The following is a 47,671-nucleotide window of genomic DNA, read 5'->3' on the forward strand; positions in this document are numbered from 1 at the left end:
GTCCGCCCCCGGTTTGTCGATGTCGAAATCATGATGGGCGTGTTTCACCGTCGAGACTTTCCAGCCACGCCGAACGAGTTCGGCGACCAGCTTTTCGGTCAGTGTCGTCTTGCCGGAATTCTTCCAGCCGGTGATACCGAAGACGCGTCTCATCATGGCTTCATGCTCTGCAACAGACGTTCGGCCCGGGCAAGGTCGTCTGACGTGTTGATGTTGAAGAAAGGGTCGTGCAGATGGCCTCCCGAGATCAGCATCGGGAATTCCACACCGACAAAGTCATGCCGGTCGATGAAAGCGGAAACCCGCCTGACATCTTCATCGACCAGAAAACGCCTCAAGGCGTCGTGGAGCCCCAGCGGCCAGAGCTCGAATGTCGGATGCCGTTTGCCGCCGGAACAGGCGACGGCGATCGCGCCGGGACGTTCGTCGACTGCCGCGGCCAGCCGCTCGACCAGATTTTCGGGCAGGAACGGTGTATCGCCCGCAGCCGTGACAACTGCCTCACAGGCCGTGTTCGCGGCAGCCCATTCGAGGCCGGTCAGGATCCCGGCGAGCGGTCCGGCGAACCCTTTCACCGTATCGGCAACCACCGGAAGCCCAACCCCGGCAAACCGTGCCGGGTCGCCATTGGCGCTGAGCACCAGCGGACCGACCTGCGCAGCAAAGCGCGCAACGACATGGTCCAGCAGGCTGCCGCCGCCGAGCGCAAGCAGGCCCTTGTCGCCGCCGCCCATCCGCCGCGACTGACCACCGGCCAGAATGACGCCGGCAATGTCTTTAGTCATCGTCTTTCGTCCATGCGGTCACTCGCCGCGATCGGCAAGCCTATATGCCGTCCGGCGCCATGTCCGGTCCAGCGCTTTCGGCGGCTGTCTTTTGCCGGCCGACGATCCGTTCGCGGTAGAGGGCGTAGAGGCCGGAACCGACAATGACGCCGGCACCGAGGATCATCGGCAGGTCGGGGACGTCGCCAAAGATGAACAGGCCAAGCAGGATCGACCAGAGCAGGGCTGTGTAGCGGAATGGCGCGATGAACGAGATGTCGCCCTCCCGCATCGCCATGATGATGAACTGGTAACCGATGACCACTAGCACTGCCGCCAATGCCAGCAACGCCGTGCTTTCTCCCGTCATTGGTGTCCACCCACCCATTGGCGAAAGCAGCGCCGCGCCGAGCACTGTCATGGCAAGTGCCGTGGCGGTCGACACCAGCAATGTCGGAATGGCTTGCGGTATCCGCTTGGTGGCGAGGTCACGCACCGCACAACAGGCGACACAGGCCAGCGCCAGCAGTGAATAGACACTGAATCCCTCGAAGCCGGGCCGCACGATAATCAGCACCCCGGCAAAGCCGATGGCGATGGCCAGCCAACGCCGCCAGCCGACGCCTTCGTTGAACACAAGTGCTGCGCCCATCGTCACCGCCAGCGGCAGCGCCTGCAGCACGGCCGAGACGTTGGCGATCGGCAGATGCGCCAAAGCAACGAGGAACGACACAGTAGCGCCGGCTTCGCCGGCGACGCGCACCGCAACCATCGGCTGCAGCATCGAGCCGGGCAGGGCAAGCGCACCGCGTTGCCAGGCAAGCAGGCCTACGAAAAGCGAAGCGAAGGCGCCGCGGATCAGCATGACCTGCGCCATGTTCATGGATTCCGACGAGACTTTGGTGATCGCGTCGTTGAGGGTGAAACCAATCATGGCCACCACCATGAACAGCGCGCCGCGAAGATTTGTGGAAAGAAGCAAAGGCGTTACCGGTTGCGCTTTTGCATCAAGCCTGTAGCAGCCGTTCATAAGACAGCAACGTCAAAAGGCTGGGCCACAGCCTTTCGCGTGGCCCAGCGATGTCTGATGTTCCAGGACAGCAGAACTTAGTTTGGCGTCAGCATCTCGGTGCCATTGCCTTCCTTGCCGGCAATCGTCCACAGGCCGTGCAGCGAGCCGTCCTCCTGTACCTTATAGACGACAAGGCCGACCGCCTTGCCCATGACATAGCCTGCCGAGAAGGCATCGTCGTTTCGCATGCAGATGCCGTCCGAGGACGAGCCGCCTGTCTCCCAGTGGATTGCGCAGGTCGTCTCGCTGGTCAGCGTGATGGTTGCCTCGCCGCCATAGGACGATCCGTCAAAATTGGTGCCGGCGACGGTATAGGTGCCGCCGATCGACTGGGCGGCCGCGGGCACGGCCGCGAGCCCAAGCAATGCAAGAGAAAGACTGAATTTGCGCATGTTGTACTCCCCCACCGAGCGAGGATCCGCTCCCGAGCAGGAGGCTAGGCTGGAACGTTTCGCCAGTAAATCGGCAACCGGTTGCGGACCAGACTTTTTCTGGGTGTGATCGAGAAGATCAGCCGCCGGTGACGCTCATGTGCCGCGACACCGACGGGCGGTTGGTCCGGCGGTCGATGATGAAATCATGGCCCTTCGGCTTGCGGCCAATGGCTTCATCGATGGCGTCGGCGACCAGTTCATTGCCTTCGGATGCACGCAACGGTGCACGCAGATCGGCGGCGTCCTCCTGGCCGAGGCACATATAGAGCGTGCCGGTGCAGGTCAGCCGGACGCGGTTGCAGCTTTCGCAGAAATTATGCGTCATCGGCGTGATGAAGCCGAGCCTGCCACCGGTCTCGGCGACATGGACGTAGCGGGCCGGACCACCGGTCTTGTAGGGGATGTCGGACAGCGTGAACTGCCGCTCCAGCGCTGCACGCAGCAGCGACAGCGGCAGATACTGGTCGGTACGGTCGGCGTCGATCTCGCCCATTGGCATGGTTTCGATGACCGTCAACTCCATGCCGCGGCCGTGCGCCCAGCGCAGCATCTCCGGCAGCTCGGCGTCGTTGAAATCCTTCAGCGCCACCGCATTGAGCTTTACCTTCAGCCCCGCTGCCTGCGCAGCGTCGATACCCTCCATGACCTTGTCGAGATTGCCCCAGCGGGTAATCTGGCTGAATTTTTCCGGGTCCAGGGTGTCCAGTGAGACGTTGATCCGCTTGACCCCGCAATCGGCGAGTTCAGCGGCAAAGCGCGAAAGCTGCGAGCCGTTGGTGGTCAGCGTCAGTTCTTCCAGGGCGCCGCTTTCGAGATGACGCGAAATCTGACGCACCAGATGCATGATGTTCTTGCGCACCAGCGGCTCGCCGCCGGTAAGACGCAGTTTCCTGACACCCTTTTCGATGAAAACCGTGCACAGCCGGTCGAGCTCTTCCAGCGACAGCAGATCCTTCTTTGGAAGGAACGCCATGTCCTCGGCCATGCAATAGGTGCAGCGGAAGTCGCAGCGGTCGGTGACCGACACCCTGAGATAGCTGATCGTGCGACCAAAAGGATCGATCATGTCCATGCTAGTGCGTTTCCCGTGGCTGCGAACGGCATCGTTATATATGGCTATGTGATACGATCCAACCTGCCATTCAAGATAAGAAGTTTCGATCCTAGGTCACATCGCGCCACCGACATATTGTGTCGGAAGTTTCGAAGCGGCCTTTTCCCGCCGCGCGAAGCGGCGTAGGGAAAGGACAGATGATGCGGGACCTATCACTATGACGGCGCCGAAAGAACTGAGGGTCTCGAAGGACCGCAGGCTGCTTACCGTGACGTTCCCTGACCATCAGCCGTTCGAGTTGCCGGCGGAGTTTCTGCGCGTTGCCTCGCCATCGGCCGAAGTGCAGGGCCATTCGCCCGAACAGCGCGTGACCGTTCCCGGCAAGCGCAACGTTGCGATCCTGAAGATCGAACCAGTCGGCAACTATGCCGTCCGCATCACCTTCGACGATTTCCACGATACCGGCATCTTCACCTGGAATTACCTGCATACGCTGGGTCATGAGCAGGCCGCACGCTGGGCCGCCTATCTCGCCGAGTTGGAAGACAAGGGGCTAAGCCGCGATCGTTGAATGGTTCCCGCGGGACGTTCCGGTCAACGCAAGATCGCCAGTATCTCGCCGGTGTCGTGATAAAACGGCGTGCCTTCAATCAGGCGACCCTCCTTAAAACGTGCCGATGTGGCTGGCCTGCCATGACGTTCACGGGGGACCGGAAGCAAACTGTGGCCATTATCTCCCAGAGATGACTCCTTCCATTGTATTTCCTGTGTTATGTTTTCGGCTTGTGCTTCCTCCCGAAGGGAAAGAAAAATGGAAGCTCTTACAGCCTTAGCGCGAACCTGCATTTTTGCTGTACTTTGCGGTTGCATGCTCCTCTTGTCTTCGCTGGCTGCTGAAGAGGCTGCTGATGTAGCGACCGGGACGCGGCTCGCCGAATTGCTCAGGTCCGCCCGAAGCGTCCTTTCGAATTATCAGCCGCTCATCAATGATCCGGCCGTTGCAGACAAGCATCTCGATGGCGAGCGTTTCACTGCGGAGGCGATTGCCCTCTATGCCAAGCGCACCGGTCGTGAATTGATCTCCGATGATCTGGCGGAGCGCGACCGCAAGCTGCTCCAGGCACAGGTCGAGGCGATGCGTGAGGTCGTCGACGAGCAGCAGGACGACATAAACCGCCCCGGCATCGGGTTTAAAGGTTTTGTCCCAGCCGTTTTCGCGCGCCTGATGAACGAAAAATTCGTCGCCAAAGTGGGAAACGAGTCGCTGGTCCGCGTGACTGCGCCCGAGGCCCTAGTGCGTAACCGCAAGTCGCTTCCCGATGTCTGGGAGGCACGGGTTATCGAGGAAGTCTTCTCGGATCCGAAGAGGCCGAAGGGGAATATCTATACGGAAGCGACAAAGGTGAACGGCCGCCCTGCTTTCCGGATGCTGCTGCCGGAATATTATACGGAGTCCTGTCTTTCCTGTCACGGCGCACCAAAGGGCGAAATCGACGTCACCGGCTATCCGAAAGAGGGGGGCAAAGCAGGCGATCTGGGCGGTGCGATCAGCATCGTCTTGTTCAAATGAGCGCGCTAGGGCAGCAGTTGCGGTCGATCGAGGCTGTCCCGGCGCCGGCCAAAAGGCTCGCCAGCCGGCTCGCCAATCTGCCGATCTCTGCTCGCGTGGCTGCGCTGACCGCGGCCGGCCTGATCAGCCTTGTCCTGTCATCCGTTTTTCTCACCCAGGCGCTCTATCGCAGCGCCGAACGCATGGCCGACACCAGGGAGCTGTTCGACCGCGCAGCATCAGCGGCCGCGGCGCATGTTGCGTTCGGAGATCTGCGATACTGGCTGACCGATCTCTCCGTCAGCCTGCTGATGAATTCACAGCGCAATGCCGAGCAGGCCCGCGAACGCCTGCAGATCCAGCTGGAGCGCCTTGGGAAGCACTCGCCCGACGCGGTCGAGGAGATCCGCACGGAAATCGACGCCTATGTCGAAACGGCGCTGCAGGCAACGGACAGCTATACCCAAGACAACCGCATCGTCGGCAACACGTTGCTGGCAAAGGCACGCATCCACAGCGGCAATGTCGATGCGGATCTCAACAAGCTCGTCGAGCAGGTAAAAGCCGATGCGGAGGCCGCCCGCAACGAGGTCGTCGCGCAAACGCAAAAGACGGCCACAGCCGCCGCCATCCTGGTGGGTATCGTGGTTCTAATCGGCTCGCTTCTCACGCTTCTCGTCTTGCGCTCGATCGTCGGTCCGCTCCGGCGTCTCAATCGCGTGATCGGAGATCTGACGGAAGGACGCTACGATGTCGAGATACCCCAGGAGGGCGGCGACGAATTCGGAGCAATGGCGAGGACGCTTTCGCTTTTCCGGCAAAGCGCAATCGAAAAGAAAAGTCTCGAAGACGAGGCAGAGCGGCAAAGGCGGACGATCGCCGCGGCCCTCGAAGCGATTTCCGATGGGTTCGTCCTCTATGATCCGGATGACAGAATCCTGATCGCCAACAGCAAATATTGCGAAATCTTTCCCATCCACAAGCCGAACGCGCTTCGCGGCAAGAGCTTCCGCGAAATCCTGGAGCAGGATCTGGCAAGAGGGCAGATAGACCTCGAAGGCAAGTCGCCGGAAGAGTGGATCGAGGACCGTATGCGCCTTCACAGGGATCCTGTGGGCCTCGTCGACGAGAAGCGGTTCGGTGACAAATGGGTCCGCATCAGCAAACGCAAGATCCCCGACGGCGGGACGGTCGCCGTATACACCGACATCACCGAACTCAAGCAAAGGCAAGTCGAGCTCGAGCGGGCCAAGAGCAATGCCGAATCGGCAAGCGAGGCCAAGAGTCGTTTCCTCGCCTCCATGAGTCACGAATTGCGCACGCCACTGAACGCGATCATCGGCTACAGCGAGATGCTGATAGAGGAGGCACGCGACCACAAAGACGACGAGCTCGTCCCGGATCTTGAAAAAATAGCGTCCGCCGGCCGGCATCTCCTGTCGCTCATCAACGACATCCTCGACCTGTCAAAGATCGAGGCGAACAAGATGGAGATATTCCCTGAAACTTTCGATGTCGTCGAATTGCTAAGCGACGTGAGGGCTACCGTCGCACCGCTTATGGCGAAAAACCGGAACGAGTTCATACAGGACATCCAGGGCGATCTTGGGGAAATGCACTCCGACCAGACGAAGCTGCGCCAGAATCTTTTTAACCTGCTCAGCAACGCGGCCAAGTTCACCAATGGCGGCCGGGTAACTCTTTCGGTTCGACGTGAAAGGCGAGCGGACTGCGACTGGCTTGTGTTCAACGTATCCGATACTGGGATCGGCATGACGGCGGAACAGCAGGAACGGCTTTTCAATGCCTTCACGCAGGCCGATGCTTCCACCACCCGGAACTACGGAGGTACGGGATTGGGCTTGAGCATCACCCGCAGCTTCAGCCGCATGATAGGCGGTGTTGTCACCGTCGAAAGCGAAGCCGGAAAGGGCTCGGTCTTCACCATGGAAGTGCCGGCGCGATGCAGGCGAGAGGCCGAAGAACCTCGGACAGCCGAGCCGTCGCCGATCGTTCAGCCGGGCCGCACCGTACTTATCATCGACGACGAACCGGCGGCCCGGAATCTGATCGCAAAAGCCCTCACGGAAGCGGGACTTGCCTCGATGGAGGCAGCAAGCGGAGCAGAAGGAATAGCTGCCGCTCGGGAGTATCGCCCCGCCGCAATCATTCTCGACATCATAATGCCGCATCAGGACGGCTGGTCGGTGCTGCGCACGTTGAAGAGCGATCCTGAACTGTGCACGATTCCTGTGATCCTGGCGACGATCCTGGCGGATCGCGAACTCGGCCTCTCGCTCGGCGCAGTCGAATATCTGACCAAGCCCATCGACGCCGACAAGCTGATCCGGACGATAGAGGCTTGCGGGGGCGGCAACCGCGACGTGCTGGTCATCGACGATGATCAGGCTTCCCGCGAGTTCCTCCGGCGCATTCTGGTGAAAAGGAATTGGACAGTCCATGAGGCAGGTGACGGCATCCGCGGTCTCGAACTGATGAAGCGGCTTCTGCCGCGCTTGGTCCTGCTCGATCTTCTAATGCCGGAAATGGACGGATTCCAAACGCTCAACGAGATGCAGAGGATTCCGGAGTTGCAGAACATTCCGGTCGTGGTGGTCACTTCGAAGGACCTCTCCGCAAACGAGTTGAAGTGGCTGCGCGACCGGGCGGTCGCTGTCGTAAACAAAGGCGCAAACAGCAGGTCCCAACTGGTCGAAGCCCTCGAGCGCCAGATTGCATCGCGTGAAACGGCCGGTGCGGCCCTAGCCGACGGCTGAAGCGCATAGCCGGAGGAAACCGGAAATGACGAGAATCCTTCTGGTGGAAGACAATGAAATGAACCGCGACATGCTTTTGCGGCGGTTGTCTCGTCGCGGCTTCGACGTGCTGATTGCGGAAAATGGAAAGGCTGGCGTCGAGCTTGCCGCTTCGGAAAAGCCGGATCTGATCCTTATGGATATGAGCCTGCCGGTGATGGACGGCTGGGAAGCGACCCGACGGATCAAGGCTGATCCGGCCACGTCCAGGATTCCCGTCATCGCCCTCACTGCGCACGCAATGGCGAGCGATCGGGACATGGCCCTCAAGGCCGGCTGCGACGACTATGACAGCAAGCCGGTCGACCTGTCGCAGCTTGTCCGGAAGATCGAGCAGCTGCTCACGATATCTCATTGAGCGGCGCTTGCGAAAATGAGCGTCCGCAACGAATTCCAGCGCCACGCAATCGCCGCCCACGTGGCGCAGCGGCTGGCCGGCCCGGCGCGGGCGATTTTGGGTTTTCAGGAACTGCTGCTCGAGCAGGCGCGGGATCTCCGTTTGACCCATATGCAGACCGACCTGGAGCGGATCGGCGCCGCCGCAAAACAACTGAACAGCCTCATTGATCGCCTCATCGACGTCAAGTCCGGCTTCCCGGAAGGAAGGGCAGCCGAAGCGGAGGCAAGGCTCCGCCACGATCTGCGCACACCGCTCAATGCCATCATTGGCTATTCGGAAATGATTCTCGAAGATGCCGGTGATTTGCACCAGCATACGCTGAAGGAGGATCTCGGTGTGATACTTGCGGCGGCGGCCGAGCTTTTGAAGCAGGTCGACGCCATCGCCGGTCTCTCGCGCGGGGAAGCCATCGAGACGCTTCAGCCAAGGGATCAAACCGAAATCGACGCGGCGGAGCTTGAACGGCTCCTGTTCAAGGCCGAGCGTGATGCATGGTCCGATCAGGGCGGCAGGATTCTCGTCGTCGACGACGTCGCCAGCAATCGTGATCTTCTCTCCCGCCGCCTGCGGCGTGACGGCCATCGCGTCGTCACCGCCGATTCCGGCCTGTCCGCGCTCGCGAGACTGACCGAAGACGAGTTCGATCTCATTCTGCTTGACATATTGATGCCGGACATGAACGGCATCGAGATTCTCTCGCGGCTGAAGGCGGAGAACCGATGGCGACACGTCCCGGTGATCATTATATCGGGGCTGAGCGAAGTCGCGGCGGTGGCCCGGTGCATCGAGGCTGGAGCCGATGACTATCTAACGAAGCCCTTCAATCCGATTCTGCTGCGCGCTCGCATCAACTCCACCCTCGAGAGGAAGCGCTGGCTTGATCGCGAGCACCGCTATCTGCAACAGATCGAAGCGGAGAAGCGGCGTGCCGATACGCTTATTCACGCGATCCTTCCCGACCAGATCGTTGCCCGATTGCAGGGCGGCGAGGAGATCATCGCCGACCGCTTCGAAGAGGTTTCCATTCTGTTTGCAGATATCGTCGGCTTCTCGCCCATTGCGGCGAGGCTGCCGCCGTCCGATCTGGTCAGGCGCCTGGACGGAATGTTCAGCAAGTTCGATCTTCTGACACAGGAGCATGGTGTGGAGAAGATCAAGACCATCGGAGATGCCTATATGGCCGCGTGCGGGATCCCGGAGCCTTCAGCGGATCACGCCGACAGGACCGTGGCTCTGGGGAAGTCCATGCTGGAATCTTTGCAGGATATCGCCCCCGTCAGCGACCGCTTTCGGGTCCGGATCGGGATTCATTCGGGGGCGGTCGTTGCCGGGCTGATCGGCCGGCATCGTTTTGTTTACGACGTGTGGGGAGAAACCGTGAATATTGCGAGCCGCCTCGAATCTCAGGGGGTGGCCGATCGCATCCGGATATCGGAGGCAACCAGGCGCGCTCTTCACGGTCATTGGACGCTTGAGCCGCGTAGCGCGCTGGATCTGCGGGGCATCGGCACGATCGAGACCTATCTTGTTCGATAGAGCAGGCGCGCAAGGAAGCACGCCTGTTAGCAGATGCTAGTGTTGCTCAGGCGATCTCTCGTGGTGTGCTGGAACACTCCCGCAAGGCTGAGATCACCATCCAGGATGTACGGCGCGGGCACGGTCCCCGACGGGCTGCGTGGGGGGCTTCTCCTCAAATACGCTGCCCTGAGTAAGAACGGTAAGACTTCTGCAAATGGCTGTACGACGACGGCACCGTTTGCACGGGCAGTCAGGCGGAGCGTACAGCTCATATACACCGTGTCATCGCTTTGGGCCGCCTGAAGGCTCTCCACCGCCACATCGCTCCAGATTTCCCGCATCTTGCGGAAAAGGGCGCCAACGCCGTCGAGGCCCTTCCAGCCACCGGCATAGGGCAGGGACTGCGGCTCATGCACGACGACTTCGGCGTGAAATGCGCTGGCAAGCATATCGAGGCTCTCCGACCCTGATTGCAGGAAGCGCATTTCAACCTCGAACATGTTTTCAAGAAGTTCCATGGCGGTGCGTCGCCGATCAAGCCGCTCATCCATTTCGGTTCTCCGTGTCAGTATCGTGCCGTCGATCCGGCTTGCCGTTAATATCGTTGGTTCGACACCCGTTTTCAGACGACCGAAGACGGGCGCCATTTGTCGTCAAAACGTCACCGATATGGAGTAGCGGCGGCAAAGGTCCGGAGAAGAAAATGTCCATCATCACCACGGTCGAACAGCTCGAAGCGCTCTATGGCCTGCCCGGCGAGACCTCGCTGGTCAAGGAACTCGACCATGTGATTCCCGAGTACGCCGCCTTCATCGAGGCCTCGCCTTTTGCCGCGCTCGCGACCAGCGGGCCGGAAGGGCTGGATTGCTCGCCGCGCGGCGATCTCGCCGGCTTCGTTCGCATCCATGATCCGAAAACCCTGATGATGCCGGACCGGCGCGGCAACAACCGTGCCGATTCGCTAAAAAACATCATTCGCGATCCGCGCGTCGGCCTGTTGTTCCTGGTCCCAGGCTCCGGCACGACGCTGCGCGTCAACGGCCGCGCCCACATCACCACGGATGCCGCGCTCTGTGCCTCGTTCAGCGTCGACGGCAAGCCGGCGCGCTCGGTCACGGTCATCAAGGTCGATTCGGTCTATTTCCAGTGCGCTCGCGCGATTGTCCGGTCGGAACTGTGGAACCCGGCGAGGCATGTCGACCCAAAATCACTGCCGACACCCGGAAAGATCCTGGAAATCACCAGCCGGAAAGGCATCGACGGCGAGGCTTACGACAAGGAATGGCCGGAGCGCGCGAAAAAGTCTATGTGGTGAGCGGATCGTTCCGCGAGCTCCATCCTTTTGTTTGAGCATCGGATTTTCCCAAAACCGGTTTCCACTTTTGGGCCCGATGCTCCAGTCACGCTTCCTTGAGGACGTCGGCAATCTTGCGCATCTGCTCGCCGATCATGTCGCATTGCTCCGGCGTCGACTGGCTCATCGCTTTCTCGATCAGCACCATATGGACCTTCAGCGCCTGCATCAGCAATTCCGTGCCGGCTTCGGTCAAGGTCAGCCGCAGCACCCGCTTGTCTTTCTGATCGCCTTCGCGGCGCAGCAGGCCGCGTGTCTCGAGTTGCGGCAGCAGCATGGTGATGTTGGAGCGGCCGACCAGCAGCCGGCGGGCGAGATCGTGCTGCGACATGCCGGGATGGCGGTAAAGGTTCATCAGCACGTCGAGCTGCGCCGGCTTCAGGTCCAGCGGCGCGAGCTTCGCCGCCAGCGTGCGCTCCAGCACATGGCAAGCGCGCGCCACCGCGACCCAGTTGCGAAAACGCGGGTTGTCCCAGGGCAGCTCTTGTTTAATGTTCATGTTTGAACTATTATGTTCATGCTTGAACGAATGGATGGATCACCACTATGGCATCATTTGGGTTGAAGGTCATCCGGGGCGTGTTTGCCGCTGCCGAACACGTGGCTCCCCGCCTCACCGGGCGCGCGGCATTCGAACTGTTCTGCCGCACGCCGAACGCCAAGGTTCTCAGCGACGGCGAGCGGCGCGCCGTCGACCGTGCCGCCGGCTTCATGGCCGAGGCGCGCCATCATCGGCTGAAGGCCAAAAACGGGTGCGTCATGGTGCATGAGTTTAGGCCCGAGCCGGGCAGGCGGGCCGCCGGCACGGTGCTCGTCATCCATGGCTGGCGTTCGCGCACCGAATATATGCGCACGCTGATCGAAGGGTATCGCGACGCCGGTTACAAGGTTGTCTCGCTCGACTTGCCGGGCCATGGCCAATCGCAGGGCCGCCGGCTCACATTGGTCAGCGCTGTCGAAGCTGCACGCCTCACCGGCGAATGGTTCGGCCCGTTCGTGGCGGTCGTCGGCCATTCCTTCGGCGGTGCCGTCGCCGCCAATGCCGTCGTCGGTTCGGTCAAGAACATTCCGCCGCTGGCGGCCGAGCGGCTGGTATTGATCGCGGCGCCGAGTTCCCTGCCGGCGATCTTCGATGATTTCAGCCGCATGCTCAGTGTCGGCCGACGCTCGCAGGCCGCCATGGCCGACCGGGTCGAACGTATCGCTGGCCGGCCGCTGCACGAATTCGTCGGCGACCGCCAGCTTGCCAGCACGCCGGTGCCAACGCTGGTCATCCATGCGCCGGACGACCGCGAAGTGTCCGCCGACCATGCAAGGCTCTATGCTGGCGCCGGCGACCATGTGCGGCTTTACTGGGCCGATGGGCTCGGCCATCGCCGCATTCTCGCCGATAGGGGCGTGGTCGAGCGTGCGATCGGTTTCGTTGCCGAACACCGGGAACCGTCGCTGCTGCATTGACCTGAATATCTTGTTTCTTCCTGTCCGAACACGAGTTCGGCCGCCATCGTTTTGTCACACCGTGTCGGTGCCAGCCAGGACCTTCCACGCCGCCATAGCCCCGGTCACCGTCGCAAGAAGGGCGGCGCGCGATGCGCCGTCGCGCGCCTGGATCGACATGCCGTGCTGCACCGTCGCATAGAAGGTCGCGGCAGTGCGGCAGTCGAAATTTTCCGGCAATTCGCCTTCCGCCACGCCACGTTCCAGCCGTCTCAGCAAAGCTGCGCGGCTTTCAGCGCGACGGCGGCGCAGGTCATCGCAAATGGCGCCGCGGCTTGAATCCTGGTGCAGCGCGCCGAGTGCGATCAGGCAGCCTTGCGGACGATCGGTCTGCGAATAGGCCTTGGCCGTCTGGCGCAGGAAGCGCTCGACCGCCTCGCGCGCTGTCGGCGCTTTTTCCAGTGCGGACCAGATATCGGTGCCTTCGACCTGCGTGTAGAGCTCGACCGCTTCGAGGAAGAGCGCTTCCTTGCTGCCGAAGGCGGCGTAGAGGCTGGGCGAGTTGATGCCCATCGCAGCGGTCAGCTCGCTCATCGATGCGCCCTCGTAACCCTTTGCCCAAAACACCTCCATTGCACGCCGCAAGGCAGCGGTTCGATCGAAGGTGCGGGGGCGGCCTCGTTCGGGCATGGCATCCTTTCTGTGTTGATTGATACATAAATTTGTTGACGCGCTCGGGCAAGGCTGGCAGACATTTATGTATCGATCATTACAAAAAGGAGAAACAAATGTCATCGCAACACTTGAACGGCAAGGTCGCGCTCGTCACCGGCGGCAGCCGCGGCATCGGCGCAGCGATTGCGCGAAGGCTCGCGGCCGACGGCGCCAGCGTCGCACTCACTTACGTGACCGGTCAGGAGCAGGCCCGTGCTGTCGTCGAGGATATTCAGGCAGCCGGCGGTCGCGCCATTGCCCTCAAGGCCGACAATCGCGACGCCGCCGCAATCCAAGAGGCGGTCAGCGAGGCAGTGAGAGTTTTCGGCTCGACATCCTCGTCAACAGCGCCGGTATCTGGCGCGTCGCGCCGATCGACACATTGGCGCTCGCCGACTTTGATGAAACTATGGAGGTCAATGTCAGAGCCCCGTTCGTGGCCTCGAAGGCGGCAGCCGTGCACATGGGCGACGGTGGCAGGATCATCTCGATCGGCAGCAATCTGGCGGAGCGTGTCACCGACACCAGCCTCAGCGCCTACTCGGCCAGCAAGGCGGCGTTGGTCGGCTTGACCAAGGCATTGGCGCGCGACCTCGGTTCGCGCGGCATCACCGCCAACGTCGTTCATCCTGGCTCGACCGATACCGATATGAACCCCGCCAGTGGCCCACACGCCGAGCACCAGCGACAGAAGATGGCGACGCTCCGCTTCGGCAAGGCTGAAGAAATCGCCGGCATGGTCGCCTGGCTGGCAGGTCCCGAAGGGCGCTTCGTGACAGGCGCCGCACTGATTATCGACGGCGGCGCCAACGCCTGACCCGTGCACTATTCCCTGGAACCGGAGCGGACCCAATTCGCTTTAGTTGTCACGGTTTGTGAAACTGTTCTGCAACAGGAGAGCCGAAATTTATGGAAGCTTAACGAAATCGGTATGAATCGATGTGGTCGCGTCTTACATCCCGCCGTGCGGTGGGCGAGACCGTCAAGCGATGCGGAACGGGAACCGGTTGCAGCCGGAGCGGGTGATCCATGAAATTCCTCGGAAACAAAGCAACCGTGATGCCGCTTGCGGTTGTAACGGTAATGCTGACCTTCGGCGTGCCTCAGGCGGACGCGCAAGGGCTTTTCGAGAGGCTTTTCGGCGGTGGTATCAGGCGCGCGCCCCAAGGTGATTTCCCTCCGCCGCCGAAGCACAGACCGAAGCCGAAAGAATTCGCTGGTGGTGGCACCAGGATCAACAGCCCGTCCTACTACACTTATAAGGCCGACCGGCTGGTGCGTGTCGATTTTGCGACACTGATGGCAGCACCACAGCCGGTGGCACCACAGGACGCTGCCTTTGTACCGTCGCTCACCAGCGACGCCTTCCGCGAAGCGATTGCCGGGCTCGGCGACTACGAGCTCTATGCCGAACCTGACATTGCCAAGGCGTTGATCGCTTATTACTCGGCCAATCCGGATTTCATCTGGGTGACCGGGACCGGCCCAAACGGTCGCGCGCAGGATGCGGTGCGGGTGCTTGGCGAGGCGACGAGCTATGGCCTCACGCCGGCCGACTATTCGGTCGAAGTGCCTGCCGCCGGCGCATCGACCGGCGGCGCCGATGCGCGGCTGAAGGGGTTCGTCCGCTTTGAGATGGCACTGTCGGCGCGCGTCTTGCGCTATGTCCACGACGCGCAAAGCGGCCGCGTCGATCCCAATCGCATCACCGGCTACTATGATTTCCCGGCCAAGCCGCTCGACATGGAAGGCGTCCTGAAAACGCTGGCGCGCACCCAGCAAGTGCGCACCTATCTCGAATCACGGCATCCGCAGAACGCCGAATATCAGGCGCTGCGCGTCGAACTGGAATCACTTCAGGCCAGCGCCGAAGACGAGATCGTCGTTGACCCCAAGCTGTTGCTGAGACCGGGGCAGACCAGCCCCGAACTGCCGAAGCTTCTGGCGAAGATCGCGCGCAATCTCGACGACGAGATGGGCGGCGCCTATGGCGAGATATTGGCCAGGCTCGCCACCAGCGAGGTCTACGATCCGGAACTGGTGCCGGTTATCAAGGCGGTGCAGAAAAAGGCTGGCATGAAGGGCGACGGCGTCATCGGTCTGCGCACCGTCGCAGCGCTGGTCGGGACGTCCAAGGCCGACAAGATTCAAAAGGTGCAGGTCGCGCTGGAAGAGTTGCGCTGGTTGCCATCCGATCTCGGCAGTCCGCGCGTCTTCATCAACCAGCCGGCCTTTACGGCGAGCTACATCGAAAATGGCGAGGAGAAGCTGAAGACCCGCGCCGTCATCGGCAAGACCACGAACCAGACTTCCTTCTTCTACGACCAGGTTGAGCAGGTCGACTTCCATCCCTATTGGGGTGTGCCGCAGTCGATCCTCGTCAACGAGATGCTGCCCCGGCTGCGCAGGGATCCCGGCTATCTCGACCGCGCCGGCTACGAAGTGGTCAACGCGCGCGGCAAACGCATTCCCTCCTCCTCGGTCAACTGGGGTGCCTATGGCGCGAAAATACCTTATGGCGTGCGCCAGCTGCCGAGCGAGGCCAATGCGCTGGGCGAACTGAAGATCCTGTTCCCCAACAAGCACGCAATCTACATGCACGATACGCCGCAAAAGTCGTTTTTCCAGCGTGACATGCGCGCGCTCAGCCATGGCTGCGTTCGTCTGCAGGATCCGCGCGGCATGGCGGCGGCCGTGCTCGGCACCTCGGTCGACTATATCGCGGAGAAGCTGAAGCACGGCCATTCGACCGAAAAGGTCACGCGCACGATCCAGGTCTATGTCGCCTATTTCACCGCCTGGCCGGACATGTCCGGCAAAGTCGAATATTTCAGCGACGTCTACGACCGCGACACGCGGCTGCAGCAGGCACTCGACAGCACGGAAGCGGTGCGCTCGCCGGCAAGCTGAGGATTCTAACGTAGGGAGAGCGGGCGCCGGAAGCCGGCCTCGCGCCCGGCAATCAGCCAGTAGACCAGTCCGGCGACCAGGCCGGCGGCGGCGATGATGCCGATATCGGCCCAGCGCTCGAGGCTCAAGTCTTCCGGCGCGCTCGGCCAGATCAGGACGAAGCCGGCAGCCGCTGCTGCGGCGCCGAAGGCCATATGCAGCCAAAAACTGCGCAGCGAAAACAATTCGGCGATCAGTGCGAAGATCAGCGTCTGCAGGCCGGTTAGTACGATCGTCAGGAAATAGATGAACATGCCGAGCGGTGGCACGACCAGCGCCGCGATGGGGGAGAGCCCCATGAAATCGAAATACGCCGGTGCATCAGGCAGCGAACTCAATGCACCATAGATCGTTACTACTGCAATCAGTCCAACCAGCACCGCAACGAAATAGCCGGCGAGCATCATCAGAACGCGTTTCGCCACATGCTTTGCCGTCGCCATGCCCACCCCCGTGCGGCTCAATGATCACGCCGCAGTCAGCCATCAAAGCCGCATCGGCGCAAGGGGATGCCGAAAAGGTGCAGGCCCCGCTTTTGGTGAAGCCACGCCGCCGCCCGCTTCCGAGGGGTCGTCGCCAGGCCGCGCTGTAACCTGGTTGCCGGAATTGTTCCGGCCGCACGTATCGCCTGGAGGAAGGGTGACCGCGATCTATTTCGGCTCGGCTGTCACCGGATCGTAGGTGATTTCGACCTTCGCCTTATCGGTCGTGTAATAGGTGACGGTGTAGGCGCCGCTGTCCCAGCCGACCTCGTCGACGTAGCGAAAGTCGTCGCGCTGCTCGACCTTGGCGATTATTTCCGACAGTTTCCTAGCATTCTGCGGCGGCAACGGGCTGCCGTCTGCGGCAAAGGCCGGTCCGCCGAGAAGGAGGACTGCGACACCTGTCGCCAAAACAAGTCTGGACATGGCTTTCCCTCACTCTTCGAGGAGTAGAAACTCGCGGCCATGCAGGTTTGTTCCGGATTGGGCAAGGGGCGTGACAATCTAGCGCCGTGCCGGCGCGCCGCATTGTTGTCCCCTGAACGGAATCGGATGCAGCCTCGAAAGCTGTGGGGTTGGTGGGCGATGCAGGGATTGAACCTGCGACCCCACCCGTGTGAAGGGTGTGCTCTCCCGCTGAGCTAATCGCCCGCTCTTGCCCGAAGGCCAAGCGCGCCGCGATATAAGGGAGGCCGGCCGGGGAAGTCAAGGCGATGCCCTGGCGTTCCGACGAAGACCGAATGCAATCCCGCCGGGAGCGACCCGGTCGCCTCGCTCAGCGCCCCGCAGCGGCGATCAGGCGTTCGGCCAGACCAAGCGTCAGTGCGTCGAAATGCGAGATCACCGCCGACGGTTCGAATTCGCGCACATGGCGGTCGGTGTAACCGAAATCGACCGCGACCACGGGAATGCCGGCGGCTTTCGCCGTATCGATGTCGGTCTGCGAATCACCGACCATCAGCGCGCGGTGCGGATCGCCGCCGGCCAGCACGATGGTTTGGGTCAGATGGCGCGGATCGGGCTTGCGGAACGCAAACGTGTCCTGGCCGCAAATCGCCGCGAAATGCTTCGCCAGGCCGAGCGCCTCGATCAGCGCCACCGAGTTGGCTGCGTATTTGTTCGTGCAGACGGCCAGGAGATAACCGGCTGCTTCGAATCGGGCGATCGTCTCGACGACGCCGGGGTAGGGGCGCGATTTACCCGGGATGTTGTCGGTGTAATGATCGAGAAACAGTTTCAGCAAGCGATCATGCTCCTGGCTTTCCAGCGATCTCTGCTGCGCGGTATGCGCGCGCTCGATCATCACCCGTCCACCATGGCCGACGAAGCGCTTGAAGCCGGCCTCATCGACGGCTGCGAGTTCGCTGGCGGCAAGGCTGTGGTTGAGGCTGTCGAGCAGGTCCGGCGCTGTATCGATCAGCGTCCCGTCGAGGTCGAACACGATGATCGGTCGGGTCATGGCCTGTCCTGTGACGATTACGCTGCCGGCAGGCGATAGCCGCTGCAGCCCATCCAGGCAAGCGGTGCTTGGTCAATCCACAGGGCAAAGCCTTTGACCGGACGGGCAAAGATGCTAGGAGCGCCGAAACAAGCGAAATCCGGGGCAGGCATGGATGCGAGGCAACTGAAGGTCGAAGCCGCACGGGCGGCACTTGCCCATGTGACTGATGGCATGCGGCTCGGCATCGGCACCGGCTCGACGGCCGAGGAGTTCGTTCGGCTGCTTGCCGAGAAGGTCGCCAACGGCCTTACCATTATCGGCGTGCCGACCTCGGAGCGCACCGCCATCCTTTGCGGCGAGCTTGGCGTGCCGCTGTCGACGCTGGAGGAAACGCCGGAACTCGACCTTACCGTCGACGGGGCCGACGAGATCGATCCGGCGCTGACATTGATCAAGGGCGGCGGCGGCGCGCTGCTGCGCGAAAAGATCGTGGCGGCGGCTTCCGCCCGCATGATCGTCATTGCCGACCGTTCGAAGATGGTCGAGACGCTCGGCCGTTTTCCACTGCCCATCGAGGTCAACCCGTTCGGCCTGCGTGCCACGGAAATCGCGGTCGCCGCGGCGGCCGGAAGGCTCGGTCTTTCCGGTCCCGTCACATTGAGGATGACGGGGGGCCAGCCTTTTGTTACAGACGGCGGCCATTTTATCCTCGATGCATCTTTTGGCCGCATTCCGGATACAAGAGCGCTTTCGAATGCCCTCCATGCCATTCCGGGCGTGGTCGAGCATGGTCTTTTCATCGGGCTGGCATCAGCGGCCATCATAGCCGGCGACGGCGTCCAAACCGTCCATGCCGCCCGAAAACCAGGGAGTTCTACCGATCATGATGTTGCATAACCGGGTTCGCCGTTTTTCTGCCGTTCTGGCAGCTTCAGCCGTCTTTGCGTTTTCATCGCCGGCGTTCTCGCAGGACGTCACCGACGGGCATCTGAAGGCGGCCCGCGCCGCGGTCGCGGCGATCCACGCAACGGACCCGTTCGACAACATCTTGCCGCAAGCCGCCGCCGCGCTTCAGCAGCAGCTTATCCAAAAGAACCCGGACATGCAGGAGCTGATCGGCAGAACGGTTAGCGAAAAGGCTCTGGCGCTGGCCTCGCGCCGCGCCGATCTCGAGAAGGAAGCGGCCTTAGCCTATGCCAAGGTATTTTCCGAAAAAGAGCTTACCGAAATCGCCGCTTTCTACAATTCCGATTCCGGCAAGAAGCTGCTCGACAGCGGCCCGGCCGTGACGCGTGACCTGCTCAAGGCCGCCGACATCTGGCAGAACGGCGTCGCTCGCGATCTCGCACAACAGGTCGGCGAAACGCTGGCCGCGGCAGCGAAAGCTACAGCGCCGGCGGCACCGGCGAATGCCGCGGCTCCTGCGGCTGGTACGGAACCGGAAGCACCGAAGAACTGAGAATATTGTCCGGCGGCGTTATCGCTGCGGACCGGAAAGCCCGGCCTCCATTGCGCGTCCGACAGCGTGCGCGGCGTGATGGTCCGGGCTTTTCTTTTGGCGGTTTGCAGCCTACCTGTCTCAGACATTTGAAGGGCAAGGAGCCGCACCATGGCCGTCTATGACTACGATCTTTTCGTCATCGGCGGCGGCTCCGGCGGGGTGAGGGCGGCGCGCGTGGCGGCGGCACTCGGCAAGCGCGTCGGCATTGCCGAGGAATACCGCTATGGCGGCACCTGCGTCATTCGCGGCTGCGTGCCGAAGAAGCTCTATGTCTATGCGTCGCAATTTCCCGAACATTTTGCCGACGCCGCAGGTTATGGCTGGACCGTGCCGCAGGCGAGCTTCGACTGGCAGACATTGGTTGCCAACAAGGATCGCGAGATCAGCCGGCTGGAAGCCATCTACAGGAAGAATGTCCAAGGCGCCGGCGGCGAGACGTTCCAGTCGCGCGCCATGCTGGTCGATCCGCATGTGGTGCATCTTCTCGGCAACGACCGCACCGTAACCGCCGACCAGATTCTCATCGCCACCGGCGGCCGCCCAGCGCCGCACCCGGCTCTGCCCGGCCACGAGCACTGCATCTTTTCCAACGAGGCCTTCGACCTCAAGGAATTACCGAAGGCGATCATGATCGAGGGCGGCGGCTATATTGCCGTCGAATTCGCCAACATCTTTCACGGCCTCGGCGTCGACACAACGCTGGTCTATCGCGGCAAGGAGATTCTCTCGCGCTTCGACATGGATCTCCGGAGTATGCTGCACGAAACGATGGAAAAGAAGGGGATAAAAATCCTCTGCCATGCCGTATCCGAATGGGTCAGGAAGCGCCCAGACGGGCGCCTCGACGCTGTCGTCACTGGCGGCAAGATACTGGCGGTCGATCAGGTCATGCTCGCCATCGGGCGTCTCCCCAACACCGAAAACATGGGTCTTGAGGGCGTCGGCATCGAGATGACCAAGACCGGCGCTATCAATGTCGACCAATATTCGCGCACCAACATCGACAACATCTGGGCGATCGGCGACGTGACCAACCGCGTGCAATTGACGCCGGTGGCGATCCACGAGGCGATGTGTTTCGTCGAGACCGCCTTCAAGGGCAACCCGACCGCGCCCGACCATGATACGATCGCCACCGCAGTGTTTTCGCAGCCCGAGATCGGCACAGTCGGCCTGTCGGAAGATGAGGCGATAAAGCGTTTTTCCGACGTTGAGATCTACCGCGCCACCTTCCGGCCGATGCGGCACACATTGTCCGGCCGCGACGAAAAGATGCTGATTAAGCTGGTGGTCGACGGCACCTCGAAAAAAGTGCTCGGTGTCCATATCCTCGGGCCGGATGCCGGCGAGATGGCGCAGCTTCTCGGCATTCCGCTGAAGGCGGGGCTGACCAAGGATGATTTCGATCGCACAATGGCCGTGCATCCGACCGCGGCGGAAGAACTCGTCACCATGTACAAGCCGACCTACCGGGTGAAGGACGGCGAGCGCGTCTGACGTTTGCTTTCGCCCGGACGGAACAGCCGCCGATGTCCTTAAGCTCCTCGAAACACTGCTAACCGGGGGCGAGCCGGTGATCGCCCCGACACTGCCGGCTTCAGCGGGCAGCCGCTATTTCTGCCTCATGCGGCGAGGGAAGCGCAGCCATCTTTCCTCGACCGGCCTTGGGTGCTCGAGGATGGTGGTGAGCTCGACCGGCAGGCTTGGCGCCAGCGGCTTTTTGGTCGCGACGCCATCGGCGATGGCAACGATGCTGTGGTAGAATTCTGCGCCTGAAAGCGACCTTGGCGGCACGGCCTCGTGCATGATCGAGATCACCGTGACGTCTGGACAATTGTCCTTGATCGCTTGATGGAAGGCGATCTTCCCTTCGGGGTCGAGCGCGCCGGTCGCTTCGTCGAGGAACAGCAGCCCCGGCTGCTGCAGCACGATGCGAGCGACAACCAGCTTCTGTTTCTGGCCGCCCGAAAGCACCTGGTCCCAGCTCATTCCCTCGCGGCTTTCATCGGCCATGTGTCCGATGAAATCGCCAAGGCCCGCTCTGTGCAGAGCCGATGCAACCTGCGCGTCGGTGTGGTCGTGCTCTGAGGCGGGCAGGCAGACCAGTTGCTTCAGCGAGACCTGCTGCAGCTTGACCTCCTGGGCGGCATAGAAACTTTCAACCCCTTCCGGGAAGACGATGGTACCGCGGCCATAGGGCCACAGACCGTTAATCGCCTTGATCAGGGAGGTCTTGCCGCAGCCCGATTCACCCTTCAGGAACGTCCACTCGCCACGCCGGAAGCGCAAATTCGCAGCACTCAGGAATGGCGTTGCGTCCTCGCCTCCATGCGCCAGTTCCAGCTTCTGGATCGTCAGGCCGAACACCGGGTTCTGGCGGTCGTAGCGGAACTCGGAGCGGCCGGTCAGGCTGTAGAATTCTTGCGGGTGCTGGACGTTTTCGATTGCCTGCGCCAGTTCGATGACGCGCTGGCTGTTGGCGCGCAAGGTGGCGATCTCCGGCATCACATGAATGAACCATGAACACTTGCTAATCAGCGCATTGACCTGTTCGGAAGCTGTTAAATAACCCTTGAGGTCGAGGCCGTTGTGAATGAAGGGCACTAGTCCAGGGCCGTAAGCGACAATCTTGGCGCCGATGAAATTGTAGATCAGCTCGAACGAAGCGTAGCCGGTGTTGACGACGTTCAATCTTGCCCAGGTACGGTCAATGTCGGCATAGCGCTGGCTGTGCACAGTCTTCTGTACATTCTCGCCTTGCGATGCGGCCACGTGAAAACTGCGGCGCAGGAACGTGATCAACTCGCCGCGGTAGTTGCCTTCAGCCTGCTGCATTCTGACGTTGAGCCACTCCAGCATTCGGCCGAGTTTCACCGCGATCCAGGTGTTGAACGGCACGTAGATAGCGATTGCCAAGAGAGCAAGGACGGCGCTGCCGTAGCTACCGAGAAACTCCAGCCCTTTCACCTCCACGGAGTTTCTCAGCAATTCTCCGCCGACAAAGTAGAGCGAAGTGAAGACGCCGAGCACACCCATAGCAAGCCCGATAGCTCCGCCGGTCATGGCCTTGATGGATTCCTGCACGCGCTGGTCAATGTTATCGGGAGCTGCGTTCCCGGAAGACCCATGCTGGGCATGGAAATGCGTATGATTGGTGTCGAGCAGAGACTCATTGAAGCGGCCGTCCAACCAGCCACGCCATTTGCGATGCAATGTTTTAGAAACAAGGTTGCGAACGCCGGCAATAACCAAGTCCTTGAGCACGACCAGCAACACGAGCAAACCGGCGTTGGTCAGCACTGTCTTGATTGGCGTGGTATTCGCGGCATTGTGGAAAAAGGCGATCGACGTCGCCAGCTCTGCTGCAGCCACTGTAAACCAGACGTCGGCTTTGCTGGACAGCGCGGTGACCAGGGCAATCACCAGGGTCAGCGTCCAGGCTTCCACCCAGCGTTCTGAAAACCAGTAGGCCCGCATCAGTCCCCAGAAGCTGCGCATCGAGGAAACCGGTGTCAGGAGCGGCGGCCTTGCGGCACCGCGGAGCCATTTTTCCGATATTGAATGTCGCTCTGGTCTACCGACCCGAATCACTATCCCGCCCAAACCTCTTTTAGTTTTGTTACAGAGAGTAACACCAATTGATCATTTTCCATTATCTTTTCTCTGCCTGCGGAGGATTGATCCGCTCGCCGTTGCCATCAAGCAACAGAATTCAGGACTGCAATGTCATGCCCTGTCGTTCCCAAAGGAATATTGTTTGCGTAAATTCAATGGGTTGCTGATCCACGCATGCGAAGGCTGGCATCTTCCCTTAGGGAAGCTCTTTCCACAGTTTTGTGAAGGCAAGAGCGTGGTCGATCAGCCGACTTTATGCTGCGGAAGACGGATGCGCGCAAGAACGTGCCGTCTTCGACACGACTTTGTTGGCCATGTCGGACCTGGTGGCGCCCGGAAAGTAACCGGAATCGCGTTGACTGCTGCGCAATGCATCGATGCCGCCAAGCTTGCCTATGGAACAGCTGCAGCAAGGGGTCGCTTTCTTGCAAGCCGCAAGCCGCCAAGCAAGGGGAAGTCGTCAACCAAGGGATTGACCCGCACCAGCAGGAACGGGCACTGATTTTTCGTCAGCCGCGCCAAGGTAACGGTGGAGTAGCGCCTATTCAGTTCGCCTTCTCCAACTCACCTTGCGCCTTGGCCGCCGCAACCTGGCGAATGGCGTCGGTCAACGTATCGGCGTCTTGCGCGCCCATCACCGCATACTTGCCCTCAAGCAGGAAGCACGGCACGCCCGTGATACCCATGCGCGAAGCGGTGGCGATTTCGGTGCGCACCGCCTCGACATCGGCGTCCGTCGGCAAAAGCGTCTCGACCACGGATGCATCCATGCCGGCCTCGCGGGCGGCGTTGATCAGCACGACATGATCGCCGAGATTGGCGCCTTCCTCGAAATTCAACTGGAACAGACGTCGCACCAGCCGGTTCTGCACGACCTCGCCGGCGGCACCAGCCCAGCGGATGACGCGGTGCGCGTCAAGCGTGTTGGGCGCGACCTTGATGGCGGCGAAGGCGAAGTTGATCCCTTCGGCCTCTCCCAGTGGCTCGATGCGGGCGTGGATCTCGCGGATGCGTTCGTCACTGCCGAATTTGGCCACCAGGTATTCGCGGCGATCTTTGCCTTCGGGCGGGATGGTCGGGTCGAGCTGGAACGGCCGCCAGCGAATGTGCACCTCGACATCGGTTGCCGCGGCGATCGCCTTGTCGAGCCGCTTCTGGCCGATGAAGCACCAGGGGCAGACGACGTCGGAGACCACATCGACGGTAATCGACTTCTCGTCGCTCATCTTGATCTCCTGTTCCGAAGAGGTCACTTCGGCTTGCGCCACCATGTCGGCAGCCGATAACCTGATATGGGCGTCTTTTGCGGATGTTCCAGATAGCTCCAGTAGGCGAGCCATTGCTGCGTGTTGTGCTGCATCGGAACCATGTAGTTGCCGGAGATCAACAACCTGTCGAGGACGCGGACGGCGGCAACATAATCTTCGCGGCTGCGGGCGTCGAGCATCGCCTCTAGTGCGGCATCTATCGCCGGATCGGCGACGCCGGCAAGGTTGAATGACCCTTCGGCATTGGCGGCAGCTGATCCCCAGCGCCCGAGCTGCTCGATGCCCGGCGACAGCGAGTTCTCGAAGCCGCTGGTGCCGATCAGCACATCGAAATCGAAACGTTGCTTGCGCGACTGGATCTGGTCGCCGTCAAGGCTGCGGATGGTGACAGCGATGCCGATCTTCGCCAGCGTGCGCTGGTAGATGGCGGCAAGGCGCTCCTCGTTCTGCGAGGCGGTCAGGATCTCGAAGCCGAAGGGTTTCCCCTCGGGATCGAGCATCACTCCATCCTGCAAGGCATAGCCCGCGCCCCTCAATATGTCGAAGGCAGCTTTCAGCACCTTGCGGTCCTGGCCCGAGCCGTCGGTGACGGGTGGCCGCCAGGTGCCATCCATGACATCGGCTGGCACACGGCCGGGGTAAGGTGCCAGAAGCGCTTTTTCCCTGTCGTCGGCCGGATGGCCGAGCGCGGAAAGCTCGGAATTCTGCCAATAGCTCATGGTGCGCATGTACTTGCCGCCAAACAAGTTCTTGTTGGCCCATTCGAAGTCGTAGAGCATGCCGAGCGCGCGTCGAACCACCGGATTGGAAAACTTCTCCAGTCTTGTGTTGAACAGGAACCCGGTCACCACTGGCGGGATGCCGGTGTCGAACGTTTCGGCGATCACGTCGCCCTTGTGGAAGGCCGGGAAGTCGAGATCGCGCTCGCGCTTGACCGGATCGCTGTCGTCGTCGATGGCGCAGATGCCTTTCTTGAAAGCTTCCAGCTTGGCGTTGGCATTGAGGAAATATTCGATGGTGATCTGGTCGTAATTGTCGAAACCGCGCTTGGCGGGGATGTCCTTGCCCCAATAATTTGGGTTGCGCTTGAATACGATGCGCTGGCCAGGCGCGACGTGCGCCACGGTGTACGGGCCGCTGCCGATCACCGGTTTCAGCGTGGTCCTGTCGAAGGTCTCCTTGTCGAAAGCGTGCTTCGGTACGATTGGCGTCATCGCGATAACCAACGGAGTCTCGCGGTTAGCCTTGTCATTGAATATAAAGCGCACGCTGTGGTCGCCGATTTTTTCGAGTTTGGCGACCATGCTCATACGGGCGCTGTAGGGTGGTCGGCCTTTCTCGGTAAAGACGTCGTAAGTGAACAGCACGTCTTCCGCAGTCACCGGTTGGCCATCAGACCACCTGGCCCTCGGATCGAGGTGGAATTCGATGCTCTTGCGCTCTGGATCCATATCGGCAGTGTCGGCAAGCAGGCCGTAAAGACTGAAGGCTTCATCGTCATTGCGCTGCATCAACGGCTCGAAGACCAGATTGCCGAAGATCTTATCGATCATGCCGCGTGCGGTCGTGCGCAGGCTTTTCAGGATGAACGGGTTGAGATTGTCGAAGCTTCCAACGACGCAATAGGTGATGCTGCCGCCCTTCGGCGCATCGGGATTGACGTAGTTGAAATGCCTATAATCGGCGGGCAGCGCCGGCTCGCCCTGCATGGCGATCGCGTGTTTCGGCTCCGACAGAGCTGGCTGAAGCGAAAGGGTGATAGACGAGATCGCGGCGATCAGCCAAACAAGAACGCGGCCCATGACCGTCTCCTTACTGGGTCGGCTTGATGATTCGGAGCGCACCCTAACATGAGCCGGCCGCCTCCCGGCCAATCGCGAGCTCAAGAATTGCGACTATCGGGCTGGATTCGGCACCGCTTGCAGTGTAACACGCCGTCCGAAGTCATTCTGTTGCCTCATTTCGGCAACAGGTAGCTGGACCACACGGCGCGAAGAAGCCGGTCCTGGGATCATTTGAGAGGAAGTGCACGATATGACGAGCCTGAACAGCAACGCGTACCGCCTGTCGGTCATGGCCGCTGGCGTGGTCGGCTTTCTGGGCGCACAACTTCCCACTGCTCTTGCGCAGCAGCAACAGCAGATTCCGCAGGGCTGGTTCAAAGCCTGCACCAAGCAGGAAGACGTCGACATCTGCAATGTCCAGAACATCACCACTGCCGGCAACGGCCAGCTCGTCACCGGCGTCAGCCTGATCGAATTGAAGGGCAAGGTGAACCGCAAGGTGTTCCAGGTGACGGTTCCGACCGGCCGACTGGTTCCTCCCGGCATTGGCCTCCAGATCGATGCCGGGAAGGCGCAGAAGCTCGATTATGTGATCTGCTTCCCTGACCGGTGCGTGGCGGAAGTGCCGCTGACCGACCAGCTCGTCGCCTCCTTCAAGAAGGGTTCGAACCTGACGCTCACCTCGGTCAATTTCCAGAACCAGCCGAACCCGATCAAGGTCGCGCTGACCGGCTTCAGCGGCGCCTTCGACGGACCGCCGCTGCAGCAGTCGGACATCGAGGATCGGCAGAAGAAGCTTCAGGATTTCGTTGCCAAGAACAATCAGGACTTCGCCAAGAAGCTCAAGGAAGAGCAGGACAAGGCGAAGACCGCCAACTGATCGCCCCTCAGGCGCAATTTCTAAGGAAAAAGCGGGATCATGCCCCGCTTTTTTTCGTTTCGGCCAGCCATTTCGTGATCCCGGTCAGGCCCGCAATCCCGTCAGGTCAATGTCTTGACTGGCGTCTCGGCTCGTAGCGCCCATCCGGCCTCTTGTCGAACATCTCACCGATCTCCGGATGCCGCACCGGTTCGCCAGACTGATCCTCGAGCAGGTTCTGCTCAGACACATAGGCGATGTATTCCGTTTCCGAATTCTCGGCGAGCAAATGGTAGAAGGGCTGGTCCTTGCGCGGCCGCACATCCGCGGGGATCGCCTCGTACCATTCGTCGGTGTTGGCGAATTGCGGGTCGACATCGAAAATGATGCCGCGGAACGGAAACAGCCGGTGGCGAACCACCTGCCCGATCGAGAATTTGGCTGTCTTCATCATCGTACTCACCACTAAGTCCTAGGAGCGCCGCGTCCTTGGAATGCGCAAAGACTCTCTAAGACTTTGAATTTACGCATTACGCTTCAAAAAATCGAGCCCCACTTAGGACTGATACCTGGCCCTACTTGACGCAGACGTTCAATGCCGCAGCGCTTGGCGCCCCGTCACTACGGGCTAGCCCGAGGGCGTGCTACCGCCTGACTTGTTCCTTAAGCCGCCGGCGAGTGCCGCAAAACCACTGCCGGGCCGCAGCCCCTCGCGCATGAAAAAGGCGCGAAGCGGCGCGAAGCCGCCGAGCACGCCGAGACCAGCGCTGCGCGCCATCTGTGCTGGCAGCATGTCCGAGAGCAGCGACTTGTTGAGCAGGTTGACCGCACTGCTGCGCGCCAGGATGTCGGGCCGGCGCTTGAAATCATAGGCTGCGAGTGCCTTGACGGCGCCGGGGTCAACCCTGTTTTCGCAAGTAATTCCAATCAGATCATCGATATCCCTGATACCAAGGTTGAGACCTTGTGCGCCGATCGGCGGAAACACATGGGCGGCTTCGCCGACAAGTGCCACCCGATTATGCGCGAAGCACCGGGGCGTTACGCCGGAAAGCGGGTAGATCTGCCGGCCGGGTTCGACAGAAACCCGGCCCAGCATCGATTGCATCCGCTGTTCGATCCGCATCGAAAGCGTAGCATCGTCCAGTGCGGCGAGTTCTTTCGCCGTTGCCGGTTCTACTACCCAGACGAGGCTGGACCGGTTGCCGGGCAGGGGAACCTGGGTGAACGGACCGGTCTCGGTGTGGAATTCGGTCGAGGTGAAAGCGTGGTCGCTGCGGTGAGCGAAATTGAGAACCAGTGCGGCCTGCGGATAAGACCGCGCGGATGTCGAGATGCCGGCAGCCTCGCGGGCCGGCGACAGACGGCCATCGGCAGCGACCGCCAGCGATGCTGCAACCTCGCTGCCGTCAGACAGGATCGCATGGGCATGATCGGCGTCGAGGCGCCAAGTCTCCACCATCGATTTTCGCCATTCGATGCCGGAATGCGCGACTACAGCCCCGGCAAGCGCGGGATTGAGAGCGCTGTTGGGTAAGTTCAGCCCGAACTGCTCCTCGCCGATTTCGCTGGCACGAAAAATGACCACCGGGCTGCGGATCAGCCGGCTGGTTGCATCGACGATGCGCATAACCGTCAGCGGTGCCGCTTTGGAGCTCACCTCATCGAGGACGCCCAACCGTTCGAGGATATTCAGGGCTGGGTTCATCAAGGCCGTCGTTCGGCCGTCTTGGCCATTTGCCTCAGGTCCGACGAGCGTCACGGGAAAGCCGGCATCCGCAAAACCAAGCGCTGCGATCAGCCCTGCCGGGCCACTGCCGGCAACCAGTATCCGTGCTGTCTGCTGATGGTCCAAGTTCGCTTCCGGATTGTGATGCGAGGCGGTCGGTCCGACCTGATAAGCATATAGGTCAGATCATACGGCTTGATCAACGCGGCGATTCGGCCCATTCGATTGCCATGATCGGCCAAGACCATGATTTCAGTCATCTCGACCGTGTCGGCCGTGCCACGGCGAGCATCTCGCGCAATCCTCGACTGGCGGTGAGCATCGTTCTGGGCGCAAGCGTCCTTCTGGCCTGGCTGCTTCTCGGCGCCATGGCGATTCGCGGCGCCGAAAGCCGGGTTCCGGGCATCGATGCACCCGGCGACACATTGATCAGATATCTTCCGCAGCTGCCGCTGCCGGATTTTCTTGAGCGCTTCTTCACCCTTTGTCTTGCACCTGCGCCGCTCGACGGGGGCGTCGGCGCGCAGGCCGGAGCGCTCGTCGTCATGTGGTTCCTGATGGCGGTCGCCACCATGCTGCCTTCGGCGGCGCCGATGATCCGCACCTATTGCGAGATCGCCGATACCGCGCGGATCAAGGGCGAAGCGGTCGTCCATCCGCTGGTCCTGGTCGCCGGTTACCTCAGCGTGTGGTTGGCTGCGTCGGCAGCGTTTGCGGCGCTGACGCTCATCGTTCACGCCTTCGCATCATCTGTGCAGATGCTCGATCCGGTGGTCGGAGCGACAGGAGCGGCTGCAGTTTTGGGTGCCGGCCTTTACCAGTTCAGCGGTCTGAAGCAAGCCTGCCTGACGAAGTGCAAAAACCCGTTCTCGATCCTGTTTTCGAACTGGAGCGCGAGGTCCGGCCGGATTTTCCGGCTCGGCATGGAGCAGGGCGTCTGGTGTCTCGGCTGCTGCTGGGCGCTGATGCTGGTGATGTTCGCCGTCGGCGTGATGAACTTGTTTTGGATGGCGCTGATCGGCCTGTTCACCTTGATCGAAAAACAGACAGCGGGCAGGCTGCCAACCCGGATCGCCGGTGCGATACTGCTTGTCTGGGCAGCCGCCCTGCTAGTAGTCTCGGCATAGGGAGTGAATTCGATGGCAGATCAAGGCTGGGCAATGAAAGGAGAGCTGGTACTCTCCTGCAATTGCACAGTTTTTTGTCCTTGCGTGCTGTCTCTCGGCAGTCATCCGCCGACCGAGGGCTATTGTCAGACCTGGGCGGGGTTCCGCATCGATGCCGGCCATTTCGGCGAGGTCGAACTGTCCGGCCTCAACCTTGGGCTGGTCATGGAAATCCCCGGCTATATGAGCCGCGGCAACTGGACCGCCGGACTGTTCATCGACAAGCGCGCCTCAGTCCATGCGGTAAAGGCGCTGACCAGGATTTTCACCGGCAAGGCCTGCGGAACCACCTCGCTGCTCTCCATCCTGGTCGGAAAGTTCCTCGGCGTCGAGCAAGCGCCGATCACCTATGAGACGCGCGACAGGACGCGGATCTTCCAGATACCGAAGATCATCGACGGAGCGGTGACGCCGATCCCAGGCAAGGACCGCGACAAGGATACGGTGGTCAGCAATTCGGAATACTGGATCGCACCGGAAATCATCGTCGCCCGGTCCGACAAGAGCAAGATGCGGGCCTTCGGCCGCAACTGGAATTTTGCCGGCCGCTCGGCCGAAATCTGCAAGCTGGACTGGCGGGGCCCGTGAGCAAAAAAACAACGGCCAGGAAAATCACGGACAGGATCCCGAGGCCAAAGAAGAAAGTCACGTGGCCGCAGGCGCGCGCGTTTTCGGTCCACCTGCTGACCGCGTCGGGCTCGTTCCTGGCGTTCCTGTCGCTGGTGGCAGCGAGCGAGCAGCGCTGGACGGCGATGTTCTGGTGGCTGGGGCTGGCGCTGTTCGTCGACGGCATCGACGGGCCGATCGCCAGGAAACTCGAGGTCAAGGAAATCCTGCCGACATGGTCGGGCGAACTCCTCGACAACATCATCGACTACGTCACTTACGTGCTGATACCAGCCTTCGCGCTTTACCAGCGCGGCTTCATGGGTGAGGGCCTGTCGTTCCTGTCGGCGGCGATCATCGTCGTGTCGAGCGCGATCTACTATGCCGACACCGGCATGAAGACGAAGGAGAATTTCTTCAAGGGTTTTCCGGTGGTCTGGAACATGGTGGTGTTCACGCTTTTCGTCATCGATCCGGGACAATGGGTTTCCTTCGCCGTCGTCGTGGTGGCCGGCATTCTGACCTTTGTGCCAATCAATTTCATCCATCCGGTTCGGGTGGTGCGGCTGCGTCCAATCAACCTTGGCATGACGCTGCTATGGTGCGCTTTTGGAGCGCTGGCGCTGGCGCAGGCAGCTCTTGCCGCCTTCTACGACCAGATCGGCGTCTTGGGCGAGCAGGTGAGTGTCTTCACCAAGATCGGCATCACGGTCACCGGACTTTACCTCGCATGCATCGGCGGTATCATGCAGCTCTTTCCAACGCTCGGCGCCAAGAAAACCTGATCCCAAGAGAGTCTGGTCCCAAGAGAGCCTCATCAATGTCCAAAGCAATACGCATCCACGCCAATGGCGGTCCGGAGGTTCTGACCTATGAGGACGCCGATCCGGGCCAACCCGGCTCGGGACAAATCCTGGTCAGACACACGGCGATCGGCCTCAATTTCATCGACGTCTATCATCGCTCCGGCCTTTATCCGCCGCCAGGCGGTTTCCCGCTGATACCCGGCAGCGAGGCGGCCGGGGTGGTGGTGGAATTGGGCGCGGATCTCGACTGGCTGAAGCCGGGCGATCGCATCGCCTACGCCGTGACGACTGGCGCCTATGCCGAGCAGCGCGTGATCGCCGCCGACCGCGTGGTCAAGGTGCCGGACGGCATCAGCGACGAACAGGCGGCCGCCATGATGCTGAAAGGGATGACGGCGGAATATCTGCTGCGCCGCACCTTCAAGGTGAAGGCGGGCGACACGATTCTGTTTCACGCCGCGGCCGGCGGCGTCGGGCTGATCCTCGGCCAATGGGCCAAGCATCTTGGCGCAACCGTGATCGGCACCGCCAGCTCCGCCGACAAGATCGAGCTCGCCAAGGCGCATGGCTTCGACCATGTCATCAACTACCGCGAGCAGGACTTCGTCGCCGGCGTTCTCGCCATCACCGGCGGCAAGAAGTGCGACGTCGTCTATGATTCGGTAGGCAACGACACCTTTCCGGCCTCGCTCGACTGCCTGAAGCCGCTCGGCATGTTCGCCAGCTTCGGTCAATCGTCGGGGCCGGTCCCGCCGTTCAGCATGTCGTTGCTGGCGCAGAAAGGTTCGCTGTTCGCAACCCGTCCGACGCTGTTCGTCTACAACGCCAAGCGCGAAGATCTGGAGGCGTCCGCCGCCGCGTTATTCGAAATCGTGCTCAGCGGGGCGGTCAAGATCAAGATCAACCAGCGCTACGCGCTCAAGGATGCCGGCAAGGCGCATTCCGACCTTGAAGGCCGCAGGACGACCGGGACAACCATTCTTATCCCCTGAGCCTTGCTATCCCTTGAGTTTCCGCTGAAATTCTTGAAGCTCTTTCAAGACGGGTGCCGCTTTGCGATGACAGCAGGCCGCGCATACGATGCCTGCGGGAACACAGAACATATCTGGCAAACCAGATGGGAGGCACTGTGAGTGCAAATCAGGACGGCGCAGACCTGCTTGAGGTTCGTGGCCTTACCAAAACGTTCGGCACGCTGACCGCGTGTGACCATATCGATCTCAACGTCGCAAAAGGCGAAATCCACGCGTTGCTCGGCGAGAACGGCGCCGGCAAGTCGACGCTCGTCAAAATGCTGTTCGGAACACTGGAGCCCAATTCGGGCGAGATTTTCTGGAACGGTCAGGCGGTCACGATCACCAATCCCGGCTTTGCGAAGAAGCTCGGCATCGGCATGGTGTTCCAGCATTTTTCGCTGTTCGAGGCACTGACGGCGGCCGAGAACATCGCGCTGTCGCTGGACGACGGTTCGCCGATCAGCACGATTGCCGCGAAGGCGAGGGCGCTTTCCTACAGCTACGGCTTGCCGCTCGACCCGCAATCGCTGGTCGGCGACCTGTCGGTCGGTGAGCGCCAGCGTATAGAGATTATCCGCTGCCTTCTGCAGACGCCGCAGCTCATCATTCTCGACGAGCCGACTTCGGTGCTGACGCCGCAGGAAGCCGACAAGCTGTTCGAGACGCTCGAACGGTTGCGCTCGGAAGGAAAGTCCATCCTCTACATTTCGCACCGCCTTGAAGAGGTCAAGCGCATCTGCGACCGCGCCACCGTGCTGCGCCACGGCAAGGTGGTTGGCCATTGCAACCCACGCAAGGAAACCGCGGCATCGCTGGCCCGCATGATGGTCGGCAACGACGTGCAGGCCGTGGTGCGCGCGCCGGTTCAGGGTATCGAGACGGCGCGGCCGCTGCTTGAAATTCGTGCGCTCAGCCGCCGGCCGGCAACGCCGTTCTCGATCCCGCTCAGGAACATCAACCTGACGGTACGCGCCGGCGAAGTGATTGGCATTGCAGGCGTTGCCGGCAACGGCCAGGGCGAGTTCTTCGAATCCGTTTCCGGCGAGGTGCCGCAGCAGGATGCCGCCTCGGTGCGCATCCGCGGCAAGGATGCCGGCGGCCTCAGCATTACCGGCAGGCGGCTGATGGGCGCTGCCTTCGTGCCGGAAGAGCGGCTCGGCCACGGTACAGCCCCCCGCATGAAGCTTTCGGAAAACCTGCTTTTGTCGCGCCATGCCACCGACGACAAGGTGTTTGTCGGCGCCGGCGGAATGGTCAAAAGCGATGCGATCTATGCCGCCGCCCAGCGCATCATCAAGGCGATGGATGTGCGCAAAAGCGCTCCGGACCCGGAGGCGGCAGCGCTTTCAGGCGGCAATCTGCAGAAATTCATCGTCGGCCGCGAACTCGACCGCAGGCCAAGCGTCATGGTCGTCAATCAGCCGACATGGGGCGTCGACGCCGGAGCCGCCGCCCACATTCGCCAGACGCTAATCGAGTTGGCGCGCAGCGGCTCCGCAGTGCTGGTCATCAGTCAGGATCTCGACGAATTGTTCGAGATATCCGACGCGATCGCGGTGATGCACAATGGCGAATTATCGATGCCTTTGCCAATCGCTGAGGCCACATTCGAAAAGATCGGACTGCTGATGGGCGGGGCCGAGCCCGGCCGCGCCGAACACGCTCTGGAGACGTCATGATGCGCCTCGAACTTGTCAAACGGCCACAGCGCTCAATGCTGTTTTCGGCGCTGTCCCCCTTCATTGCCTTTGCGCTGACGATCGTTGCCGGCGCCGTCCTGTTCGCACTGCTTGGCGTCAATCCTTTGAAGGCGTTCCAAATTTACTTCCTCGAGCCGGTCAGTCAGGTCTGGCAGCTGCATGAGCTGGCGATCAAGGCGGCACCGCTCATCCTGATCGGGGTCGGCCTGTCGGTTTGCTACAGGGCCAACATCTGGAACATCGGCGCGGAAGGCCAATTCATCCTGGGCGGCATCGTCGGCTCGAGCATTCCGGTGCTGTTTCCCCAGTTTGAAGGCCCGCTGGTGCTGCCTCTGATGCTGCTGTTCGGAATGGTCGGCGGTGCCGCCTACGCCGCCATTCCCGCCTTGCTCAAGACGCGCTTCAACACCAATGAGATCCTGACCAGCCTGATGCTGGTCTATGTCGCGCAACTGTTCCTCGACTGGCTGGTGCGTGGGCCGTGGCGCGATCCGAAGGGTTTCAATTTCCCGCAGACGATACAGTTCAACGACTCGGCCATATTGCCGGAACTGATGCCGGCCTCCGGCCGTGCCAATTGGGGTTTCGTGTTCGCGCTGGTCGCGGCGGTGCTGGTCTGGATCCTGATGAGCCGCATGCTGAAAGGATTTGAGGTTCGCGTGCTCGGCTCAAGCCCCAGGGCAGGGCGCTTCGCCGGCTTCGGTATCAACCGGATGGTGTTCTTCGCCTTCATGCTGTCGGGTGCACTGGCCGGGCTTGCCGGCATCTCGGAAGTCTCCGGAGCCATCGGCCAGCTGCAGCCGGTGATCTCGCCCGGCTACGGCTTTGCCGCCATCATCGTGGCGTTCCTCGGCCGGCTCAATCCGCTCGGCATCGTCGCTGCGGGCCTGGTGCTGGCACTGACCTATCTCGGCGGCGAGGCGGTGCAAAGCGCGCTCGGCATCTCCGACAAGGTGGCGCGCGTGTTCCAGGGCATGCTCCTGTTCTTCGTGCTCGGCTGCGACACGCTCATTCACTACCGCATTCGCTTGATCGGTTTTGCCGCGCCGAAGCTTGAATCCGCGCCGAAGCTGGAGGAGGCCCGCTGATGGACATCACCGTCAACATTCTTTTGACCATCGCAACCGCGGCGACGCCGTTGCTGATCGCGGCGATCGGCGAGCTGGTGGTCGAACGTTCCGGCGTGCTCAATCTCGGTGTCGAAGGCATGATGATCATGGGGGCGGTCGGCGGTTTCGGCGCCGGCTATCTCACCGGATCGCCGTGGATCGGGTTGTTGGCGGCGATCGCCTTGGGTGCGGTGTTTTCGCTGCTGTTCGCTGTCATGACGTTGTCGCTGGCCACAAACCAGGTGGCGACCGGCCTGTCGCTGACATTGCTCGGCCTCGGGCTTTCCGGCATGATGGGCACCAGCTTTGTCGGCCAGCCCGGCGCGAGGCTGCCAAACCTCGACATTCCCGGCCTGACAGCGATCCCCGTCATCGGCAGGTTGTTGTTCGGCCAGGACCCGATCTTTTACATCTCGATTGCATTGACCGCCGCCGTCATGTGGTTCCTGTTCAAGACCCGCACCGGGCTCACGCTGCGCTCGATCGGCGACAGCCACACATCGGCCCATGCCCTTGGCATCCAGGTCATCCGCTACCGCTATCTGGCGGTGATCTTCGGCGGCGCCTGTGCAGGCCTTGCCGGGGGCCACCTGTCGCTGGTCTATACTCCCCAATGGGTGGAGAACATGACCGCCGGGCGCGGCTGGATTGCGCTGGCGCTGGTCGTGTTTGCATCATGGCGGCCATGGCGGGTGCTGGCTGGCGCCTATATCTTCGGCGCGGTATGGATCGGCCAGCTTCATGCACAGGCTTTTGGCATTCCGGTTCCCTCGCAACTGCTTTCTTCGTTGCCCTATCTGGCAACCATCGTGGTTCTCGTTCTAATCTCGCGCAACAAGCGTTTGACGATGATGAACACACCGGCTTCCTTGGGGCAGCCATTCGTTCCGGATCGTTAACAAAAAAACAAACGGGAAGCTCCAAGGCTTAACTCAGAGAGGTAACACGATGAAAAAACTTCTTATTGCGCTGGTAGCCACGGCGGCAGCATTGTCGCTGGTGCCCACCGCCGAAGCACAGGAAAAGCTGAAAGCCTGTTGGGTCTATACCGGCCCGATCGGCGATTTCGGCTATTCGTACCAGCATGACCAGGGCCGCCTGGACGTAGAGAAGGCACTCGGCGACAAGGTCGAGACCGCATATCTGGAGAACGTCTCCGAGGGTCCCGATGCCGATCGTGCCTTCGAGCGCCTGGCGCGCGAAGGATGCAAGATCATTTTCGGCACGTCCTTCGGCTTCATGGACCCCGAAGTGAAGGTCGCCAAGAAGTTCCCCAACGTGATGTTCGAACACGCGACCGGCTACAAGACGGCCGAAAATCTCGGCATCTACAACGCACGTTTCTACGAAGGCCGCTACATCCTCGGCCAGATCGCCGCCAAGCAATCGAAGTCGGGCGTCGCCGGCTACATCGTTTCGTTCCCGATTCCCGAAGTGGTGATGGGCATAAATTCCTTCATGCTCGGCGCCCAGTCGATCAACCCTAACTTCAAGGCGAAGATCGTCTGGGTCAATTCATGGTTCGATCCGGGCAAGGAAGCCGACGCCGCCAAGGCTCTGTTCGACCAGGGTGCCGACATCATCGTCCAGCACACCGACTCGACTGCTCCCCTGCAAGTCGCCGAAGAGCGCGGGCTGCAGGGCTTCGGCCAGTCTTCGGACATGATCAAGTTCGCTCCCAGGGCGCAATTGACCTCGATCGTCGACGATTGGGGGCCGTACTATGTCAGCCGGGTGAAGGCTGCGCTCGACGGCACCTGGAAGCCGGGCAATGTCTGGCTGGGCATCAAGGACGGCGCCGTTAAGATGGCCGCTTACACCAACATGCCCGATGACGTGAAGGCGATGGCGGAAGCCACCGAGAAGAAGATCGTCGAAGGATGGAACCCGTTCACTGGGCCGATTGCAAAGCAGGACGGCACGCCGTGGCTCAAGGACGGCGAAGTCGCCGATGATGCCACGCTGCTCGGCATGAACTTCTACGTCAAGGGCGTCGACGACAAGCTGCCGCAGTAAGCGCAAGCGGGAGCCAAAATCCTCCCAAGGAGGGGCGCCCGATGGCGCCCTTTCGTTTAGAGCGAGATACGGTCAGACCGCCGAGCCGTAGAGATCGTAGGCGTCGGCACGGTCGATCTTGACGGTGACGACGTCGCCGGCACGCAACGGGCGGCGCGACTGGATATGCACCGAGCCGTCGATTTCGGGCGCGTCGTATTTGGTGCGGCCCTTCGCCGAGGTGCCATGCGCCTCGTCGATCAGGACAGGCAGGCGTTTGCCGACCTTCCTGGCAAGCTGCGTCGCCGAGATCTTCTGCTGGCGCTGCATGAAGCGGTGCCAGCGCGCTTCCTTGATTTCTTGCGGCACCTGTTCGAGGCCGAGATCATTGGAGCGGGCGCCCCTGACCGGCTCGTATTTGAAACAGCCGGCGCGATCGATCTTGGCTTCGTCCAGCCAATCGAGCAGCATTTCGAAATCGTCGTCGGTCTCGCCGGGGAAGCCGACGATGAAGGTGGAGCGGATCGCCAGATCCGGACAGATTTCGCGCCAGCCGCGAATGCGGTCGAGGGTCTTTTCGCCATGGGCAGGCCGGCGCATGTTCTTCAGCACCTGCGGCGAGGCGTGCTGGAACGGGATGTCCAGATAGGGAAGGATCTTTCCTTCGGCCATCAGCGGGATGACATCGGCGACATGCGGGTAGGGGTAGACATAGTGCATGCGTACCCAAACGCCGAGCTTGCCGAGTTCCTCCGCCAGATCGAGGAATTTCGCCCGCACTTCGCGATCGCCGAACATGCTGGTCTGGTATTTGATGTCGATGCCGTAGGCGCTGGTGTCCTGCGAAATGACCAGTATCTCCTTAACGCCGGCCTTGGCCAGTTTCTCGGCTTCGCGCAAAACGTCGGCCGCCGATCGCGAGACGAGGTCGCCGCGCAGCGCCGGAATGATGCAGAAGGTGCAGCGGTTGTTACAGCCTTCTGAAATCTTGAGATAGGCATAGTGGCGCGGCGTGAGCTTGACGCCTTGCGGCGGCAAAAGGTCGATGTAGGGATCGTGGCTAGGGGGTGCTGCCTCATGCACTGCAGCCATCACGCTCTCGTACGCCTGCGGACCGGTGATGGCGAGAACGTTGGGGTGTTTCTCGCGGATGACGTCAGGTTCGGCGCCGAGACAGCCGGTGACGATGACCCTGCCGTTCTCCGAAAGGGCGGAGCCGATGGCATTGAGCGATTCATCACGAGCCGAATCGAGAAAGCCGCAGGTGTTGACGACGACCAGATCGGCGCCGTCATGTTTGCGCGCGATCTCGTAGCCTTCGGCGCGCAGGCGCGTGATGATGCGCTCCGAGTCCACGAGGGCTTTCGGGCATCCAAGGCTTACGAAACTGACGCGAGGGGCAGACATGTGCGGTTTCCAATGGACGCGGGCCGGAAACCCTAAGGCCCGGCCCGGAAGTCTCGATACATGTTGATCTTTAGAACTTTCGCAGAAGCTCAATTGCATGGCGCAATAGCATAGTTCCGCAATCAAGCAAACCGAGGAATGGCTTGGCGCCGCTCGGCGGGCCTGCACTGCTAAAGGGTCAGATTCAATGACCGCCCGGTCCGAACCAAGGCGCCAGGAACGCAAACTGTTCGGGGAACTGCTGCACGGCACCATCCAGAAGCATCTTCACGGCGACATAGAGAATGATCACAAGGCCGATATAGGCAATCCAGCGGTACTTATGCAGGAGGCGTGCGACAAACGAAGCGGCGAAGCCCATCAGCGCAATCGACAGCGCCAAGCCGATGATCAGGACCGTCGGATGGTCCATTGCCGCGCCTGCGACTGCAAGGACGTTATCGAGAGACATCGAAACGTCGGCAATGACGATCTGCCAGGCTGCCTGAGCGAAGGTCTTGCGCGGCCCTTTGCCGCCGATCGTCCCGCTCTTGTCGTAATCGACATTCGACAACGATTCCGTCGCGTCATGTTCCTGCTCGTGGCTGACACGGAGTTCGCGCCACATCTTCCAGCACACCCAAAGCAGCAGCAGGCCGCCGGCTATAAGAAGAATGGGGCCGATTGTGAGGAGCCACTGGGTAATTAGTGCGAAGAAGATGCGAAGCACGGTGGCCGCCGCAATGCCGACGAGAATCGCCTTCTTACGCTGGTCCGACGGCAGGCCTGCCGCGGCAAGACCGATGACGATGGCATTGTCGCCGGCAAGCACAAGGTCGATGGCGATGACCTGGAGCAGAGCCGCGAGGCCAGCGGCGGTAAAAATTTCCATCAGCCGGAATTTCCTTGCTTGGTCGCCAATCGTTCGCGTGGGGTGCCCGAACGCCTAACGTGTATGGTTCCCGCGCGTCAAGAGATGGCTTGAGTACAAGGCCGGCAACCGCCTGAGCTGCCGTGATCAAGATGACCCCGAAACCAGAACGCAAATGGCGCCCCTGCAAGGAAATCTGTCGAAACTGCTCATGCCAGGCAGTCCTCTGCAGGCATCGGGATAGTAAAAATGATGTCATGCGGCAATCGGTGCGAAATCGTCGGCCGGATGGCGCGAGCCGCGCATGCGCCAATGTCGCGACTCCGCGCACGACCGCTCCACGATTGGTGGAATCCTCGACAATTGCCCAGTTCCGCCTGGCGTCGCAACCATGCGATGCAGGGCTTGATCGAGAACGACAGCACGGGTTGAAGCACGCCGCCACCGCGATAGATTTCGGGGACCGAAGAGTACTATGCCTTAGAAAGTGTTCCTCACAGGAGAGGCTCGTGACGTCTGACGACAACACACCCGTCCTTTCCGGGGCGATCGGGGAGTACCGCGAGTTCGATCCTCCGGCCGCACTCGAAAGGCATTTCCTGTGTGTCTGGTCCAATACATTGCGCCCGGACGCGGGGAGCTTATCGGCCGTGGTCCCCGACGGTTGCGTCGACATCACCTGGATCGACGGCGATCTGGTCGTAGCGGGCCCCGACGTGGCCGTTGCCCTCTCTACGCTGACACCCGGCTCTACTGTGATCGGCACCCGCTTCCGACCGGGTGCGGCGAGCCGGTGGCTCGGGCTGCCGATGTCGGAGATCGTCGGCGGCCGGGTGGGGCTTAGCCAGTTCTGGGGGGCGCTGGCGCGCGAAATCGCCCAGAGAATTGGCGATGCATCCTCCACGGCGGAGCGGATGCGGGCGATGCAAGCGGCGCTCACCAGGCTTGCGCCCGATGTCAAGCCGCCGCCTCCGGACATGGGATTTGCCTTCAACTCGCTGAAAACGGAATCCGCCGGTCCGGGCATGGCGGTGATCCTCGATCGGCTCGACGTCAGCCCGCGAACACTTCGCCGCCGCTGCCAGGAGGCTTTCGGCTATGGTCCGAAGACGCTCGACCGCATTCTCCGCTTCCAGCGGTTTTTGAACCTGGCGCGGCAGTCCGCCGAGCCGCGCCTTGTCGATCTTGCGTTCGAGGCGGGCTATTCGGACCAGGCGCATCTCACGCGCGAGGTGCGGCGCCTGTCGGGGTTCTCGCCCGCGACGGTTCTGCGACAGCTCGGCGCTGAACTGGCCGTTTCGTTCAATACGCCACCGCCAACTCCCCCTAGTCTGCCTTCGTTGAAAGGAGGCAGATATGACGATCTACAAATCCCGCATCATCACCGTGTCCATCGACCGGGACTGGCGCGAAGTCTACGACTTCGCCTCCATCCCGGAGAATTTCCAGCGCTGGGCGGCAGGCCTCGGCCGGCGCTTCGAAAGATCGGGCGAAGAATGGACTGCGGAGGACCCCGAGGGCCGGTCCATCCGCATCCGCTTCTCCCGGCCCAATGAATTCGGTGTCCTCGATCACATCGTCTTCGCCGAGGGCAAGGAAACCCGCAATGCGGTGCGCGTGGTACCCAACGGGACCGGCGCGGAGGTCTTGTTCGTGCTCTTAAGGATGCCGGACATGACGGAGGAGATATTCGCTGCCGACGCCGCCGCGGTAGAGCGCGACCTCAACACCCTGAAGGCAATGCTCGAACGCTGAGCTTCCCAAGATCACGAAAGGAGAAGATCATGGCCAAATCCAGCAACGACAAGCGCATCGACTATGTCGAGTTTTCCGTCGGTGACATCGCGCGCTCGCGCGACTTCTATGGCAAGGCCTTCGGCTGGTCCTTTAAGGACTACGGGCCGAGCTATTGCGAGTTCAACGACGGCCGCCTGACCGGCGGCTTCGCCCTCGGTGGCCAGAGCAAGGCGGCAGGCGGGCCGCTGGTGATCCTCTATGCCGACGACCTTGATGAGACCCAGCGCCACGTCGAGGAGGCCGGTGGGAAGATCGTCAAGCCCGTCTATTCCTTCCCCGGCGGCCGCCGCTTTCACTTTTCCGACCCGGACGGCTACGAGCTGTCCGTGTGGTCGGGCAAGTGAGATAGCGGAAGGGGGCGCCGAGCCGAGCCCGGCGCCTCTTCGAATGGTTTTGGGCGGGCCGTCGGGGCTTAATGCCGCTCTTGGCGCCAGGAGCGGATATTGAATACTGACTGGGCGAGCTACCAAGGATTCGATTGCGCGGCTGGTATCTCTGTGCTGAACCACCTTAGAGAGCCAGCGCTGCTGTTGTAACAAAATTATTGTCCGATGGCGTAGCTCGCATCGTATAAGGCTGGCCTGAGGACCATCGCATACCGCACGAAGCATGACGGAACCGACACGAACGACAGTACGGCAAAGGCTGTATGCTTTTTTGATTGCAGGCCTGGGCGGGCTGGCCGCATCGGCAATCTCGTTTTCGATGACGCTCTACGAAGCTGCCCATCCGCCAAAGGTGCCGGTTGTGCAGGCAGGCCAGCAGATCGATACCGGTCGCTGGTTTGTGACCTTGCGAACGGCACGTGTCGGAACAGTGCCGCCGACAGGCGTTCCTCCGTCGCAGCCGGTGCAGCTTCTGATGGTGGATCTGGACGTGGTGAACCGTTCCGCCACTCCAAACAACGTGCTCTATCGAACTGTGACGCTCAGCGCACCGGCGCAAAAGCTGCCGATGCCAACGGTTTATCTCGATCGCGACAAGTATCTGGCGGGATATTTCAATCCCAACATGCCGGAACGCCTGACCATGGCCTGGGAGTGGCCGGCCGGTGTGCCCGTGCCGGACAAGGTGACGATCACCGTTACCGGCCAAATCTACAAGCTGCGCGACAATCTCTACGGCGCAAGCGGGTGGTACGACCGAGATCCCGTTGCGACGGTCGATCTGCCGTTGGAAAAGGCGCTATGATGCGCATGGGGCGTTCGGTGCTTGCGCTGCTGTTCGCTGCAGCCGTGCTCTACGGCATGCAGCATACGCGTCCGCTCTACAGCGACATTACATCGCCGATAGTCTCTTCGGGCGGAATGAACAAGCGTGTCCAGGCTAGCGCGTTCGCGCTTTCGCTGGACAGCGCCAGGGTCGCGCGTGTCCTCAACGTCGAGACCTTCGGGAAGTCAAAGACCTACACGAGTTCCGGCGTATGGGTTGTGGTCGAAGGCGAGGCGGAGGCGAAATTCGAGACCTTGCGTCTCACATCGGGTGAGTGGCTGAGCGGCAGCGGCATCCGTTATGTCCTGACCGACCGGCTGCCGGCGACGATCGAAATGATGCCGGGCGATGCCTACCAGCCCGGCCTGCCACGCCGCGTCCTTCTGGTGTTCGAAGTGCCGGAAGAAGCCGTCGCCGGCGGGACCGTAGTGGTCGCACGCACAAAATTGCTGCCGCTCGACGATGAGATCCGCATCACCACGGATGTTTCCGGCAAAGACATCGAGCCCGCAATCACTATCCGCCGCAACGAAGAAAGGCCGCCATGGACAGTTCTCCCGCAAAGGTGATGTCAACGCGGCGAGGTTACTGGCTGAGCATCACGGCGCTGGTGGTTGCGCTGCCTGCCGCGCTAGTCGTGCAGACGTGGGGAAGCATCAAGGACTGGCGCTCCCAATTTTTGCGCCAGCCGCTATCTGCGACCTTGGGGCAACCGATCGACTATGCCGGCGCAAGCTGGACCGTGACGCGCATCACCAGACTGGCAGGCAGTGAGGGAAACGCCGTCGTCCTCGCCGAATTCGAAGCTCTCGCAGCTGACCCGAAAGCGCTCGGCGCCGTTCCATGCAAGGTGCGGCTTTCCGATGGAAGCGGTCGCGAATGGCAGCCAACCCTATTTGCCGATCCGATGGTCAGGACGCAATATCCGGAGGCCCAGCAACGGTCCCTGTGTGGCGGCATGGCGTTCGCGGCGGCGGAGCCCGGCAAGCCGGCACGGATGGCTGCCAGCTTTTCGATTCCGCCTGCGGCGAGCAGCCTCACGCTATCGATCGCCCTCTACTCGGCGCTGCCGAATTATCTCAGCGTCAGCGAGCCGCGGACCTGACGCCACGCGCTTCGCCAGCCATGGCGACTGCAGTCTCGAGCACGGCTGCAAGCAGCGCGACTCGGACTGCGTCGAGCAGGATTCCTCCGTCGAGTTCGCTTGGGCTGCCGATGAACAGGCTGATGGTGTCTGCTAAGATCTGCCAAGTTGCGAGATCATGCGCTCCGATCAGTCTTGTCAGGCCATACCACATCCAGGCGCCGATCCAGGAGATGGCCTGATAGGCGATGACGAAGGAGACAAGCGTCGCAAGGCCGGCACTGAGCGTCAGCTTGAGACAAGTCCAGACCGGCGAATAGCGGCTGCGGTAGCCGCCAACGAAGTGCGTCGCGAAATCCTTCAGCCACTTTTGCCATGAGGTCGTGCGCGATAGCGCAGGACCGGCAGCAGCCGGCGCGGAAAGCTCATAGCGGTTGATGATCGCCGCCATCACCAGCCAGACAATCGGCAGCAACGCGAAAAAGAAAAGATTCTGAAGCTGCTCTCCGAAGGGAAGCGGCCGGAATTCCACCGGAACGAACTGGCCGGCGGCAGCCGCCGAAGTTACCGGCGCAAACAAATCGAGGCTGAGCTGCTGCAGCGCCGCGCCTGCGCCAAGCCAGCGGATGAACTGGTCTTTCCATACGCCGAGCGCGTAGAGACCGATGAAGACCCAAGTTGCGTCCGTCGCCACGATCAGCAGCCGCCAGTAGGGGTGAGAGGCGCGCGCATTCAGCCGCTTGGCGGCAAAACGCACCAGCCAGCAAATGACGATCGACAGTACCACGCCGCTTGACTGAAGAATGGCGAAGATGTCGACGCTCTTGCCGAGATCGGCTTGGGCCAGCGCCATGCGCGAATATTCGCGAACCGTATCGCCAAGAAAGCCCCAGGCGGCATAATAGGCGAAGAAAGGCAGGATCGCAGCGGCGGTAATCGCCAGGATCGGCTCGCGTTTTGTTTCGTCCGCTCCCTTTTTTGCTTGTTTCCTCAGTGCCGCCACCGCCGGCATATGCGGCCGGAGCACCACGAACATCATGACCAGCACCGTCAGCTTGGCGAGAACCACCAGCGACAGCATGACCATTCCGCCCAGCGGGAATTGGAGGCCGATCGTCACGGCGCCCTGTAGCAGCAGATCATGAGCGATCACACCGAGGCAGCCGACCAGCAATAGCTGCGGCCAGCACTGGACAAGCAACCGCGTGGTTACTGCAAGAGGCCGGTATATGTCGTCAATCGTCGTGGTCATCGCGTCGGGTGACTTTTGTGCTCCGGTCCGGACTTAAGATGTTGTTTCGCCAGACGATCCCCAAATCCAAAAGGAGGGGTTGCATTGGCGGAGGGAGGACCTGAAAACCAACCTTGTCCACTGATTTGGGATCACCTTCGTAGTTGGGGTGTTCGGCTGATGCTGTTCATTTGACCTGTTCAATCTGCGGACCTGGGTCGACTGGCGGAGCAGGCGTGCACTGCCGGCTCCGGCGCTTCTTCGTGGTTAGGCGGATCAAGCTCATCCTCAGCGCATCCTACTAGTCACATCGCCCCGGCATTAGTTCCGAGGCAGATAGCCTCCTCGTAGGCTTTTGGGAGTACTGGTTTGCTCGCGCCAATGTCGCGTAGATAGCGCGAACTTGAGGGAGCTACCAGTCCTCCTAGGTCGCTCGCCGAACTCTGCGCCGTTCCCGGGCGTCGGACGACGATCGTCGGCTGGAATCTGGATGACCTCCGCCTCTGTGCGGCCAAACTCCCGGCCGATTTGAAATGCCGCATACAGCGCGCCAAGACCGATTAGGAATCGAAGCATTTGAGATCTCCTTCGGGCGGTAGAACTACACGGCCGGCAGTCAGTTCCACAGGGGCGGAACCACAACGTTCAACATTCGTTGCCACTGACCGTGGGCCAAGGAGGACGCCACAGATGGCGAACAAGAGGACGAGCGACACGAGCCGAGTTAAGAAGGGTGCAGAACTTGAAGTTGAGCACCTGGCGGAGATGACAGACGTAACGCCCAAACAGGCACGGGCATTGCTTCGCAAGCACGGCGCGGACTGGCAGCGGCTGAGGGACGAAGCTGAAGATTTGAAGAAAGACGACTAGTCGGGTCGGCCGGCGCGATTCAGGCGTAGCCTCGCCTGACTGGGGACCTACTTGCGCACAAGCCAGTCCAGCGCGGCTGAATCGACATGCTCGTGGCGGCAATCCTTAACCGGGCCGACCGTCGGGACACCGTTTCGATCAAAGCGACGTTGAATCATATTCGGCACGCCGCGCCTGATCTGGTCGCATCCGACGACGAGCTAATCGAGGCTGTTATAGAGGCAGCTACTGCCCTAGGCCTGTCCGTGGCTTTCCGATGGGCGAGCAGTGGCCGTTCGTTAGCTTGAGCGCCGGTTATCCTCGCCCCTCTACCATTTGTGCGCGGCCCAAAATAACCTGTTGATCTTCCCACGCAAAGTGCCAACAAATGGGCGCTTGTGGCTTATGGCCGGGGGGCGCCTCAGGTGAATGCTAAGACGAATTGTGAGCGCGAAGCCGTGGACCTTGTCCATGAGGCCATCCACAAGATCCCCTACGGTGGCACGGTCTCTGTCAAGGCCATTGTAGCAGCGGTTCGCCAAGATGGCCCTCATCTCGAATGCACGGACAGGCGGCTGATCGAGCTTATTGTGACGGCAGCTCCGGCGTTCGGACGCGCGGTAGCATTCGACCTCCACGAATGATGCTGCAGCAAACACTTCGTCCCTTTGCGGAACTCTTCAGCAATCAAAGAGTTGCGCACCAAAGGTGATCGTTATGGCAACTCACGACAAAGACCGTGCCTTCCGAGAGTTGATCAGATCGGAAGACTACCGACGCAAGCTTCGAGATCTGCTAAGATTGGACGGCGAACAGACATTGCCACCGAGGCTTCTAGCGTTGGCGGTGGAGCTTCAGGAGGAGCTTGAGCGGCGAGGGATAGACTTCGCTGACGAGAACCCCTAGTCCACCAGCTACCAATCTCAGCCGTCCATATCCAGTGGCTCATGTTCCGGCTCCGCGTGCCATGCTGCCTGGCGCCGATCGCGCATGTCGAAAACTTGGCCACAGACCGGACAGGGGTTGAAATGATCAGCCTCGCATTTGCGCTGCCGCTTGCCGATTACGGGCGGCAGGTCAATATCCGAGAGTGCCACTGCCGGACTTCGTCTTCGAAGCGCCGCAATGACCTCCGTTAGCACCGCACGGCTGGCCCCATGCCGCCGGATCAGCTCGCGCACTTGGTCGGACCGGACGCCGTTTTCCTTGGCGAAGCGGTGAATTTCTAGATCATTCCCAGGCGACAGTTGACCACGGTCTCGATCGGGCATCCTCGTCATAGTCGGACAGCTCTCGTTCATGACTGCATTCTCTTGGCCTCACGCTCCAGCGTGGCCCGTTCGTTGCCGTGGCGGCGGATCAAATCCCTGACCTGCTCCGGTGCAATGCCATTCGACTTGGCGAAATGATCGACCTCGTAGTCTTCGTCGGCGGAACCCCGATTGCGGTCGCGGAAATCGCGCTTTGTCTTGTCGTCGGCCATTGATCGTCCTCCCGTTGGCCAAGCCAAACCGCGAAATTGGCCAGAAGGTTCCCGTAATTCGGGTTGCTTTAAAGAAACATTCGGCCTCGCTCTGCGTTCGGCTCTATGGAGCTGCCCTATGAGCGACGATGATAGTAAGGGAAGGCCAGATAGCGGGTCTGTCGTCCAGCTTCTTGCCCGGCGATTGGCAAAGGAAACTGGCATCTCGGAGACTGATGCTCGGTTGCTGATCGAACTGATCGGCACCAATTGGAATTCATTGTTGCGTGAGGCCCGGGTGCTGAAATCGCGGCGTTGACACTAGGTGCCGAACGGACACGCTTGACGTGGCCGGCGTCCCTTGGGGGCGTTGGGGTAGATTGCCTAGTAGAGACACCGGCCGAGCGGATTGGGGTCCGCCGCAAGAGACAATTTCAGCAAGAGCTTCCATTCGGCAACCAGGATCGCGGAGCACCCTAAACAATTCGTTGATCAACGGCTTGCGATGAAGCTTGCACTGCGCAATGTTGGCGGCAGGGGCCATGATTACCGAGACTGACGCACCCCTAGGCGTGGGCTCGTGCGATACTGTTTCGACATCTACCGTGACTAGGCCGGCTCCTTCGATCCGGACCGTCACC

General features: G+C 61.1%; 48 protein-coding genes, 1 tRNA gene and 2 pseudogenes (1 of these 51 cut by a window edge). 29 read left to right on the forward strand and 22 right to left on the reverse strand.

Going from position 1 to position 47,671, the window contains the following annotated elements; translation table 11 throughout:
- The 5 genes from mobB to moaA all read right to left on the reverse strand — a co-directional run.
- Positions 1–156, reverse strand: partial view of a molybdopterin-guanine dinucleotide biosynthesis protein B gene (mobB, locus tag ACWUKX_RS17645; RefSeq protein WP_456008142.1) — the start only. 354 nt of this gene lie to the left of the window's left edge; only the first 156 of its 510 coding nucleotides appear in the window; it begins with the start codon at positions 154–156; its stop codon lies beyond the left edge, outside the window.
- A complete protein-coding gene (gene mobA, locus ACWUKX_RS17650; protein ID WP_456008143.1) occupies positions 153–785 on the reverse strand; it encodes a molybdenum cofactor guanylyltransferase MobA in 633 nt (210 codons plus the stop codon). Before mobA ends, mobB begins: the two co-directional genes overlap by 4 nt.
- A 40-nt stretch (positions 786–825) precedes the next feature.
- On the reverse strand, positions 826–1,746 hold the full coding sequence (locus ACWUKX_RS17655) for a DMT family transporter (RefSeq protein ID WP_456008144.1): 921 nt from the start codon (positions 1,744–1,746) through the stop codon (positions 826–828).
- A 125-nt stretch (positions 1,747–1,871) separates the two neighbouring features.
- Positions 1,872–2,228 carry a hypothetical protein gene (locus tag ACWUKX_RS17660; protein ID WP_127211434.1) on the reverse strand — a complete coding sequence of 119 codons (357 nt, stop codon included), beginning with the start codon at positions 2,226–2,228 and terminating at the stop codon, positions 1,872–1,874.
- Between the two features lie 118 nt (positions 2,229–2,346).
- Positions 2,347–3,342, reverse strand: a complete 996-nt coding sequence (moaA, locus tag ACWUKX_RS17665; RefSeq protein WP_287330718.1) for a GTP 3',8-cyclase MoaA — start codon at positions 3,340–3,342, stop codon at positions 2,347–2,349.
- A gap of 199 nt (positions 3,343–3,541) precedes the next feature.
- On the opposite strand from moaA, the gene ACWUKX_RS17670 reads away from it, so the two are divergent.
- The 5 genes from ACWUKX_RS17670 (at position 3,542) to ACWUKX_RS17690 (ending at position 9,625) form a co-directional block, all read left to right on the forward strand.
- Entirely contained in the window at positions 3,542–3,895 is a 354-nt protein-coding gene (locus ACWUKX_RS17670; protein ID WP_029352513.1) for a gamma-butyrobetaine hydroxylase-like domain-containing protein, read from the forward strand.
- Between the two features lie 240 nt (positions 3,896–4,135).
- Positions 4,136–4,894, forward strand: a complete 759-nt coding sequence (locus ACWUKX_RS17675; protein WP_029352511.1) for a Tll0287-like domain-containing protein — start codon at positions 4,136–4,138, stop codon at positions 4,892–4,894.
- Positions 4,891–7,650, forward strand: a complete 2,760-nt coding sequence (locus ACWUKX_RS17680; protein ID WP_456008145.1) for a response regulator — start codon at positions 4,891–4,893, stop codon at positions 7,648–7,650. The genes ACWUKX_RS17675 and ACWUKX_RS17680 overlap by 4 nt, the downstream gene beginning before the upstream one ends.
- 25 nt (positions 7,651–7,675) lie before the next feature.
- Positions 7,676–8,047 carry a response regulator gene (locus tag ACWUKX_RS17685; protein ID WP_029352509.1) on the forward strand — a complete coding sequence of 124 codons (372 nt, stop codon included), beginning with the start codon at positions 7,676–7,678 and terminating at the stop codon, positions 8,045–8,047.
- 15 nt (positions 8,048–8,062) lie between these two features.
- The gene (locus tag ACWUKX_RS17690; protein ID WP_456008148.1) at positions 8,063–9,625 is read left to right on the forward strand and encodes an adenylate/guanylate cyclase domain-containing protein; all 1,563 of its coding nucleotides are present in this window, start codon (positions 8,063–8,065) and stop codon (positions 9,623–9,625) included.
- A 26-nt stretch (positions 9,626–9,651) separates the two neighbouring features.
- On the opposite strand, the gene ACWUKX_RS17695 is transcribed toward ACWUKX_RS17690, so the two are convergent.
- Positions 9,652–10,158: a nuclear transport factor 2 family protein gene (locus tag ACWUKX_RS17695; RefSeq protein ID WP_456008150.1), complete on the reverse strand. Its 507-nt coding sequence runs from the start codon at positions 10,156–10,158 to the stop codon at positions 9,652–9,654.
- A 152-nt stretch (positions 10,159–10,310) separates the two neighbouring features.
- On the opposite strand from ACWUKX_RS17695, the gene ACWUKX_RS17700 reads away from it, so the two are divergent.
- Entirely contained in the window at positions 10,311–10,922 is a 612-nt protein-coding gene (locus ACWUKX_RS17700) for a pyridoxamine 5'-phosphate oxidase family protein (RefSeq protein WP_127211431.1), read from the forward strand.
- Positions 10,923–11,007: 85 nt separating this feature from the next.
- Here ACWUKX_RS17700 and ACWUKX_RS17705 read toward each other — a convergent pair whose 3' ends face one another.
- Positions 11,008–11,460, reverse strand: a complete 453-nt coding sequence (locus ACWUKX_RS17705) for a MarR family winged helix-turn-helix transcriptional regulator (RefSeq protein WP_456008152.1) — start codon at positions 11,458–11,460, stop codon at positions 11,008–11,010.
- Positions 11,461–11,507: 47 nt separating this feature from the next.
- On the opposite strand from ACWUKX_RS17705, the gene ACWUKX_RS17710 reads away from it, so the two are divergent.
- Entirely contained in the window at positions 11,508–12,419 is a 912-nt protein-coding gene (locus tag ACWUKX_RS17710) for an alpha/beta hydrolase (protein WP_095520679.1), read from the forward strand.
- 54 nt (positions 12,420–12,473) lie between these two features.
- Here the strand turns inward: ACWUKX_RS17710 and ACWUKX_RS17715 are convergent, their stop codons facing one another.
- Positions 12,474–13,088, reverse strand: a complete 615-nt coding sequence (locus ACWUKX_RS17715; protein WP_029352501.1) for a TetR/AcrR family transcriptional regulator — start codon at positions 13,086–13,088, stop codon at positions 12,474–12,476.
- A 98-nt stretch (positions 13,089–13,186) separates the two neighbouring features.
- Here ACWUKX_RS17715 and ACWUKX_RS17720 point away from each other — a divergent pair.
- Together ACWUKX_RS17720 and ACWUKX_RS17725 are read left to right on the forward strand one after the other, a co-directional pair.
- Positions 13,187–13,929 (forward strand): annotated as a pseudogene (locus tag ACWUKX_RS17720) (SDR family oxidoreductase).
- A gap of 212 nt (positions 13,930–14,141) precedes the next feature.
- Positions 14,142–16,022, forward strand: a complete 1,881-nt coding sequence (locus ACWUKX_RS17725) for a L,D-transpeptidase family protein (protein WP_456008155.1) — start codon at positions 14,142–14,144, stop codon at positions 16,020–16,022.
- Between the two features lie 5 nt (positions 16,023–16,027).
- On the opposite strand, the gene ACWUKX_RS17730 is transcribed toward ACWUKX_RS17725, so the two are convergent.
- The 4 genes from ACWUKX_RS17730 to ACWUKX_RS17745 all read right to left on the reverse strand — a co-directional run bounded on the left by ACWUKX_RS17730 (position 16,028) and on the right by ACWUKX_RS17745 (position 18,002).
- The gene (locus tag ACWUKX_RS17730; protein ID WP_456008156.1) at positions 16,028–16,504 is read right to left on the reverse strand and encodes a hypothetical protein; all 477 of its coding nucleotides are present in this window, start codon (positions 16,502–16,504) and stop codon (positions 16,028–16,030) included.
- A gap of 207 nt (positions 16,505–16,711) precedes the next feature.
- Complete coding sequence (locus ACWUKX_RS17735) at positions 16,712–16,969, reverse strand: PepSY domain-containing protein (RefSeq protein ID WP_065010026.1); 258 nt, start codon at positions 16,967–16,969, stop codon at positions 16,712–16,714.
- Positions 16,970–17,119: 150 nt separating this feature from the next.
- Positions 17,120–17,194 (reverse strand) — tRNA-Val (locus ACWUKX_RS17740).
- Positions 17,195–17,318: 124 nt separating this feature from the next.
- Positions 17,319–18,002, reverse strand: a complete 684-nt coding sequence (locus ACWUKX_RS17745) for a phosphoglycolate phosphatase (RefSeq protein WP_456008158.1) — start codon at positions 18,000–18,002, stop codon at positions 17,319–17,321.
- Positions 18,003–18,152: 150 nt separating this feature from the next.
- Between ACWUKX_RS17745 and rpiA the strand changes: the two genes are divergently transcribed.
- The 3 genes from rpiA to gor all read left to right on the forward strand — a co-directional run bounded on the left by rpiA (position 18,153) and on the right by gor (position 20,982).
- Entirely contained in the window at positions 18,153–18,881 is a 729-nt protein-coding gene (gene rpiA, locus ACWUKX_RS17750; RefSeq protein WP_065010027.1) for a ribose-5-phosphate isomerase RpiA, read from the forward strand.
- Positions 18,868–19,443: a DUF2059 domain-containing protein gene (locus ACWUKX_RS17755; RefSeq protein ID WP_456008160.1), complete on the forward strand. Its 576-nt coding sequence runs from the start codon at positions 18,868–18,870 to the stop codon at positions 19,441–19,443. Before rpiA ends, ACWUKX_RS17755 begins: the two co-directional genes overlap by 14 nt.
- A 150-nt stretch (positions 19,444–19,593) precedes the next feature.
- On the forward strand, positions 19,594–20,982 hold the full coding sequence (gor, locus tag ACWUKX_RS17760; RefSeq protein WP_456008161.1) for a glutathione-disulfide reductase: 1,389 nt from the start codon (positions 19,594–19,596) through the stop codon (positions 20,980–20,982).
- 114 nt (positions 20,983–21,096) lie between these two features.
- Here the strand turns inward: gor and ACWUKX_RS17765 are convergent, their stop codons facing one another.
- The 3 genes from ACWUKX_RS17765 to ACWUKX_RS17775 form a co-directional block, all read right to left on the reverse strand.
- Positions 21,097–22,983, reverse strand: coding sequence for an ABC transporter ATP-binding protein/permease (locus ACWUKX_RS17765; protein ID WP_456008162.1), 1,887 nt, complete (start codon positions 22,981–22,983; stop codon positions 21,097–21,099).
- A gap of 662 nt (positions 22,984–23,645) precedes the next feature.
- Positions 23,646–24,326, reverse strand: a complete 681-nt coding sequence (locus ACWUKX_RS17770) for a DsbA family oxidoreductase (RefSeq protein WP_456008163.1) — start codon at positions 24,324–24,326, stop codon at positions 23,646–23,648.
- A 23-nt stretch (positions 24,327–24,349) separates the two neighbouring features.
- A complete protein-coding gene (locus ACWUKX_RS17775; protein WP_456008165.1) occupies positions 24,350–26,170 on the reverse strand; it encodes an extracellular solute-binding protein in 1,821 nt (606 codons plus the stop codon).
- A gap of 232 nt (positions 26,171–26,402) precedes the next feature.
- On the opposite strand from ACWUKX_RS17775, the gene ACWUKX_RS17780 reads away from it, so the two are divergent.
- A complete protein-coding gene (locus ACWUKX_RS17780) occupies positions 26,403–27,032 on the forward strand; it encodes an invasion associated locus B family protein (RefSeq protein ID WP_029352485.1) in 630 nt (209 codons plus the stop codon).
- Positions 27,033–27,138: 106 nt separating this feature from the next.
- Here the strand turns inward: ACWUKX_RS17780 and hspQ are convergent, their stop codons facing one another.
- On the reverse strand, positions 27,139–27,462 hold the full coding sequence (gene hspQ, locus ACWUKX_RS17785) for a heat shock protein HspQ (RefSeq protein ID WP_029352484.1): 324 nt from the start codon (positions 27,460–27,462) through the stop codon (positions 27,139–27,141).
- Positions 27,463–27,639: 177 nt separating this feature from the next.
- A complete protein-coding gene (locus tag ACWUKX_RS17790; protein ID WP_456008167.1) occupies positions 27,640–28,866 on the reverse strand; it encodes a UbiH/UbiF family hydroxylase in 1,227 nt (408 codons plus the stop codon).
- A gap of 104 nt (positions 28,867–28,970) precedes the next feature.
- Between ACWUKX_RS17790 and ACWUKX_RS17795 the strand changes: the two genes are divergently transcribed.
- From ACWUKX_RS17795 to ACWUKX_RS17830, 8 genes are all read left to right on the forward strand, one after another.
- Positions 28,971–29,867 carry a DUF2182 domain-containing protein gene (locus tag ACWUKX_RS17795; RefSeq protein ID WP_456008168.1) on the forward strand — a complete coding sequence of 299 codons (897 nt, stop codon included), beginning with the start codon at positions 28,971–28,973 and terminating at the stop codon, positions 29,865–29,867.
- A gap of 12 nt (positions 29,868–29,879) precedes the next feature.
- Positions 29,880–30,494 carry a DUF1326 domain-containing protein gene (locus tag ACWUKX_RS17800; protein ID WP_456008169.1) on the forward strand — a complete coding sequence of 205 codons (615 nt, stop codon included), beginning with the start codon at positions 29,880–29,882 and terminating at the stop codon, positions 30,492–30,494.
- A 35-nt stretch (positions 30,495–30,529) separates the two neighbouring features.
- Positions 30,530–31,297: a phosphatidylcholine synthase gene (gene pcsA, locus ACWUKX_RS17805; protein ID WP_246684285.1), complete on the forward strand. Its 768-nt coding sequence runs from the start codon at positions 30,530–30,532 to the stop codon at positions 31,295–31,297.
- A 35-nt stretch (positions 31,298–31,332) separates the two neighbouring features.
- Positions 31,333–32,310: a quinone oxidoreductase family protein gene (locus ACWUKX_RS17810; protein ID WP_456008170.1), complete on the forward strand. Its 978-nt coding sequence runs from the start codon at positions 31,333–31,335 to the stop codon at positions 32,308–32,310.
- 125 nt (positions 32,311–32,435) lie between these two features.
- The gene (locus ACWUKX_RS17815; RefSeq protein WP_456008172.1) at positions 32,436–34,013 is read left to right on the forward strand and encodes an ABC transporter ATP-binding protein; all 1,578 of its coding nucleotides are present in this window, start codon (positions 32,436–32,438) and stop codon (positions 34,011–34,013) included.
- Entirely contained in the window at positions 34,010–35,122 is a 1,113-nt protein-coding gene (locus ACWUKX_RS17820) for an ABC transporter permease (RefSeq protein WP_456008173.1), read from the forward strand. The genes ACWUKX_RS17815 and ACWUKX_RS17820 overlap by 4 nt, the downstream gene beginning before the upstream one ends.
- The gene (locus tag ACWUKX_RS17825) at positions 35,122–36,042 is read left to right on the forward strand and encodes an ABC transporter permease (RefSeq protein WP_029352466.1); all 921 of its coding nucleotides are present in this window, start codon (positions 35,122–35,124) and stop codon (positions 36,040–36,042) included. Before ACWUKX_RS17820 ends, ACWUKX_RS17825 begins: the two co-directional genes overlap by 1 nt.
- 49 nt (positions 36,043–36,091) lie before the next feature.
- The gene (locus tag ACWUKX_RS17830; protein WP_456008174.1) at positions 36,092–37,159 is read left to right on the forward strand and encodes a BMP family ABC transporter substrate-binding protein; all 1,068 of its coding nucleotides are present in this window, start codon (positions 36,092–36,094) and stop codon (positions 37,157–37,159) included.
- A 72-nt stretch (positions 37,160–37,231) separates the two neighbouring features.
- On the opposite strand, the gene rimO is transcribed toward ACWUKX_RS17830, so the two are convergent.
- Both rimO and ACWUKX_RS17840 read right to left on the reverse strand, forming a co-directional pair.
- The gene (gene rimO / locus ACWUKX_RS17835) at positions 37,232–38,545 is read right to left on the reverse strand and encodes a 30S ribosomal protein S12 methylthiotransferase RimO (protein ID WP_456008175.1); all 1,314 of its coding nucleotides are present in this window, start codon (positions 38,543–38,545) and stop codon (positions 37,232–37,234) included.
- A 184-nt stretch (positions 38,546–38,729) separates the two neighbouring features.
- Complete coding sequence (locus tag ACWUKX_RS17840; RefSeq protein ID WP_065010043.1) at positions 38,730–39,416, reverse strand: TerC family protein; 687 nt, start codon at positions 39,414–39,416, stop codon at positions 38,730–38,732.
- A gap of 236 nt (positions 39,417–39,652) precedes the next feature.
- Here ACWUKX_RS17840 and ACWUKX_RS17845 point away from each other — a divergent pair.
- The 6 genes and pseudogenes from ACWUKX_RS17845 to ACWUKX_RS17870 all read left to right on the forward strand — a co-directional run.
- A pseudogene (locus tag ACWUKX_RS17845) lies at positions 39,653–40,609 on the forward strand (DUF6597 domain-containing transcriptional factor); the annotation flags it as partial.
- Positions 40,610–40,751: 142 nt separating this feature from the next.
- Positions 40,752–41,150: an SRPBCC family protein gene (locus ACWUKX_RS17850; protein WP_456008176.1), complete on the forward strand. Its 399-nt coding sequence runs from the start codon at positions 40,752–40,754 to the stop codon at positions 41,148–41,150.
- 29 nt (positions 41,151–41,179) lie between these two features.
- A complete protein-coding gene (locus ACWUKX_RS17855; RefSeq protein ID WP_456008177.1) occupies positions 41,180–41,536 on the forward strand; it encodes a VOC family protein in 357 nt (118 codons plus the stop codon).
- A gap of 313 nt (positions 41,537–41,849) precedes the next feature.
- Positions 41,850–42,383 (forward strand): hypothetical protein, encoded by a 534-nt coding sequence (locus ACWUKX_RS17860; protein ID WP_456008179.1) that lies wholly within the window; start codon positions 41,850–41,852, stop codon positions 42,381–42,383.
- Positions 42,380–42,973 carry a hypothetical protein gene (locus ACWUKX_RS17865; protein WP_456008180.1) on the forward strand — a complete coding sequence of 198 codons (594 nt, stop codon included), beginning with the start codon at positions 42,380–42,382 and terminating at the stop codon, positions 42,971–42,973. The genes ACWUKX_RS17860 and ACWUKX_RS17865 overlap by 4 nt, the downstream gene beginning before the upstream one ends.
- Positions 42,949–43,509, forward strand: a complete 561-nt coding sequence (locus ACWUKX_RS17870) for a hypothetical protein (protein ID WP_456008181.1) — start codon at positions 42,949–42,951, stop codon at positions 43,507–43,509. Before ACWUKX_RS17865 ends, ACWUKX_RS17870 begins: the two co-directional genes overlap by 25 nt.
- On the opposite strand, the gene ACWUKX_RS17875 is transcribed toward ACWUKX_RS17870, so the two are convergent.
- Entirely contained in the window at positions 43,490–44,740 is a 1,251-nt protein-coding gene (locus ACWUKX_RS17875) for a hypothetical protein (protein WP_456008182.1), read from the reverse strand. The two genes, ACWUKX_RS17870 and ACWUKX_RS17875, sit on opposite strands and share 20 nt — an antisense overlap.
- Positions 44,741–45,409: 669 nt before the next feature.
- Here ACWUKX_RS17875 and ACWUKX_RS17880 point away from each other — a divergent pair.
- Positions 45,410–45,589, forward strand: a complete 180-nt coding sequence (locus ACWUKX_RS17880) for a DUF3606 domain-containing protein (protein ID WP_456008183.1) — start codon at positions 45,410–45,412, stop codon at positions 45,587–45,589.
- A 902-nt stretch (positions 45,590–46,491) separates the two neighbouring features.
- Here ACWUKX_RS17880 and ACWUKX_RS17885 read toward each other — a convergent pair.
- Both ACWUKX_RS17885 and ACWUKX_RS17890 read right to left on the reverse strand, forming a co-directional pair.
- Positions 46,492–46,869, reverse strand: coding sequence for a hypothetical protein (locus ACWUKX_RS17885; RefSeq protein ID WP_456008184.1), 378 nt, complete (start codon positions 46,867–46,869; stop codon positions 46,492–46,494).
- Positions 46,866–47,051, reverse strand: coding sequence for a DUF3606 domain-containing protein (locus tag ACWUKX_RS17890; protein ID WP_456008186.1), 186 nt, complete (start codon positions 47,049–47,051; stop codon positions 46,866–46,868). The genes ACWUKX_RS17885 and ACWUKX_RS17890 overlap by 4 nt, the downstream gene beginning before the upstream one ends.
- 118 nt (positions 47,052–47,169) lie before the next feature.
- On the opposite strand from ACWUKX_RS17890, the gene ACWUKX_RS17895 reads away from it, so the two are divergent.
- Positions 47,170–47,349, forward strand: a complete 180-nt coding sequence (locus ACWUKX_RS17895; protein WP_456008187.1) for a hypothetical protein — start codon at positions 47,170–47,172, stop codon at positions 47,347–47,349.
- The last annotated feature ends 322 nt before the right edge of the window (positions 47,350–47,671 follow it).

Source organism: Mesorhizobium sp. f-mel (assembly GCF_053850215.1).

What these genes read in the sequence shown, in the direction of transcription:
- rimO (WP_456008175.1), bottom strand. Translation starts at nt 38,545, where the DNA reads ATGTCTGCCCCTCGCGTCAGTTTCGTAAGCCTTGGATGCCCGAAAGCC.
- mobA (WP_456008143.1), bottom strand. Translation starts at nt 785, where the DNA reads ATGACTAAAGACATTGCCGGCGTCATTCTGGCCGGTGGTCAGTCGCGG.
- ACWUKX_RS17715 (WP_029352501.1), bottom strand. Translation starts at nt 13,088, where the DNA reads ATGCCCGAACGAGGCCGCCCCCGCACCTTCGATCGAACCGCTGCCTTG.
- ACWUKX_RS17730 (WP_456008156.1), bottom strand. Translation starts at nt 16,504, where the DNA reads ATGGCGACGGCAAAGCATGTGGCGAAACGCGTTCTGATGATGCTCGCC.
- ACWUKX_RS17690 (WP_456008148.1), top strand. Translation starts at nt 8,063, where the DNA reads ATGAGCGTCCGCAACGAATTCCAGCGCCACGCAATCGCCGCCCACGTG.
- ACWUKX_RS17725 (WP_456008155.1), top strand. Translation starts at nt 14,142, where the DNA reads ATGAAATTCCTCGGAAACAAAGCAACCGTGATGCCGCTTGCGGTTGTA.
- ACWUKX_RS17780 (WP_029352485.1), top strand. Translation starts at nt 26,403, where the DNA reads ATGACGAGCCTGAACAGCAACGCGTACCGCCTGTCGGTCATGGCCGCT.
- ACWUKX_RS17820 (WP_456008173.1), top strand. Translation starts at nt 34,010, where the DNA reads ATGATGCGCCTCGAACTTGTCAAACGGCCACAGCGCTCAATGCTGTTT.
- ACWUKX_RS17695 (WP_456008150.1), bottom strand. Translation starts at nt 10,158, where the DNA reads ATGGATGAGCGGCTTGATCGGCGACGCACCGCCATGGAACTTCTTGAA.
- ACWUKX_RS17660 (WP_127211434.1), bottom strand. Translation starts at nt 2,228, where the DNA reads ATGCGCAAATTCAGTCTTTCTCTTGCATTGCTTGGGCTCGCGGCCGTG.
- ACWUKX_RS17755 (WP_456008160.1), top strand. Translation starts at nt 18,868, where the DNA reads ATGATGTTGCATAACCGGGTTCGCCGTTTTTCTGCCGTTCTGGCAGCT.
- ACWUKX_RS17880 (WP_456008183.1), top strand. Translation starts at nt 45,410, where the DNA reads ATGGCGAACAAGAGGACGAGCGACACGAGCCGAGTTAAGAAGGGTGCA.
- ACWUKX_RS17670 (WP_029352513.1), top strand. Translation starts at nt 3,542, where the DNA reads ATGACGGCGCCGAAAGAACTGAGGGTCTCGAAGGACCGCAGGCTGCTT.
- ACWUKX_RS17815 (WP_456008172.1), top strand. Translation starts at nt 32,436, where the DNA reads ATGGGAGGCACTGTGAGTGCAAATCAGGACGGCGCAGACCTGCTTGAG.
- ACWUKX_RS17675 (WP_029352511.1), top strand. Translation starts at nt 4,136, where the DNA reads ATGGAAGCTCTTACAGCCTTAGCGCGAACCTGCATTTTTGCTGTACTT.
- ACWUKX_RS17680 (WP_456008145.1), top strand. Translation starts at nt 4,891, where the DNA reads ATGAGCGCGCTAGGGCAGCAGTTGCGGTCGATCGAGGCTGTCCCGGCG.
- ACWUKX_RS17810 (WP_456008170.1), top strand. Translation starts at nt 31,333, where the DNA reads ATGTCCAAAGCAATACGCATCCACGCCAATGGCGGTCCGGAGGTTCTG.
- ACWUKX_RS17800 (WP_456008169.1), top strand. Translation starts at nt 29,880, where the DNA reads ATGGCAGATCAAGGCTGGGCAATGAAAGGAGAGCTGGTACTCTCCTGC.
- rpiA (WP_065010027.1), top strand. Translation starts at nt 18,153, where the DNA reads ATGGATGCGAGGCAACTGAAGGTCGAAGCCGCACGGGCGGCACTTGCC.
- ACWUKX_RS17735 (WP_065010026.1), bottom strand. Translation starts at nt 16,969, where the DNA reads ATGTCCAGACTTGTTTTGGCGACAGGTGTCGCAGTCCTCCTTCTCGGC.
- ACWUKX_RS17855 (WP_456008177.1), top strand. Translation starts at nt 41,180, where the DNA reads ATGGCCAAATCCAGCAACGACAAGCGCATCGACTATGTCGAGTTTTCC.
- ACWUKX_RS17710 (WP_095520679.1), top strand. Translation starts at nt 11,508, where the DNA reads ATGGCATCATTTGGGTTGAAGGTCATCCGGGGCGTGTTTGCCGCTGCC.
- moaA (WP_287330718.1), bottom strand. Translation starts at nt 3,342, where the DNA reads ATGGACATGATCGATCCTTTTGGTCGCACGATCAGCTATCTCAGGGTG.
- ACWUKX_RS17765 (WP_456008162.1), bottom strand. Translation starts at nt 22,983, where the DNA reads ATGCGCAGCTTCTGGGGACTGATGCGGGCCTACTGGTTTTCAGAACGC.
- ACWUKX_RS17865 (WP_456008180.1), top strand. Translation starts at nt 42,380, where the DNA reads ATGATGCGCATGGGGCGTTCGGTGCTTGCGCTGCTGTTCGCTGCAGCC.
- ACWUKX_RS17770 (WP_456008163.1), bottom strand. Translation starts at nt 24,326, where the DNA reads ATGAGCGACGAGAAGTCGATTACCGTCGATGTGGTCTCCGACGTCGTC.
- ACWUKX_RS17700 (WP_127211431.1), top strand. Translation starts at nt 10,311, where the DNA reads ATGTCCATCATCACCACGGTCGAACAGCTCGAAGCGCTCTATGGCCTG.
- ACWUKX_RS17830 (WP_456008174.1), top strand. Translation starts at nt 36,092, where the DNA reads ATGAAAAAACTTCTTATTGCGCTGGTAGCCACGGCGGCAGCATTGTCG.
- ACWUKX_RS17870 (WP_456008181.1), top strand. Translation starts at nt 42,949, where the DNA reads ATGGACAGTTCTCCCGCAAAGGTGATGTCAACGCGGCGAGGTTACTGG.
- ACWUKX_RS17890 (WP_456008186.1), bottom strand. Translation starts at nt 47,051, where the DNA reads ATGGCCGACGACAAGACAAAGCGCGATTTCCGCGACCGCAATCGGGGT.
- ACWUKX_RS17825 (WP_029352466.1), top strand. Translation starts at nt 35,122, where the DNA reads ATGGACATCACCGTCAACATTCTTTTGACCATCGCAACCGCGGCGACG.
- ACWUKX_RS17795 (WP_456008168.1), top strand. Translation starts at nt 28,971, where the DNA reads ATGATCGGCCAAGACCATGATTTCAGTCATCTCGACCGTGTCGGCCGT.
- ACWUKX_RS17775 (WP_456008165.1), bottom strand. Translation starts at nt 26,170, where the DNA reads ATGGGCCGCGTTCTTGTTTGGCTGATCGCCGCGATCTCGTCTATCACC.
- ACWUKX_RS17840 (WP_065010043.1), bottom strand. Translation starts at nt 39,416, where the DNA reads ATGGAAATTTTTACCGCCGCTGGCCTCGCGGCTCTGCTCCAGGTCATC.
- ACWUKX_RS17850 (WP_456008176.1), top strand. Translation starts at nt 40,752, where the DNA reads ATGACGATCTACAAATCCCGCATCATCACCGTGTCCATCGACCGGGAC.
- gor (WP_456008161.1), top strand. Translation starts at nt 19,594, where the DNA reads ATGGCCGTCTATGACTACGATCTTTTCGTCATCGGCGGCGGCTCCGGC.
- ACWUKX_RS17745 (WP_456008158.1), bottom strand. Translation starts at nt 18,002, where the DNA reads ATGACCCGACCGATCATCGTGTTCGACCTCGACGGGACGCTGATCGAT.
- ACWUKX_RS17705 (WP_456008152.1), bottom strand. Translation starts at nt 11,460, where the DNA reads ATGAACATTAAACAAGAGCTGCCCTGGGACAACCCGCGTTTTCGCAAC.
- ACWUKX_RS17875 (WP_456008182.1), bottom strand. Translation starts at nt 44,740, where the DNA reads ATGACCACGACGATTGACGACATATACCGGCCTCTTGCAGTAACCACG.
- hspQ (WP_029352484.1), bottom strand. Translation starts at nt 27,462, where the DNA reads ATGAAGACAGCCAAATTCTCGATCGGGCAGGTGGTTCGCCACCGGCTG.
- ACWUKX_RS17685 (WP_029352509.1), top strand. Translation starts at nt 7,676, where the DNA reads ATGACGAGAATCCTTCTGGTGGAAGACAATGAAATGAACCGCGACATG.
- ACWUKX_RS17895 (WP_456008187.1), top strand. Translation starts at nt 47,170, where the DNA reads ATGAGCGACGATGATAGTAAGGGAAGGCCAGATAGCGGGTCTGTCGTC.
- ACWUKX_RS17885 (WP_456008184.1), bottom strand. Translation starts at nt 46,869, where the DNA reads ATGAACGAGAGCTGTCCGACTATGACGAGGATGCCCGATCGAGACCGT.